Below are 45,439 nucleotides of genomic sequence, written 5' to 3'. Positions count from 1 at the left end.
GACTTGCGCGGGATGATGCCGGGCGCCTTGACTTCGACGCGGGTGCGGACGGCGTCCACGATCGGGCCCTTGCCGTCGATCGGGTTGCCCAGCGCGTCGACCACGCGGCCGAGCAGGCCTTTGCCGACGGGGGCGTCGACGATGGTGCCGGTACGCTTGACCTGGTCGCCTTCCTTGATCTCGGCGTCCGAGCCGAAGATCACGACGCCGACGTTGTCGGCTTCGAGGTTGAGCGCCATGCCCTTCACCCCGTTCGCAAATTCGACCATTTCGCCGGCCTGGACCTGATCGAGGCCGTAGATGCGGGCAATACCGTCACCGACCGACAGCACCGAGCCGACTTCCGAGACCTGCGCCTCGGTGCCGAAGCTGGCGATCTGGTCCTTGATGACCTTCGAGATTTCAGCTGCGCGGATTTCCATGGAAACGCCTTTCGTAAAACTTTTGGAGCTTCAGCCCTTCATGGCCTGGGCGAGCGAATTGAGACGGGTGCGGATCGAACCGTCGATCATGCGGCTGCCAATCTGGACGACGAGGCCGCCCAGAATAGCCGGATCGACATGAGCCTTGACCGTGACGGAGCGGCCCTCGCGGGCCTTGAGCTTGTCGGCAAGCGCCGCAAGCTGCGCATCGTCAAGCGGGTGCGCGGTGGTCACTTCGGCGGTCACCTCTCCGCGCGCCGCAGCGGCGATCGCGGTGAACGCGCGCACCACATCGGGCAGCGAGGCGAGACGGCGGTTAGCCGCCAGCACGCCGAGGAACTTGCGGGTGAGGCCCGAAAGCTTGAGATAGTCGGCAACCGCGTCGATCGTCTTCGCGGCGGCATCGCGCGAGACTTCGGGGTTCTTGAGCAGTGCGGCCAGGTCAGCCGATTCGCGCACCGCCGCGCCAAGGGTGTCGAGGTCGGTTTCGACCGCCGTCACAACCCCCTGTTCGCCCGCCAAGTCATAGAGCGCGGCCGCATAACGTCCCGCCAAGCTGGCCGTAATCCCGCCGGAAATCTCCACGCGCCTTGGTCCCCTTCATCCAGGATGGATCGCAAATGTAGCTTGCATGGGCCATGGTGCCGCGCACAAAGCACGGCGGCCCGCAATGGGGGCGCGCCTAGCAACCAAGTCCCTGCCTGACAAGATGCCAGTTGCCGATTCCCGGGACAGTGTGAAAACCAAGCCCTTTCAGGCAGGCCCCTCCGGGCTGTCAGATGCCTCGCATGATCTTCCGCGCGCGATCAGGGCGCGGGCTTGCAAGTGTAGCGCAGTCGCTCGTTGGGTTCGGCCGGCAGCAAGGCCCGGATCGACCCCTGCGCCTCGCCCAGCGCGCGCGCGGCCGCCTCGTCCACCCCGCAGGCCGGTGCGCTCAGCTTCGCTCGCGCCGCCCGCGCGGCGGTCATCGCGTCGAGCCCCATGAGATAGCGCTCGACCGTGTACTCGCGCCGATCCGCATCGAACCGCGTCACTGAAATCGTCGCTTCGCCTTGCGGCACCAGCACCCGGCTCCAGCCGTCCCCCGCCAACCCGTATTGAGTCCGCCCGTTGACGCAACCGCCCGGCGCCCAGCTCAGCGGCACGTCGGTCACGTCGGAAACGGTCACCCGGCTGCGCTGCGGATCGAGCACGCAGACCAGCTTTTGCGGGCTTTCCGGCGCAGGAGCGCTGGCATCCGCCGCCGGGCTCGCTTCGGCTCTGGCCTTCGTTTCGGCGATGATGTCCTTGGCCCGCTCGTCGATCAGGCTGAGCGGCGGACGCAGCAGCCAGACGGCCACTGCGGCAAGCGCCAGCACCCCCGCTGCGCCGCCCGCGATCCTGAGCTCGCGCTGCTTGCCGCGCTGGAGGAAGGCAAACGCCGCCGCACCCGCCGCCACCGCCGCCACCAGCAGCACCGCCGCCAGCGCCAGCCCGTTGTCGCGTTCGGAAAGGATCTGCAGTTCCGCATCATGCTGCGCCTTGGCGGCAAATTCGGCCTGCGCGGCCTTGCGCGCTTCCGCCGTTGCCGCCAGCCGCGCCTGATCCTCGGCCCCGCGCGCTGCATCCGCCCGGTCGAGATCGGCGAGCGAAGTGCAGGGCGCGCCGCTCACATGCGGGCTCACCCCGGCCTCCTGCAGGAACGCGGAAAGCTCGCGCATCGAGATCGCGAAGTAGAACGCCGAATCGGTCGTGTTCTCGCTCACCGTGCCAAAGCTGTTGACGCCGAGCACCCGCCCGCAGGCATCGAGCAGCGGCCCGCCCGAATTGCCTGAACCGATCGGCGCCGTGTGCAGGATCGTGTCGAACGCCTTCGACGAGCGCCCCGCCGAGACATAGCCGCGCGTCTTCACCGCCGCCTGCGGGCTGACGAGGTCGCCCATCGAAAGCCCTTCGGCCATATCGACGTTGCCGGGATAACCCGCCGCATAGACTTCCTCGCTGTCGGTCGGCGCGCCGGAAAACAGCGTCAGCGCATTGAGCGAAGCGCCCGGCTTCAGCTTCAGCAGCGCCAGATCGCGCTGGGGCGAATAGGCGGCAATCGTCGCGGCATAGCCTCCGCGCCCCTCGGACGGAACGACGCCCGCCACGATCCCGTCGCTGCTGCGCAGGTCTTCCACGACGTGGGCATTGGTCACCACGAGATCGGGCGCGATGGCAAAGCCGGTGCCGTGGCTTACGAGCCGCGCTGCGCCGCCATCATACTGGATCAGCACCACCCGCACCACGCCCCGGCTCGCGGCGGCAATATCGCCCGGATCGGCCAGCGCGGGCGCGGCCAACGCCAGCGTTATGGCGCCAAGGATGCAGATGATTCGGCGCAGCAAGTCCATGCAGGCTAAGTTCCTTTGGCGACCGGGATTGCAGAGCAGCGGTTTCGCATTACACCTTGGGTTCCGCAAGGTGGGGGCATTCCATGGGTTCAGGTAAGATTTCGCGCAGGCTCGCTGTGGCCTTGCTGTTGCTCGCGGCACCGGTTGCCGCGGCCGCAGCCGATCAGCCGGCCGAGGCGCCGTTCCGCATCGGCGAGGCGGCCATGGCCATGCCCATTCCCGCCGGGCTCTGCCTCCCGACCGGAGACTCGGCGGCCATTGCCCAGATGACCGCCGCCGCCGATGGCAGAAACGTCACCGTGGCCGATTTCTGGACCTGCGGCGCGGCAAAGCAGGCGGGCACGCACTATGTCCTGCTCAAGGTGCCCACCCAGGTCCTGCTCATGCGACTGCCGAAGGACGATACGCTCGCGTCGCTCAACGCCACGCTCACCGGGCCGGATTCGCCCAAGTTCGACGGGGATTTCGATCGCATGGCCAAGGAGGGGATCGACAAGGTCACCGGCTTGCAGACCAAGGTCGAAAGCGACTTCGGCTATATCAGCCGCGATGCAGACTGCATCTACATGGGCGGCCGCGTGGCCATTGCCTTCGAGGCGGGCAAGCCGGCAAAGCCCGGCCTTGTCGCCACCTGCATGACAGTCGTTGGCGAGAAGCTCGTCAACGTCAACGTCTACGACAATCGGCCGGACACCGGGATCAAGGCGGTGATGAACGAGGCGCATGCCATCGCGCTGACCATCCGCCGCACCAACCCGGCAAATTGACCGCAAGCGGCGGGAAGCCTGCCGGTATCGGCGGCGCTACAAGGCTGCCCACACCCGCAGCAGGAGCACGCCGATGAGCCGGACCGAACCCACCCCCTCCGCCTGGATCGATGGCGGCCGCGGCGCAGTGATCCGCTGGGATGTCGCGCAGACGTCGCTCGGCCCGATGCTCGTCGCCGCGACGGACAAGGGCGTCTGCCGCCTCTCCTTCGGTGAGGATCCCGCCGTTCTGGCCGATCGCTTTCCCAAGGCCGAACGCGTGCGGGGCGGTGAACACTTCGCGCGCCTTCTCGCTGAAATCGTCGCCGCTGCCGAAGCCCCCGGCGAGGTCGATTTCAGCCACATCCCCGTCGATGTTGCCGGCACACCCTTTCAGCAGGACATCTGGCAGGCGCTGCGCCGCATCCCCAAGGGCGAGACGCGCACGTACGCCCAGCTCGCCGCCGAAGTCGGCCGCCCCGGCGCGGTGCGCGCCGCAGGCTCTGCCAACGGCGCCAACCACGTCTCGCTGCTGATCCCCTGCCACCGCGTGATCCGCACCGATGGCAGCCTCGGCGGCTATGCCTGGGGCCTCGATATCAAGGCCAAGCTCCTCCAGCGCGAAGGCGCACTCCTGCTCCTTTAAGCCCTCTCCCACGCTCATCCTGAGCTTGTCGAAGGGCAGGAGAGAGGGCCCGCGAGAGGGGAAATTGGCAGAGCACAAACCCCCGCTCATGCTGAGCTTGTCGAAGCATCCCGCACCACATTAGCCGCGCGATTAAATCGCCTTCCCATTCCGCCCACCCCTGATGTACGCTCCCCCGGAACCAGAACACCAAGGGAGACCCCACATGCCCACCGTCACGCTCGAACCGGGAATGCCGCAGACCATCGGTGAGGCCTTCGCCCACATCGGCACCGTCACTGCGCCCACGGTCATGGACATCAAGGTCATGTGCCTCGTCGAAGCCGCCAGCAAGGAACTCTACCGCGCCACCGCTGCGGGCGCAGAGAACCCCGCCGTCGCCGATCTCCTGCGCACCAATGGTGATGAGGAATTCGTCCACGCCCGCCGCGCTGCCGCCGTGCTCAAGGTGCTGACGGGAGAGGACTTCACGCCGCCCGAGGCCGACGCCAACCCCTATCTCGCCAGCGGCGTGTTCCCCATCGGCGAACTCACCCCGCCCGCGCTGCGCAAGCTCGCGCAGACCGAATTCGACGGCGAAACGCTCTACGAAGGCTGGGCCGTCAGCATCGGCAACGAAGAAGCTGCCGCCCTCCTGCGCGCCAACGGGCGGGAAGAAACCGACCACGGCAACCGCCTGCTGCAGGCGGCTGCGCTGCTGGAGGGGTGAGGGAGCAAAGCCCCGCAATCGCAGCCTTCATGGCGGCTGAACGGTTGCCGGAAACCTACCGCGCCACCATCGAGACATACTGGCGCCCCCTTGCTGCCGCCATCGCAGCAAGGGCCACCGGCGTGCCGCTCATCGTCGGTGTCAGCGGTTCGCAGGGCAGCGGCAAGTCCACGCTCTGCCGCATGCTTGAAGTGCTCCTCGCCGAGGACCACGGCCTTCGCGTAGCCACGCTCTCGCTCGATGATCTCTATCTCACCCGCACTGCGCGCGCCGAACTCGCCGCTTCGGTCCATCCGCTCTTCGCCACGCGCGGGGTTCCCGGCACGCATGATGTGGCGCTCGGCCTCTCGCTGCTGAATGCCGTCCGCGCAGGACAGGCTGGCATCCACCTCCCGCGCTTCGACAAGGGGGCGGATGACCGCGTGCCCGAAACGCGGTGGCCGCTGCTCGAAGCCCCGCTGGATGTGCTGCTGTTCGAAGGCTGGTGCATGGCCGCCACGCCCCAATCCGCAACCGATCTCGCCGCCCCGATCAACCGCCTTGAAGCCGATGAAGACCCGCACGGCACCTGGCGCGCCTATGTCAACGCCGCGCTCGCCGGCCCCTATCGCGCCTTGTTCGATGCGCCCGATTACCTCGTCATGCTCGCCGCCCCCGGATTTGAAGCCGTCCTCGGCTGGCGGCAACTGCAGGAAAGCAAACTGCGCGCCCGCACCGGCGGGGGGATGACGGATGCCGAACTGGCCCGCTTCGTGATGCACTACGAACGGATCACGCGGCACCTGCTGGCCGATCTGCCCGAGCGGGCTGACGTGGTTGTCTCGCTGGGGGAGGACCATACGGTCGAGACAGTCCGCTACACCATACCCCAGACGCAACCTTGAGCCCTCCCCCCTTCAGGGGAGAGGGCCAGGAGAGGGGGCCGCAGAATCCATTTTCCTACACGCCCCCGGCCATGGCACATCGGCTCTCTGCTCTTTGAATCGTCAAGCCGCTGAAATAGAACGATGCAACCGGATCGGATATTGTGCTCAGGACAGTGTAAACTGTGTCAACTTGCGTTGGATTTCAGACGAAGGAATAGGGGTCGATATCCACCGCCACCCGCACCCCCGGCGGGAAGCGCAGCGGGGCGAGCCAGCTGCGGATCAGCTTCTGCACTTCGGCCGAACGGCGCGCCGCGATCAGCAGGCGGTAGCGGTGCCGCCCGCGCAGCAACGAAAGCGGGGCAGGGGCGGGGCCTAGGATCAGGACGCCGGGCTCATCCGGCCGCGTGCCGCCGATGGCGCGGGCCGCTTCGCGGGCTTCGGCCTCGTCCTCGCTCGAAACGATGATCGCCGCCCACCGGCCAAATGGCGGCGCGCCCGCCTCGCGCCGCGCCTCGGTTTCAGCCGCGTAGAACGCGTCGCGCGATCCGCTGGCGAGCGCGGCGATCACCTCGGCCTTGGGATGGCGCGTCTGGATCAGCACCTCGCCCGGCTTGGCCCCGCGCCCGGCCCGCCCGGCGACTTGGGCGATCTGCTGGTACGTCCGCTCCGCCGCGCGCAAGTCCCCGCCATCTAGCCCCATATCGGCATCGACAACGCCGACCAGCGTCAGTTCGGGAAAGTGAAACCCCTTGGTGACGAGCTGCGTTCCCACGATCACGTCGATCGCCCCCCCTTCCGCCTGCGCCACGAACTCGGCAGCAGCGGCGGGGCTCGCCAGCGTGTCGGAGGTGACGACAGCCACGCGTGCCCCCGGCAGCAATTCGCCCACCTCGTCGGCGATGCGCTCCACGCCGGGGCCGCAGGCGACCAGACAGTCCGGCTCGCCGCATTCCGGGCAGACTGGTGGCGGCGGCACCTCGTGCCCGCAGTGGTGGCAGGCCAGCCGTTGTGAAAGCCGGTGCTCGACCAGCCAGGCCGAACAGTTGGGGCACTTGAAGCGGAACCCGCAGTGCCGGCACAGCGTCAGCGGCGCATAGCCGCGCCGGTTGAGAAACAGCAGGCTCTGCTCGCCCTTGGCCAGCCGGTCCTGCAGCGCTTCCACCAGCGGCGGCGCCAGCCAGCGCCCGCGCGGCGGCTGCAGTTCCGTCAGGTTGATGATCTCGATCTTCGGCAACTGCGCCCCGCCGAACCGGCTCGGCAGCACCAGCCGCTTGTAGCGCCCCGCCTCGGCCATCTGCAGGCTCTCCAGCGCCGGTGTCGCGCTTGCCAGCACCACCGGCACGCCCTCGAAGTGCCCCCGCATCACCGCCACGTCGCGGGCATTGTAGCGCACGCCGTCGTCCTGCTTGAACGCTACCTCGTGCGCTTCGTCGACCACCACGAGGCCGAGATCTGCAAACGGCAGGAACAGCGCCGAGCGCGCTCCGACCACGACTTTCGCCCCGCCGAACGCCACCTGCCGCCACGCCCGCCGCCGCTCCGAAGCCTTGAGCGAGGAATGCCAGGTGACGGGCGTCACCCCGAACCGCGCCTCGAACCGGCCCAGAAACGCGGCGGTGAGTGCGATTTCGGGCAGCAGCACCAGCACCTGCCGCCCAGCCTCCAGCGCCGCTGCAACGGCCTCGAAATAGGTCTCGGTCTTGCCGGAGCCCGTCACCCCATCGAGCAGGAACGGCTGGAACCTATGCGCTGCGACGGCCTCCACCATCTCCGCTGCCGCCTCGGCCTGCTGCTCGGCCAGCGCCGGTGCGGCGAACAGCGGATCGGGCGCGGGGTAGGGCCGGTCGCTATCGACCAGCACCGGCTCCAGCAGCCCCTGGCTTAGCATCCCGCGCAGCACGCCTTCGGAAACCCCCGCGATCTCCGCCAGCTCGCGCATCGTCGCCTGTTCGCCCTGCAGCAGATCGAGCGCCTGCAGCCGCTGCGGGGTCATCCGCGCCGGTTCTTCGCCGGTGAGGCGGTATTCGGTGACCGTCCCGCTACCCTTCAGCGCCGCGCTGCTCGACAAGGCCATACGCGCCACGGCAGAGAGTGGCGCGAGGTAGTAGTCGGCAACCCAAGCGATCAGGCGGCGCAAGGGCGCGGGCAGCGGCGGCACCGGCAGCACTTCGAGAACGCTGCGCAGCTTGTGCTCGGGGTAGTTATCGCGCGGCAGATCGCCATCATCCCACACCACGCCGAGGATCTGGCGCGGGCCCAGCGGCAGCACCACCACGCTGCCGGGCGGCGCATCCATTCCCTCGGGCACCCGGTAGTCGAGCGCGCCGAGGGCGGCGTTGAAAACGATGCAGCGCACGCGGGTCATGCACCCCATCTAGGGACTGGTGGCCTTGGGGGCAAAGGCTCACCGCCACCCGCTTGGGGAAGAATGACAGGCTACACAGCGCCCGCCCTCGCGCTATAGGGTTCGCAGAATCGGATACAGGACACGTTCCCCATGAAGTTTTTCGTCGATACCGCCGACACCGCCGAGATTGCCGACCTTGCCTCCACCGGCCTGCTCGACGGCGTGACCACCAACCCTTCGCTGATCGCCAAGGCTGGGCGTGATTTCATCGAAGTGACGCGCGAGATCTGCGGCCTCACCAGCGGCCCGGTCTCGGCCGAAGTCGTGGCGCTCGATCACGAAGGCATGATGCGCGAGGCGGAAATCCTGCGGAAGATTGCCGACAACGTCTGCATCAAGGTCCCGCTCACCATCGATGGCCTCAAGACCTGCAAGGCGCTCACCAGCGACGGCTCGATGGTCAACGTCACGCTGTGCTTCTCGGCCAACCAGGCGCTGCTGGCGGCCAAGGCCGGCGCGACCTTCATCTCGCCTTTCGTCGGGCGGCATGACGACAACGGCTTCGACGGCATGGATCTCATCCGCGATATCCGCCTGATCTACGACAACTACGCCTTCGGCACCGAAATCCTCGTCGCCTCGATCCGCCACGGCGTCCACGTCCTCGAAAGCGCCAAGATCGGCGCCGACGTCATCACCGCGCCCCCCGCCGTGATCAAGGGCTTGTTCAAGCATGTGCTGACCGAAAAGGGCATCGAAGGCTTCCTTGCGGATTGGGCCAAGACGGGGCAGACAATCGGGTGAAGTCGGCAATCGGCTGAAACTCAACCCGACGGATGAAGACAGACCTTGCCTGACGAAAGCCCCCTCGACCAGTTCCGCTCGGTTCTCGCCGGCACCGCGCGCGCCGTGGCCGATGTGCCCGAACTCGAAGTCGCCTGGACCGCCGATGCGCCGAGCCAGACGGGGACGAACCTGCGCCTGCCGATGCCGGGCCGCGCGCTGCCCGCCGCGCAAGTGGCCGAAGCGCGGGGCTTTGCCGATGGCATGGCGCTCAAGCTGCGTCTGCACAACGAGACCTTGCACAACCGCAGTGCCCCCACCGAACCGCTCGCCCGCGCCTGCTACGATGCAATCGAGCAGGTGCGCTACGAGGCGCTGGGTTCGGACGGCTACGCCGGTATCCGCGGCAACCTCGATGCCGCAACGACCATGCGCATCGCCTCCGATCCGATCGCCCGCGCGATCCGGCCCGAGGACGTGCCGCTGCCCACCGCGCTTGCCATGCTGCTGCGCGAGAAGCTGACCGGGCAGGCCGTGCCTCCCGCCGCCGAAATCGGCACCGCGATGGTGCGCAGCTGGATCGAAGCGCGCGCCGGGGCCGATCTCGAAGGGTTTGCCGATCTGCTGGATGACCAGAAGGCGTTCCAGAACCTCGCGCTCGAAATGCTCGGTCACCTCGATCTCACCAAGTCCCCCGACGAGGCCGATGACGGCGGCGATGAGGACGAGGGCGAGCAGGCCGACGACGAGGCCGAAGACCAGCCCGACGCCTCGGACGACGGCGCCGAGCAGCAGCCGAGCGAAGTCGCCGGGGACACCACCGAAGGCGACGAACAGGGCGAAGATCAGGAGCAGACCGAGACATCGGAGGACTCTGCCGACGCCGACATGGCCGACGAGGGTGAGGAAGGCATGCTCCCCACGCGCCCCAACCGACCGTGGACCGATCTGCCGGATAGCTGGGAATACAAGGCCTACACCACCCAGTTCGACGAAGTCGTCTCCGCCACCGAGCTGTGCGACGAGGAAGAGCTCACCCGCCTGCGCGCCTATCTCGATGCACAATTGAAGGGCCTCCAGGGCATCGTCACCCGCCTTGCCAACCGCCTGCAGCGCCGCCTTATGGCGCAGCAGAACCGTTCGTGGGATTTCGATCAGGAAGAAGGCCTGCTCGATGCCGCGCGGCTCGCCCGCGTCGTCATCTCGCCCGGCCATTCGCTGTCGTACAAGATCGAGCGCGACGTCGAGTTCAAGGATACCGTCGTCACCCTGCTGATCGATAACTCCGGCTCGATGCGCGGCCGCCCCATCTCGATCGCGGCGATCAGCGCTGACATCATGGCGCGCACGCTGGAGCGCTGCGGGGTGAAGACCGAAGTGCTCGGCTTCACCACCCGCGCGTGGAAGGGCGGCCAATCGCGCGAGGCGTGGCTTTCGGGCGGCAAGCCCGCGCACCCCGGCCGCCTCAACGACCTGCGCCACATCGTCTACAAGAAGGCGGACGAGCCCTGGCGCCGCGCGCGCAAGAACCTCGGCCTGATGATGCGCGAGGGGCTGCTGAAGGAAAACATCGACGGCGAGGCGCTGCTCTGGGCGCATTCACGCCTGCTTGCGCGGCAGGAGGATCGCCGCATCCTCATGGTCATCTCGGACGGCGCGCCGGTCGACGATTCGACGCTTTCGGTCAATTCGGCGGGCTACCTCGAACAGCACCTGCGCCGCGTGATCGACTGGATCGAGAAGCAGTCCCCGGTCCAGCTCGTCGCCATCGGCATCGGCCATGACGTGACGCGCTACTACCGCCGCGCCGTGACGATCATGGATGTCGAGCAGCTCGGCGGCACGATGGTCGAGCAGCTGGCGGGGCTGTTCGAGGACGACGACTGATCGGTCGGTCCGGATCGTCCTTTGCGCCGCAATACCCTGAATGATCGGAAATCGCGCCAGGCCGGGCGCGGGCGTTTTTCGCGCTATGCCGCGCGCCGGAAATGATGATACGCCGTGCGCGGGGGAAAGATGATGCGCCGTCGAATTGGGGTTGTGCCAGCGCTGCTGCTGCTTTCCGCACCGACTTGCCTGCCTGCACAACCGGTGCCTGCTCGAGCGGCGGAGCCAGTTGACCCCCCCGCTGCTGCGGTTGCGGATACCCCGGATTTGCCCTGCGAACGGTGCATTCCTGCGCTCGCGCCGGTCGACCTCGTGCTCGATACCGATCTGGGCAGCAAGATCAGCAAGACGGGTGAGACCTTTTCCTTCCACCTTGCTGCACCGATCGTGATCGGAGGGCACGAACTCGTGCCTGCGGGGACGCCGGGGCAAGGGGAAGTGATCCACGCCAAGAAGGCGGGCGGCAGCGGGACGGCGGGCGAACTCGTGCTGGCCGCACGCTACCTTTCCGTCGGCTCACAGCGCCTGCGGCTGCGCTCCATGCATATCGCCCAGCGGTCCGAGGACGCGATTGGCAAGATAGATGCCTTCAATGCCGCCACCGTGATGAGCCCGGTGCCGGTGGCCCTGGTGGGCTTTGCCATCACTGGCCGAAACAACGTTTTCCCCAAGGGAACCCCGGCTATCGCCAAGACCGCAGAGGTCTTCCAGGTGCCGCCACCGGATGGCAGCGGGGCGACATCGGATCAATCAACCCGGCCGGCAACTCCGCCCGTCGGACCATAAGAGGAGAGGAAGCAGGATGATCAAGGCAGCAACAAGGGCGGGACTGATCCTGTTGGCGACGGCCACGATGGCGACGTCCGCCCACGCAGGTGACAAGCCCCCGGTGCGCATCCCTGCGCCGCCCGCAGGCAAAGGCCAGATCGTGTTCTACCGCACCGGTACGATCATGGGCGCGGCAATGGGCTGCGCTGTCAACGAAGGCGGCCAGAAGATCAGTTCGCTCGGCTCGGGCCGCTATTTCATCCTCGTGACCGATCCGGGCCGCCACGAATACACCGTGAAGAGCGAGGCCAAGGACGTGCTCGCGCTTGAGGTCGAGGCCGACGAGACGCAGTACGCCATGTGCCGGATCAAGATGGGCGTGATGGCCGGACGGCCCGACCTGCGCCCCTCGACCGCAGAGGAATTCACCAAGGCCGGCACCAACCGGATGGTCGATGCGGATGATATGGGGCCAGCGCCCGGCGCACTGCGCGCGGATCAGGTCGAAGCTGCCCTTGCGGCCACGCCGGCTCCGGTGGCACCTGCGGCTCCGGCCAACTGAGAGCGCGGCACGGCAAGGCGGCCAACCGTCCATGCCGGTTGACCGCCTTGCCTTAATCGGTCAATTAAACTCCAACCCACATCCCTGCGCCAGCGACGTGCACTGGCACTGGCACTGGCGCAGGGATGTCTTCATAAGCCGGAGAGATTGCCCATGAATGTTGCCGAAGCCGTACTCACGCGCCGTTCGATCCGGGCGTTTCAGGACAAGCCCGTTCCGCTCGACGTGCTGCGCCGGGTGATGGACACCGCGCGCTGGGCGCCTTCGGGCTGCAATTTCCAGCCGTGGGAAGCGGCCATCGTCACCGGCGAGCCGCTCAAGGAACTGCAGGCGAAGATGATGGCGACGCCGCCGCAGAACCCGCGCGAATATAGCTGGGACGATCCGGAAGTGATCCCTGAATGCAAGGCGCGGCTCCACGGCGTGGGCAAGGCGATGTACAGCGCGATGGGCATTGGCCGCGAGGATGTCGAAGCGCGCAACAAGTTCATGGGCGCCAATGTCGTCTCGTTCGGTGCGCCGGCGGTGCTGCTGTGCTATTTCGACCGCCGCATGGGGCCGCCGCAGTGGTCGGACGTCGGCATGTGGCTGCAGACGATCATGCTGCTGCTGCGCGGCGAAGGGCTCGATAGCTGCCCGCAGGAAGCGCTTTCGCTTTATGCCAAGCTGATCAAGGACTTCGTCGGCGTTTCGGATGAAACCCATATCTTCTTCTGCGGCATCGCTATCGGCTACCGCGAGGAGGAAAGCCCGGTTAACAACTTCGCGCGCGAGCGCGAGCCGGTGGACGGCAACGTCAAGTTCCTCGGCTTCTGATGGGATTGCATGCGCCACTGCATAGGCAGTGGCGCATGGGGGCGCTAATCAACCGCAGAACGCGGGGGGGTGGCGATGCCTGATTCCAGAGGCACATCGGCGCAGGCGCTGCGGCAGGGGCTGCGCGAGCTCGGCTGGCAGCGGCTGGCTGTGGCGGCGCTGCTGCTTGTGCTGGCGCTGTTCACCGCGCTGCGTAGCTGGCACCTGCCCATTCTGGGCGATGCGGAAAATGCGCTCTACGACCTCCGCGCCGCCAGCTTCGCGCCCCGCACGGATACCGACAAGCGCATCGTCCTTGTCGTCTATACTGACGATACCAACCGCAAGACCGGGCAGATCTCCCCGGTCGATCGCACCGTGCTGGCGCAGGCCCTCGCGCAGATTGAAGGCCTCAAGGAAACGGGGGAGGGCGCGAAAGGCATCGGCATCGATATCCTGCTCGATAGCGCGCAGGACGATGACCCGCTGCTTCAGGCTGCGCTGCGCGGCATGACGACGCCGGTCTACCTCGCCTTTGCCAGCAATCGCACCAATCCAGAGGCGATCACCTGGGAGCAGGAGCGGGACCTCAGGCGCTATATCGCGGCGGTGCGCACGGATACGACGAAGCCCGCCAGCATCCTCCTCGTCACCGATAACGACGGCGCCGCGCGTCGCTGGCCGCGCCATTATCCCGGCCTGCCGCCGCTGCTCTCCGAAGCGCTGACGCAGGCTACGCCCGACGCTGCGCCGGCCTTTGCGGGGTTCACCGGGCCGATCCGCTACCGCCTGCCCAGCGCGAAGGACCGCCCGGTCTTCGAGAAAATCCCCATCGATCTCCTCGCTGATCCTGCCACCGCGCCGCTCGTTGCCGATACAATTCGCGGCCGCTACGTGCTGATCGGCGGCGACTTCGCCGATTTTGACCAGTTCGACACGCCGTTCACCCGCACTGGCCTCTCCGCCGATCCGCGCGGCGGGCATGCGCGGATGATCGGGGTGGAAGTGCACGCCGCGATGCTGGCGCAATTGCTCGACAAGGCGCGCCCAAGCGGCGTGCCGGGCTGGGCGCAGGCGCTGGGCGCGGTGCTTGCCGTGCTGCTGGGCATGATGACGGCTGCTGCGCGCGCGCGCCCCTGGCAGCTGGCGCTCGGCGTGGCGGCGCAACTCCTCGCGTTCGCGGCGGTTCCGTTCCTTGTCGCGCAAGCAGGCTTCGATACGCTGGGCTTCCCGGCGGTCGGCTGGCCGGTGGGTTGGTTGATCGCCTATGTCGCCGTCAGCGCGGCGCTGCGCGCAGTGGGCGCGGCGCAGCGTGAGTTCGCCCAGGGCGCACTCGGCAAATACCTGCCGCGCTCGGTCGCCAGCGAAATCCTGCGCAATCCGGAGCGGCTGCGGCTGCATGGCGAGAAGCGGGCGATCTTCTGCCTGTTCAGCGATCTCGAAGGCTTCACCAAGCTGACCCACGCGGTCGAACCGGAAATGATCGCGCGCCTCCTCAACGATTATCTCGACCGGCTTTCGGCGGTGGTGCTCGAACACGGCGGCACGCTCGACAAGTTCGTCGGCGATGCGGTTGTCGCGTTCTGGGGCGCGCCGATTGCCTATCCGGACGACGGGGAGCGCGCGGTCAGGGCGGCCATCGCGATGTATCACGCGGGCGAGGACTTCCGCCGCAATGCGCCTGCCGGAGTGCCGCCGATTGGCCGCACCCGTGTCGGCGTCCATTTCGGCGAGGCGATTGTCGGCAATTTCGGCGGCGAGGGGCGCATCCAGTACACCGCGCTTGGCGATGCGATGAACACTGCCGCCCGGCTTGAAGGCGCGAACAAGCCGCTGGGCACCACGATCCTTGTCAGCCGCGAGGCCCTGGAGCGCTCTGGCCTCGATGGCTTCCGCCCGATGGGCACGGTGCGCCTGCGCGGACGGGCGACGCCGGTAGAGGTGTTCGAGCCGGTGCCGGAGGGCGATCCTTCCGCCCGCGCGCTTGCCGAAGACCTTGTCGCCGCGCATGCTGCGGGCAATCGCGCGGCTGTGCAGGCGCTCACAGCGCGAATCGGTGCGGACGGCCACAAGGATCCTGCGCTGGCCAATCTGGCGCGCCGCCTGGCGGAACTGGATGATGGAGAGAGCTATGTCCTTGGCTAGTCGCACCCTTGCCGGCGCCGCCCTGATGGCTGCCAGCTGCGGCTGGACCGTGGCGGCCAATGCGCAAGCCGTGGTGATCCGCTCGACCGGGCCTTCGGCGGCGGTTTATCCCATGGGGCGCAAGCTGCCGGCGGGTGCGGCGGTCACGCTCAAGGCGGGCGATCAGGTGACGGTGATCGATCAGGCTGGCTCGCGCGTGCTGTCCGGCCCGGGCAGCTTTCGCATCGACAATGCCGTCAACCGCGATGCTGCAAGCGGTGCAAACAGCGCGCTCGCCGCGCTCATCGCACGCGGCGGCGCGCGCACCCGCACCGGGGCCGTGCGCGGCGATACCGAAGAGCCGACCGAAGCCGTCCGCCCCGACAATGTCTGGTATGTCGACGTCAGCCGCGGCGGCACCGTCTGCATTGCCGATCCCGCGCAAGTCGTGCTCTGGCGGCCCAATCGCGCCGAGACCGGCAACGGCACGCTCTACGGCGCGGACAACACCCCCGCCGAAGTGACCTTCCGCGCCGGAAGCGCGATCAAGCTGTGGCCGGTCGCGGCGCTGCCGGTGGTGGATGGCCAGACCTACCGCTTCACCAGCCCGGTCGGCCAGACGGTGAAGATCACCATGCGGCTGCTGGCGGATGTGCCGGAAGACCCCGTCGCGGTGGCGGCGCTGCTCGCGGAGAAGGGCTGCACCGCCCAGATCGATGTGCTGGCAAGCGCTCCGGTGGCGGCTGAATAAATAGGGACGGTCCCCATTTATCGGGATGCGCGCGCGCTTGACCGGCAGGCGCGCGGGCTGGCAGAGCGCGGGGCATGGAAACGACTGCTCCCCTCATGCTCTTCAACAGCCTGACCCGCCGCGCAGAGCCCTTCGTGCCCGTCCACGCGGGCGAGGCGCGCGTCTATACCTGTGGGCCGACGGTCTACAACTACCCCCACATCGGCAACATGCGCGCCTATGTCTTTGCCGACGTGCTGGGGCGGACGCTGAGCTTCAAGGGCTACAAGCTCACCCACGTCATCAACATCACCGATGTCGGCCACCTGACCGACGATGCGGACGATGGCGAGGACAAGATGGAGCGGATGGCAGCCGCACAGAAGCAATCGATCTGGGACATCGCTGAGCACTACAAGCAGGCCTACTGGGCCGACGTGCGCGCGCTCAATATCCGCCAGCCCGCGCAGTGGACCGTGGCGACGGACTACGTCGAGCAGATGATCGAGTTTGCGAAGGGGATCGCGGCGAAGCACTGCTATGAACTGGAAAGCGGGCTCTATTTCGACGTTTCGACCGTCGCCGATTATGGCCGCCTCGCCCGTGCGCAGACCGAAGACGGGGAGGGCCGGATCGAGGCTGTGGAAGGCAAGCGTAACGCTGCCGACTTCGCGATCTGGCGCAAGACTCCGCCGGGCGAGACGCGGCAGATGGAGTGGGATTCGCCCTGGGGCAAGGGCGCTCCGGGCTGGCACCTCGAATGCTCGGTCATGTCGGGCGCGGTGCTGGGCTTTCCTTTCGATATCCACACCGGCGGGATAGACCACCGCGAGATTCACCACCCCAACGAGATCGCGCAGAACCAGGCGCATTGCTGCACGAATGGCCTCGATGATCCGCGCAATTCCGGCGCGAACATTTGGATGCACAACAACTTCCTCGTCGAACGCAGCGGCAAGATGTCGAAGTCCTCGGGCGAGTTCCTGCGGCTGCAATTGCTGATCGACAAGGGCTACCATCCGCTGGCCTATCGGCTGCTGTGTCTGCAGGCGCACTATCGCAGCGAACTGGAGTTCAGTTGGGAAGGGCTGGGGGCAGCGCTGACGCGGCTCAAGCGGTTGGTGATGGCGGTCGAGCAGTTACGAGCGCGCGACGAGGACACTTCCTCAACTGCACCCGGTCCACGCTTCCAGCCTTTCCTCGAACGGTTCGACGCGGCGGTGTCGGACGACCTCAATACGGCCATTGCGCTCACCGTGCTCGAAGAGGTTGCGGTGCTCAAGAAGGTCGATCCGGCGGAGAAGCTCGCTGCACTTGCCGCCATGGACTCCGTCCTCGGCCTCCATCTCCTGAACCTCACCCGCACCGATCTGCGCATCCGCCCCAAGTCCGCTAAGATCAACGAAGCCGAAATCGAAGCCACCCTCGCCGCCCGCAAGGAGGCTCGCGCGGCCAAGGACTTCGCCCGCTCCGATGCGCTGCGCGATGAACTCGCCGCCAAGGGCGTTGAGGTCATGGACGGCGATCCGCTGGGTTGGGAGTGGAAGCTTGTGCCGTGAAGCTCTGGCGGATCACTCGGTCCGTTCATACCGCGATTGATGGCGCAGGCGCGCTTGCGCACAGCGGGCGCTATTCGCCGCCGGGTCTCCCGGTGGTTCACTTCGCGTCCGAGGCCGCGCTGGCGGTGTTGATCGCGCTGCGCTATCAGCCGACCGATCCGGACGAGGGCGCGGCGGACCTTGTGCTGGGCTGGATCGACATTGCAGCAGCGCCGGAACGGGTGCCTGCCGGCCTTGCCGAGCCGGAGATCCAGACGTGGGTAACGGACTGGCTTGTGCAACGCCGCTCGCTGGTTGCAGCGGTTGCATCGAAAGTGCTTCCCGAAGGCGACGTCGTGCTGTTCAATCCGTGCCACCCTGATGCCGGGCAGGCTGGCCTACTCGCGGTGCGCCCTTTCAGCTTTGCCGATTGTCTGCACACCCCGCCGATGCGCGCCATCTATGGAGCTGGTCTGTGATGATCTTCGCCGCGCTTGCTCTCGCCGCCGCGCCTCTAGACACGCCTCAGGCCGCGATTATGGCCATCTACGCCCCTTTTCGCCGCGCCGAAATGCACGATGCGGCGTGGGAGCGCCCGATTTTCACCCCGCGCCTCAAGGCCCTGATCGCGAAGTGGCGCGCGGTCACGCCCAGCGATGAAGTCGACGATCTCTCCGATTTCGACTGGCTGTGCCAATGTCAGGACTGGGATGCGGGCGGCCTTCATGAGCGGATCACGGGCCTACGCGGGCAGGGCCGGGGGCGGCTCCGGGTGACGGTGTCGCTCGGCAAGGCGCCGGGCAGGCACGAGGTGCTGCGCTTCGTGCTGCAACGCTCTGGTGATCGCTGGCTGATCGATGATATTCATGCCAGCGGCTTCAAAGGCGGTCTCCGCGCGACCCTGCTGCGGACAACCGCCGCCGATATCGCGCTGCGCCGCCCCCGTTAGCGCTTGGGCACGATCACCAGCTTGTAGGGAATGAACAGCAGCACTTCCGAAAGGCCCGCCCGGTTCCATTCGTCCGGGCGGTTGAGCCCTTCGATCTCCACGCCGTAGTCCGGCCCAAGTTTGGCCGCCATGGCCTTGGCATCCGCTGCTATCACATCCGCAATCGCCGGGCGGTACTGGTCTGGATCGACGATCGAGAAAGTTAGGTCGTCGCTCGTCTCCATCAGCGCACGTCCTTCCAGCCTGACAGCCTTGACGAATGCGGTGATCGCTGCCTCTGCGGCCTGCGCGTCCCGGCCGTTCTGCAGCGGCGCCTTGATCAGCAGGGTCAGCTTCTGCGAATCGGGCCGGCTATCGCGCGCTAAAGTCAGATCGCGGTAGTTCCTGAGCGTGATCGGCTGGATCGTCTGCGTGCCATAGGCAAGCTGCACGCCGGATTTCGGCGCCTGGGCGATGGCATTGGCGAGGGTTGCGTAGATCTCGTTCGAGCGGCCTTTGGGATCGCGCGTGTCGCCGGTGATGGTGACTTCCTGCACCGCGAAATCGGCTGTCCGCTTGAGTCCGACGGCGGGCTGGGCGGAATTGTAGTCGTCGGCCGACCTGCGCTGGGCGGTGACGATCACTTCGTCGGCCTGCGCCATGGCCAGACCCGGCGTGGTGACCAGCGCAATGCTCATCATTGTAAACAATAGCTTCATGTCGTCGCTCGCCTCGCTATCGTACGGAAAACCAGACTGCCGGAGCGGAGTGCCAATGACAACGCCATCCAAGACCATTCTCGTGATGCCCGCGCTCGCCGCGCCCGTGCTGCAGCCGCATCTGCCGGACTGGATCGAGCCGCGCTTCTTCCGCCACACCGCCGAACTGATTGAAATGGCGCCTGAGGCCGAGATCGGCTGGTTCGATCTCGATGACAAGGCCAAGATGGTCGAGGCGATCACCCGCGCGGAAAACCTGAAGTGGCTCTCCAGCATCTATGCCGGGGTCGATGGTTTTCCGCTGCAGATGATGGCCGAGCGCGGCGTCGTCTTCACCAATGGCGTCGGCATCAATGCGATCACCATCGCCGAATATGTCGTCATGGGCATCCTCAATATCGCCAAGGGCTACCGCGAAGTGGTGCGCGCGCAGGACCGGCACGAATGGCTGGCGGATTCGCCGGGCAAGGTCGAACTCGCCGGCAGCAAGGCGCTGGTCCTGGGTTATGGCGCGATCGGCCAGCGCGTGGACAAGATCCTCTCGGCCTTCGAAGTGGAGGTGACCAAGGTGCGCCGCTCGCCCGGGGAAGGCACGCTGCTGCCAGACCAATGGCGCGCGCGGCTGGGTGAGTTCAACTGGGTGATTCTGGCTGTGCCCGCCACGCCGGAAACCGACGGCATGATCGGCGCGGCAGAGCTTGCGGCGATGAAGCCCAGCGCCGTGCTGGTCAATGTCGCGCGCGGCAGTGTGGTCGATCAGGACGCGCTCGTCGCCGCGCTGACCGAGCAGCGCATCGGCGGCGCCTTCCTTGACGTCACCACGCCAGAGCCGCTTCCGGCGGATCATCCGCTGTGGAGCCTGCCCAATGCGCATGTCACCATGCACCTTTCAGGGCGGGCGCAGACCGCGATGTTCCAACGCTCCGCCGCACGTTTCCTCGATAATCTCGCCCGCTATGGCCGGGGTGACGCGCTCGCACATCAGGTTGATCTGACGCTCGGCTACTGAACCGGCGTGCGGGGGTGACTCGCACCTTTGCCTTTGATACCCCTCAAGTATCCGTCGGCGAGGCAGCTTGCTGTAACCGCCGGGTGGTCTTGGCCGTATTGGACCGAGGGAGGCGCGGCTGCGGGCTCCCGCGGTGGAGCAAGCATATGAGCGACGGCGCTGGCAATGTTTCCGGGGGCAAGAAAGCCTCTGACCTGTTTGTCGAATGCCTCGAGGAAGAGGGGTGCGAATACATCTTCGGCGTGCCCGGAGAGGAAAACCTGGACTTTCTCGATTCGCTCTCGCGCTCCACGAAGATCAAGCTCATCCTCACGCGCCACGAGCAAGGCGCGGGCTTCATGGCCGCGACTTATGGCCGCCACACCGGCAGGACCGGCGTGTGCATTTCGACGCTGGGACCGGGCGCGACCAACCTCGTGACCGCGGCGGCCTATGCCACGCTGGGCGGCATGCCGATGCTGATGATCACCGGCCAGAAGCCGATCAAGAAATCGAAGCAGGGCCGCTTCCAGATCCTCGACGTTGTCTCGATGATGGGGCCGATCACCAAGTTCACCCACCAGATGGCGAGCTCCGACAATATCCCGAGCCGGGTGCGCGAGGCCTATCGCCTTGCCGAGGAAGAGAAGCCAGGCGCCACGCATATCGAATTGCCAGAGGATATCGCCGACGAGCGCACGGAGGCACACCCCCTCAAGCGCTCGATGGTCCGCCGCCCCAGTGCCGATCCCAAGTCGGTGCGCCAGGCGGTGAATGCGCTGGAGGCGGCGAGGTCCCCCGTGCTGGTGATCGGCGCGGGTGCGAACCGCACGATGACCGGGCGCATGCTGCTCCAGTTCGTCGAGAAGACCGGCATCCCCTTCCTCACTACCCAGCTTGGCAAGGGGGTGATCGATGAGCGCCACCCCAAGTTCCTCGGCTGCGCCGCGCTCTCTGCCGGAGACTTCGTCCACCGCGCAATCGAGGACTCCGACTGCATAGTCAACATCGGCCATGATGTGATTGAAAAGCCGCCGTTCTTCATGCGTGAGGGCGGGCCGACGGTGATCCACGTCTCGTCCAAGACCGCCGAAGTCGATCCGGTCTATTTCCCGCATATCGAAGTGATCGGCGATATCGCCAACGCGATCTGGCAGATGAAGGAGGACATTGTCCCCAATGGCAGCTGGACCTGCGGCAAGATGCTGGAATATCGCGCCGCCGAACTGGCGCACAATGCCCCGCTCGCCGCCGATGCGCGCTTCCCGATCTTCCCGCCGCATCTTGTTCAGCAGGTGCGCGAGTGCATGCCCGATGACGGGATCATCTGCCTCGACAACGGCGTCTACAAGCTCTGGTTCGCGCGCGGCTACACCGCCTACCGGCCGAACACCGTGCTGCTCGACAATGCGCTCGCCTCGATGGGGGCGGGGCTCCCTTCAGCCATGATGAGCGCAATGCTCTATCCCCAGCGCAAGGTCATGGCGATCTGCGGCGATGGCGGGTTCATGATGAACAGCCAGGAGATGGAAACCGCGGTGCGCTTGCGGCTCAATCTCACCGTGCTGATCCTGAATGACAGCAGCTATGGCATGATCCGCTGGAAGCAGGCCAACATGGGCTTTGCGGATTTCGGCCTGACTTATGGCAATCCGGACTTCGTGAAATACGCCGAGGCCTACGGCGCGCATGGCCACCGCGCGCAAAGCGCCGCGCACCTCAAGGAACTCCTCGCGCATTGCTGCGATACACCTGGTGTCCACCTGATCGATTGCCCGGTCGATTACTCGGAGAACGACCAGATCCTGAACAAGGATATCAAGGCGCTTTCGAGGGCGCTGTAAGCGCACGTTGTTCCCCTCCCGCTTGCGGGAGGGGCCAGGGGAGGGCGTGTTTGCGTCGTTCCCGAACATTCCCTCCCCCGGCCCCTCCCGCAAGCGGGAGGGGGGAGCCACAAGCCATGACCCACCTCAAGGACGTCTACCCGCTCTATCTCAACAACAAGGCGGTCCAGCCCAACACCGATCTTGTCGTGACGGACAAGTTCACCGGCGAGGTCGCGTTCCGCACCGCGCTCGCCACGCCCGATGTGATCGACGCGGCGATTGCCGGCGCGGTGCGCGCGGCAGAGCCGATGGCGCGGCTGGCGAGTTACGAGAAGCGCGATGTCCTGGCCCACTGCGTGCGGCGCTTCATCGAACGGTTCGACGAACTGGCCTATGCGCTCTGCGTTGAAGCCGGAAAGCCGATTGCGGACGCGGAAGGCGAAGTCACCCGCCTGATCGATACGTTCCGCATCGCCAGCGAGGAAGCAACGCGCAATTACGGCGAGGTCCAACCGCTCGATATCTCTGCGCGGGCAAAGGGTTACATGGGGATGTGGAAGCGCGTTCCCATCGGGCCGTGCAGCTTCATCTCGCCGTTCAACTTCCCGCTCAATCTGGCCGCGCACAAGATCGCGCCCGCCATCGCGGTGGGCTGCCCCTTCGTGATGAAGCCCGCCAGCCTCACGCCGCTCGGCGCGATCATCATGGGCGAAGTGCTGGCGGAGTGCGATATCCTGCCCGAAGGCGCCTTCTCGATCCTTCCCGCCACTCGCGACGGGGCGGAGCTCTTCACCACCGACGAGCGGCTCAAGCTGCTCTCCTTCACCGGTTCGCCGGGCGTCGGCTGGGATCTCAAGGCCAAGGCCGGCAAGAAGAAGGTCGTGCTCGAACTCGGCGGCAATGCGGCGGTGATCGTCGATGCCGATGCCGACATCGATCATGCGCTCGCCCGCATCGTGTTCGGCGGTTACTACCAATCGGGCCAATCGTGCATCCACGTGCAGCGCGTGATCATCCACGAAAGCATCTATGATACCTTCCGGGCCATGTTGGCGGCCAAGGTGAAAACCCTCATCTCCGGCGATCCCAAGGCGCGCGATACCTTCATCGGTCCGATGATTTCGGCCAAGGAAGCCCAGCGCCTCAAGAGCTGGATCGATGCAGCCGTTGCGGGCGGCGCGACGCTGCTGGCGGGCGGCGGCTGCGAAGGCGCGATGCTGGAAGCCACGCTGCTCGAAGGCTGCAGCCGCGACATGGAGGTCTATACCGAGGAAGCGTTCGGCCCGGTCGTCCTCCTCTCGAAATTCAGCGACTGGAACGAAGCGCTGACCGAGGTCAACGACAGCAAGTTCGGCCTGCAGGCAGGTATCTTCACCCGCGATATTCACAAGGTGCTTGAGGCCTGGGATCACCTCGAGGTCGGCGGCGTGGTGGTCAACGACGTCTCCAGCTACCGCGTCGACAACATGCCCTACGGCGGGGTCAAGGATTCCGGGCTCGGGCGCGAGGGTGTGCGCTTCGCGATGGAAGACATGAGCGAGATCCGCAATCTGGTGATCCGCAGGGTCTGACCGGCAAGTACCTCGCAAATGGAGGAAGCCGGTGCCATTCGCCGCTTGAACGGCATGCGCGGTCTGGCGTAACCAGTGGTTCAAGGGTCGCCCTGTCAGGTCGCGTCCTGCGCGCGGTGAGGGCCGCAATGGTTCCTCCGCACTGAGCGCCGGGCGCAGGAAACGAGGGGCAATGGGGGGCATTTCGACATTGGCGCGGCCGTCCGAGGCTGCCCTTCGCGGTGGGCTGAGAGCCCCGTTCATGGCAGGCTTGGCATGTCTGGCGCTCGCGTTGCTTGCACTAGGCGCGGCGCTGGCGCTGCATCCTGCACCGCTCAAGGCGCAGACCGTCTCCGATGGCGGCACGGCGCGCGCGCACATGGGCGTGGCAAGCTGCGCCGGCTCGACCTGCCATGGCCGCAGCGTCGCCAGCGGCACCCCGATCCGCCAGGATGAACTCCTGCGCTGGCAGGAGGAAAGCTCCCCCACCGGCGCGCATAGCCGTGCCTGGCGCGTGATCGGCGAACCGCGCGGAGTCGCGATTGCCCGACGCCTCGGGCTGGATAGCGCCGGGCTCGTGCGCGAATGCGCCGGCTGCCATGCTTCACAAGGCGCGGCCAAGCTGGCGGACGGTGTCGATTGCGAGGCATGCCACGGCAATGCCGGCGCGGGCCCCGGCGGCGGTTGGCTCGCCACACACTACACTGTGGGCACCAGTCATGCGCGCAACGTGGCGCAGGGGATGACCGACCTGACGGTGCCTCGCGTGCGCGCTGGGGTCTGTCTCGATTGCCACCTTTCGGGCGATGGGCAGGGCCAGTTTATCGCACACCGCATCATGGCGGCGGGCCACCCGCGCATCTCGTTCGAACTCGATCTGTTCAGCACCTTGCAGCAACACCACGATGAGGACGCGGACTATGCCCAGCGCAAGGGGCGCAAGACCAATTCGATGCAGATGTGGGCGATCGGGCAGGCCGAGGCGGTTTCACGCGGGCTTTCGCTCTATCTGCAACCAGCCAAGGCCAGCGACGGCGTTTTTCCCGAGTTCACGTTCTACGATTGCCATTCGTGCCACCGCCGCATTACCGACGGCGACGAGGCAAGCGTTAGCGCGGTGCCCAATCCGGGCCGTCCGATCCACGCCGGCATGCCGCCCTGGAATGACGAGAACATGATCCTGCTGCTCGCAGCAGCGCGTGTTGTCGCGCCCGGCGAAGCGGCGACGTTCGACGCGCGCTCCAAGGCCTTCCATCGCGCGATGGGCATGGGCCGCAGCGAGACTGTGGCGGCGGCGCAGGCGCTGCGGCAGACAGCCGGGGCGCTCTCCGCGCGCTTTGCCGCAACCGCCTTCAGCCGCGATCAGGCCTTTACCGTGATCGACACCATCGCCAGCGACGCGATTTCCGAGCGCTTCACCGACTACGAAGGCTCGGTCCAGTCGGTCATGGCGCTCGATACGCTGCTGAACGGCATGGTCAACGCTGGCATGGTGACGGTCGGCAGCGCTGGCAACCTGCGCATCCAGATCAACCAGGCCTATGCCGCGGTGCGTGATCCCAACGCCTTCCAGCCGATTGCCTTCCGCCGGGCGCTCGGCGGTGCGGTCCGTTCCATTCGGAGTCTTCGCTGATGGCCCTTCGCAAACTGCCCGCACATCTGGCGGCCTGGCTCGCGCTGATCGGCATGGTCCTGTCGGGGTTTGCTCCGGTCGCGGCAGGCAGCGCCGCTGCCGCCGTCTACACCGCGCCCGCGCTTGAGGCGCTGACCATTGCCGATGTGCAGAAGGTCATTGCGCAGGCTGTGGGCGAGGCCAGAGCGCGCGGCGCCAAGGCGACGATTGCGGTGGTTGACCGGGTGGGCAACGTGCTCGCGGTGTATCGCATGACCGGCGCGGGCACCACGATGCGCATCACCGCGCCGACCCAGCTTCCCGCGACGACTTTCCCTTCTGAAGCGGGCGCAATCGCCAAGGCGATCACCGCAGCCTATCTCTCCTCGGGCGGCAACGCGTTTTCCACCCGCACCGCCTCGATGATCGTGCAGCAGCATTTCCCGCCCGCGCCGAGCACGCCGGGGCTGGAAAGCGGGCCGCTGTTCGGTGTGCAGTTCAGCCAGCTGCCGTGCTCCGATCTCAACACGCGTTTTCCCGGCAATCCCGCCGTGCCGACGGCGATGATCGGTCCCAAGCGCTCGCCGCTCGGCCTTGCGGCTGATCCGGGCGGTCTGCCGCTCTACAAGCGCGGTGTGGTCGTCGGCGGCATCGGCGTGATGGCGGACGGGATCTACGGCTTCGATCCCAATGTGCTCGATTTCGACAAGGACCTCGACGAAGTCGTGGCTCTGGCAGGCGAACAGGGCTTTGTCCCGCCAATCACGATCCGGGCTGACCGCATCCCGGTCGATGGCACCACGCTGCGGTTCTCCGATGCCACGACGAGCCAGCTGCACCCGCTGCAATCAAGCTTCGCGGCGCTCGGTGCGGGGGCCGGGGCGCTCATTGCGGTCGCGGGTTTCTACGCCGGCACGGCCATTCTCCCCGGCGCTGCCTATGGCACGGAGCGGAGCGGCATCCGCGTCGCAAGGGCGAGCGAATTCACCAATCCCGAGGCTTTCGTCCTGAGCGATGGGAACGGCGCGAACCGCTTCCCGATCCGTGGCGGCGCGGATGCCGCCGAAGTCGGGAGCGCGCTGAGCCCGGCCGAGGTTCGCGCGGTGCTGGAAGAGGCCTTCAAAATCATGAGCCGAGCCCGCGCGCAGATCCGCCGCCCGCTCGATACGCCCGCGCAAGTCTCGATCTCGGTGGTCGACACGTGGGGCACCCCGCTCGGCCTTGTCCGCAGCCCCGATGCGCCGATCTTCGGCACGGACGTTTCGCTGCAGAAGGCCCGCACGGTGGCGTTTTTCTCGAACAGCAAGGCTGGCACGCTCCTGTTTGCCGACCCGGATCTCGGGGTCGCGCCAACGGTCGCGGCGACGCGCACTTTCCTTGCCGACAATGCCGCGCTCACCGGCAAGTCCGCTTTCTCGAACCGCGCGGTCGGCCTCCTCGCGCGGCCCTATTTCCCAGATGGCGAAGTCGGCCGCCCGAACGGCCCGCTTTCGGTGCCGATTGCCCGGTACAGCCCCTTTGCCACCGGGCTGCAGACTGCGCTGATCGCGAAAACGCTGGGTTCGGCCATCTGCACCAACGTACCCAAGGCACCCAGCGGCCAGCAGCGCCTCGCCAACGGGATCCAGATATTTCCCGGCGCGGTGCCGATCTACCGCGGCAACACACTGGTCGGCGCCATCGGTGTTTCGGGTGACGGCATCGATCAGGACGACATGATCGCGTTCCTCGGCGCCAGCAACGGCGGCAAGAAGGTGGGCAGCATCGGCAATGCGCCCAAGACCATGCGGTCGGACCGGATCGTGGTGAACGTGGGCGTCGGCGTGCGGCTGCGCTATGTGAATTGCCCGTTTGCGCCATTCCTCGATACCTCGGCGCAAAACGTCTGCGACGGGCTGTGAGCGCGTTCGCGTCCTTAGTTGCCCCGATGCTCGCGCTCGCCGCGCCGGTGGCAGAGGCTGCCCCGCCTCCAGCCGATGCGCCTCCAGCCGATGCGCCCGCTGCCGGGCCTGCAACCGCCGATGGCGCGCTGATCGATGGCCGCCGCCGCCCCGGATATCAGAAGACGCTGCCGGACAAGGTCGAGCAGGACAATCCCGGCGCGGTGAATGCCCCGCCGCCCGAAGCATTCTACGACAAGTGGGACGGGGAGGGTTCGCCCTCGGACCTCGTCGTCGATACCGGCGTGCCTGATCGCTGGCGCATCACGTCCTCGCTCTGCCCGAAGAAGGACACCGCCACCGGGAAGGTGAACTCAGCGCTCTACACGCTGTTCCCGCGCCTCGCCCATGTCTGCCATTCCGGGCTCGATCCCTTCCATCACAACACGCTGAAAGGCGACCGTCCGCTCGCGGCGGGCAAGAAGCCGGGCTTCCTCAAGGGCGATGACTGGTACTTCATCGCCAATGCCGTGTCCGACACCGTGGTCGAGCCGCGCAGCTTCCCGATTCCCGTCGGCAACCAGACGACGACCGACCCTGATTTCAACGATACCTTCGGCCGCAGCCACAGCCTCGTGCTGTCGCAGACCTTCATCGCCGGGTTCTCGCTGCTCAAGGGTGAGACGGCGTTCAAGCCGCCGGTGGTCGAATACCGCGTGGCCATCGCGGGCAACATCAACCATGTCCAGGTGCCCGAGCGGCGCGTGCTCTATGTCGAGCCGTCGAAGGGGACCAAGCGCACCGACGGTTTCATCGGCCTGCAGGAAGCCTTCATCGACTACCACCTCGGCCGGTTCGATTCGAGCCGGTTCGATTTCGTCTCGTTGCGCATGGGCATCCAGCCGTTCCAGGCGGACTTTCGCGGTTTCCTGTTCAACGACAACCAGCTTGGCGTGCGGATGTTCGGCAACCGCGACAACAACCGCATGCAGTTCAATCTGGCGTGGTTCTGGCGGATCGAGAAGGAAACCAATTCCGGCCTCAACAACATCGCCGCGCCGATGCGCAAGGACTGGATCCTCACCGGCAACATCTATCGGCAGGACTTCCCGTTCGTCGGGCTCACCAGCCAGATTTCCGCAACCTACAACATTAACCGCGAAACACGCATCACCACCGATGCCAATGGCTTCCCGGTCCGCCCGGCACTGATCGGCGATTTGCGCCCGCGCCGCTACCATGTGCTCTACCTCGGCTACGGGGTGGACGGGCATGTGGGCCGGCTCAATCTGACGGGGCAGTTCTACTGCGCTTTCGGCAAGGACCGGAACAACGTCCTCACCAGCGAGCCTGCGCGGATCAGCGCCTTCTTCGGTGCGGCGGAGCTAAGCTACGATCGCAATTGGGCGCGCCTGCGCGTCTCGGCGCTCTATGCCAGCGGTGACAGTGATCCCTACGACAACGTCGAGAAGGGCTTCGACGCGATCTTCGAGAACCCGCAGTTCGCGGGCGCGGATACTTCCTACTGGATCCGCCAGACGATCCCCTTTGCCGGCGGCGGGCGCGTGATCGGGATCAATGGGCGCAACGGCATCCTCAATTCGCTGCGCTCGTCCAAGGAGCAGGGGCAATCGAACTTCCTCAATCCGGGCACCGCACTGGCCGGGGTGGGCGGCGATTTCGATCTCACCCCCAATTTCCGCCTGACTGCCAATGCCAACCACTTGTGGTTCGCCAATACCGCGGTGCTGCAGGAGTTGCGCAACGAGGGCTCGATTCCCCGCTCGATCGGCTGGGATCTTTCGCTCGCAACCACATGGCGGCCAATGGCAGCGCAGAACGTGGTGTTCCGCCTGTCCGGCGCAGTGCTGGAGGCGGGCAAGGGCTTCCGTGACCTGTTCGACCAGCGCGGTCACGGCACGCAGTTCTACTCCGTGCTCGGCAACCTGACGCTGGCGTTCTGATGGGCAACCGGCCGACCATGAAGACTTTGCTGGTCTGGCTGGCCTTGCTGTCCGGCGCGCTGGCGGTGCCGAGTGCGCTCCGGGCCTCGGGCGAGGAAGCGGCGCAGAAGATCACCTACACCCGCGCGCCGCCCGCACCGCGCGGCCAGCCGGGTGAGACGGCGGCCGAGCAATGGGCCTATGTCGACCAGCAGAACGCGGGCTGCGTGAGTTGCCACACGAAGAGCGATCACCGCACGATGCACGCCAGCCCCGCCGTGGTGCTTTCGTGCGCCGATTGCCATGGCGGCAACACGCGGGTCGTGGCGGACCGCAAGTGGCCGCGCGGCTCGATGGACTATGTCGCGGCGATGAAGGACGCGCATGTCCTGCCGCGCTTCCCTGTGGCTTGGGGTTGGCCCAGCTCGGCAAACCCGAAGCGCTCCTACGCGCTGCTCGCGCGCGAAAGCCCCGAATTCATCCGCTTCGTGAACCCCTCGGACTACCGCGTCGCGCGCGATTCCTGCGGGGCGTGCCACATGGGCATCATCGAGGCGTCCGAGCGCTCGCTGATGAGCACCGGCGCGATGCTGTGGGGCGGCGCGGCCTATAACAACGGCATCGTGCCCTTCAAAAACTACATGTTCGGCGAGAGCTTCACGCGCGGCGGCGAGCCCGCCCTGCTGAAGTCCGCCTCGAAGCAGATCGGCTCCGATGGCAAACCGATGTGGGGCACTGTGACGCCAGCCGAAAAGGCGCGCGGCGCGCTGCCGATCCTTTATCCCCTGCCCACGTGGCACACGATCCCGCCGGGCGACATCTTCCGCGTGTTCGAGGATGGCGGCCGCACGATCAACCCGCAGTTCCCCGAAATCGGCCTGCCCAACTCCACCGGCGCGATCCAGCGGCTGGAGGAACCGGGCCGCCCAGATCTCAAGCAGTCCAACCGCGGCCCCGCCACCGGCCTGCGCGTCGCGATCCCGGTGCTCAACATCCACAAGACGCGGCTCAACGATCCGTTCCTGTTCCAGATGGGCACCAACGACCAGCCGGGCGACTACCGCTCCTCGGGCTGCGCCGCCTGCCACGTGATCTACGCCAACGACCGCGAACCGCGCCACAGCCTGAACTACGCGAAGTGCGGGCGAGACGGGCAGACGATCACCGCCGACCCCGCGATCAATTCCCTGCGCGAAGGCGAGCATCGCAGCGGCGCTTACGGTACTTATGACGCGGCGAAGCATCCGCATGAGGAGCGTGTACGCGGCACCGTGCTCGGCGGCCATGGCAAGTACCTGGGCGGCGACGCGACCGATCCCGAGGAAAGCGCCGACCGCGCTGGCGATTGCGCCCGCGCCATCGCCAGCGCCGAGCAGCTGGTTTACGCCCCCGCCGAAGGCCCTGCGCCGCACGGCACGACGGACGAGCACAAGCTCAGCCAGGCCGAAGCGCACGCCGCCGCCGGGCTCGATCATGGTGGGCACGCCGCAGGCCCCGTCCCGATGGCCGAGCGCGAACGCGGCCACCCGCTGGTCCACGCCTTCACCCGCGCGATCCCCACCGCGCAGTGCATGAACTGCCACATGCACCAGCCCAACATCTTCCTGAACTCGTTCCTCGGCTACACGATGTGGGATTATGAATCCGATGCGCCGCGCATGTGGCCGGGACCGGAAAACACCGCGCCAAGGCCGACGGGCGTTTCCGATGCCGATTGGCAAAAGGCGTTCAGAAAGCAGGTCTACCCCAACATGGCCGAGCAACGCGAAGTGCTCGACCGCAACCCCGAGGGTGCGTCTCCTCGCGGCCTGTGGCGCGATGTGGAATTCCTGCGCAACGTCTATGATCTCAACAAGGACAACAAGGATACCCAGTTCGCCGACTACCACGGCCACGGCTGGAACTTCCGTGCGATCCTCAAGCGCGACCGGCGCGGCAACCTGCTCGATGCGGGCGGCGACATGTCAACGTATGGCACCGACACCGCGCATATCATTTCGCCGGATGATCCCGAGAAGTGGCGCAAGGCAGGCGAAGGCAAGTTCGTCGAGCCGGGGCCGGACAATCCCGGCAAGTCCGTCCACATGATGGATATCCATGCGCAATTGGGCATGCAGTGCGCCGATTGTCACTTCGCGCAAGACAGCCACGGCAACGGGCTGATCTACGGTGAAGTCGCCAATGCCGTCTCGATCGGCTGCAAGGATTGCCACGGCACGCCCGATGCCTACCCGACACTGATGACTTCGAACCTCGCCGCGCCGGAGAAGGGCGAGAACCTCGCGCTGCTGCGCAACATGGACGGCCAGCGCCGCTTCGAGTGGAGCACCGAGAGCGGCCGCCGCGTGCTCATCCAGCGCTCGATCATTGATCCGCGGCTTTCGTGGCGCGTCAGCCTCGTCAAGGAATCGGTCGATCCGCAGTATGCCGGGCTAACCGAGCCGAGTGGCAAGCCGGTGTTCAACCCCAAGGCCGCCCGTGCCAAGCTGATGGGCAAGTCCGGCGCAGATGACGGCCTGTTCCGCTTCGGCCTCGGCGTGCCCAAGGCCGAGCGCGCGCATGGCGACGACGACATGGCCTGCTTCACCTGCCACCTCTCGTGGACCACATCGTGCGCTGGCTGCCACCTGCCGATCGAGGCCAACTGGAAGTCCGCCACGCACAAGTACGAGGAAGACTACACCCGCAACTACGCGACCTATAACCCGCAGGTCGCGCGCGATGATATGTTCCAGCTCGGCAAGCACCAGATGAGCAAGTCTTCGGGCTCCGATCCGGTGCAGTTCGATGCCTCGGGCAATCCGATATCAGGCAAGGCGATCACCGCCCCGATCCGCTCGACCTCGGCGCTGATACTCTCCTCGACCAATATCAACCGCGAGCGGATCTACGTGCAGCAGCCGCCGATTTCCTCGCCCGGCTATTCCAGCCAGGCTTTCGCGCCGCATTTCCCGCACACCGTGCGCACGGCTGAAACCAAGCAGTGCACCGATTGCCACCTCAGCAAGGATGACGACAACAACGCGATCATGGCGCAACTGCTGCTGCTCGGCACCAATACCGTCAACTTCGTCGGCATGAACGCCTGGTTCGGGCTCGATGGCGGGTTTGAAGCCGTGCGCGTGACCGAGTGGGAGGAGCCGCAGGCAGTGATCGGCAGCTACCTCCACCGCTATGCCTATCCGGATTTCTACAAGCAGCATGTCGAAAAGAATGGCCGCGAGCTCAGGAACTGGACCCGCGGCGCGATCTTCGACAAGCACCTTGCGGGCGAGACCACGGGCCGCGAAGAGTTCACCAACGTCACCAAGGGCACTTCGGACGCGGTGCGCTGCCTGCAGATGCGCGGCGAATACATGTTCGTCGCTGAAGGCAAGGGTGGCTTCCGCGCCTATGATATCGCCGCGATTGGCGACAAAGGCTTCTCCGAACGCATCGTGACCGCGCCGTTCTCGCCGCTCGGGCAGGATACGCATGTCGATACCACCAACGCCACCTGCATGGCGCTCCCCACCAACCAGTCGATCGCGCCTACCCGCAACACGCCCGATATGCGCGAGGCGAACCAGGAGCAGCCGTTCTCGCCGATCTACCACTACGCCTTCGTCACCGATGCGGTGGAGGGCCTGATCGCGGTCAACGTCGATACGCTGGCCGACGGCGAGTTCCGCAACAACTTCTTCCGCCGCGCGCTGACCTTCAATCCGGACGGCGTGCTGAACGGCGCGCGGCACATCACGCTCGCGGGGGACTATGCCTATATCCTGACCGACAAGGCGCTGGTGACGGTGCGCCTGACCAAGCCCCAGCCCGCTTTGGGGTCACCTGCAAGCCCCTGCGAGGTTTCAGACAAGAAGGGCGGCGAGACCTGCCTCGATCCGAAGATCACCTCGGTCGTGCCCTTGCGCGATCCGCGCGCGACGGCGGTGCAGTTCCGCTATCTCTGGGTGACGACCGCGAACGGCCTCGAGCTGATGGACGTGACCAATCTTGCCAAGCCGCAGCCAGTGCCGTCTGCCACAGTGCCGCTCACCGATGCCCGCCGCGTCTATCTCGCGCGCACATACGCTTATGTCGCGGCGAAGCAGCAGGGGCTTGTGATTGTCGACGTTACCGCGCCGACGCGGCCATCGATCTATCAGGCCTTCACTGCGGGCGGCGCGCTCAACGATGCGGAGGACGTGATCGTCGCCTCCACCAACGCCTCGTTGTTTGCCTATGTCGCCGATGGCCGCAACGGGATGAAGGTCCTCCAGCTGACCTCACCCGCCAGCCAGCCCAATTTCTACGGCTTCTCGCCCGAACCAAAGCCCGAACTGATCGCCTGGGCCCGCATCCCAAGCCCCGCGGTCGCGCTTTCCAAGGGCCTCGACCGTGATCGCGGCGTGGACGAGACCGGCGGCCAGATCGCGGTATTCGGCCGCCTCGGCTCGCGCCCGTTCAACCGGCAGGAGATGGAAGCGCTGTTCCTCGGCAAGTCCGGCACGCCGTTCAAGGTGAGCAACGCGGTGGATATGAGCCTGTGGGTGGGGGCGGAGACCGCGCCGCAACTGATGGCGGCGCGGCCGTGAGTTGATCAAAGTGACCCGGATTGGCAGGAAAGTGCTCTTACCCCGCTCACCCTGAGCCTGACGAAGGGTGCCGGCGCGACCGGTGTGGCTGATGCTTCGACAAGCTCGGCATGAGCGGGATTGGGATGACGGGCAGGAAGATATCAGGGTCCGTTCACACATCGTCCAGCAGCAGCAGCCCCAGCTCCACCGTCATGCACGGTTCGGGCAGCAGCACCTGATCCAGTCGCACCACCGCCGCATCGGCCACCAGCGTGCGCGGAATGGCGAACTCGTGCTCGGGCAGGGTTGCCATGAACTCTTCCGCCGCATCGCAGGCTTCCCAGCCCGCGTAGCGCAGCACGATGGTGTGGCGCGTGCCGGCGAAGGTCACGCTCGCCCAGGGCGCCTCGCTGTGCTCCATCAGCTCCGCAAGCGGGCCGGCCAGCGCGACCACCGCGCGCAGCAGGCGTTCGCCGGGGCTGATCCGCACGCGCGGGTGCGGGGCACATTGCGGTTCGGGTTCGGACTTGCGCTCGAAGGGCAGGGCGGGGAACAGTCGATCAAGCCACATGGCGGGCGCTCCGATAAGTGTTCATGAAATGTTCTACACGTGCTTCTGTCGCGGGACGGGGTTCGCGGCCATTGCGCAAGTCGTCGACAAAACGCGGGTCGTGCGCGGCGAGGCGGCCGAAGCGCGTGCGCGGCATGCCATGGTGGGAAAGGAACCGTTCGATCTTCCTGATCAGCATGGCTGAACCTCCGTGACGACTCGATGTAAGATTTTTCTTATGTTGACGTGTTAATCCTACAGGTCTAGGAAAAATCCTTCGAATATGGAGCTAGGCCATGAATTCCCGATTCGAGACGCAGCAATCCGGTGAAACCCCGATGGACCCCGCCCGCGCGCGCCTCATCGCGCTGGCGGCGGAGCGGGGGGTGAGCCTTTCGGCGCTCTCGGGCCTGCTTGGCCGCAATGCCGCCTATCTCCAGCAGTTCGTGCGCAAGGGATCGCCGCGCAAGCTGGAGGAAAACGACCGCCGCACCCTCGCCGAATTCTTCGGCGTCGATGAGGCTGAACTCGGCGCGCCGCCGCGCGAGACCGTGCTCACGGTGGGGGCAGGGCAGCCTGCCCGCACCGCCGATTGGGCCGATATCCCGCGCCTGCCACTCGGCGCCTCCGCCGGGCCGGGCACGCTGGCACTCGATGCCGCGCCGGTTGACCGCCTGCGCTTCTCGGGCCGCTGGCTGCGCCAGCAGGGGCTGGAGCCCGCCATGCTCAGCGTGATCGAGGTCGAGGGCGATTCGATGGAGCCCACCTTGCGCGATGGCGACGAGATCCTCGTCGACCGCTCACCGCGCCCCTTGCGCAGCGGGCTCCATGTGATCCGGCTCGACGATGTTCTGCTGGTGAAGCGGCTTGAGCCGGGCTCTGCAGGCACGGTCCAGATCATCAGCGACAATCCCGCCTACCCGCGCATGGAGCGCCCCCGCACCGAAGTCGCCGTGCTCGGCCGCGTGGTGTGGAAGGGTGGGCGCATCTAGGATTTTTACCCCTTAGCCTGCCTCTTGCTTTGGCGCGTGGCAGCCGCCACTTTGAGCCCCATGACCGAAACCACCACCCAGCAGCCGCTCAAGGCCGCCATCATCCCCGTCACGCCGCTGCAGCAGAACTGCACGCTGATCTGGTGCACCAAGACCATGCGCGGCGCGTTCATCGATGCCGGCGGCGATATCGAGCGGCTGCGCGCGGCCATCGAAAAGTCGGGCGTCACGATCGAGAAGCTGCTCGTCACCCACGGCCATATCGATCACTGCGGCATCACCGGCGTGCTCGCCAAGGAACTCGGCGTGCCGATTGAAGGCCCGCACGAGGCGGACCGCTTCTGGATTGCGCGGCTCGATGAAGACGGCAAGCGCTGGGGCATCCGCGGCGAAGTGTTCGAGCCTGACCGCTGGCTTGGCGATGGTGACAAGGTGACGGTGGGCGAGGTTGAACTCGACGTGATCCACTGCCCTGGCCACACCCCCGGCCACGTGGTGTTCGTCCACCAGCCCTCGCGCTTTGCGGTGGTGGGCGACGTCATCTTCCAGGGCTCGATCGGGCGCACCGATTTTCCGATGGGCAACCATGCGGAACTGATCGCCTCGATCACCGAGAAGCTCTGGCCGCTCGGCAACGATATCATGTTCGTTCCCGGCCATGGGCCGAACAGCACCTTCGGCCGGGAACGTCAGACCAACAGCTTTGTCAGCGACTACAATCTGATGCAGTAGGCTTTATGCCATCGCGCTCATGATCGCCCACACGGCAAGGCCAAGCTGAGTCAGCAGCGTGATCACCGTGCCGATCATGCGGCCGATGCCGAAGCTGCCCCCGTCCATGCCAAGCCCGTGCGCCACGCGGCCAAGCATGAACACACCCGCGACGGCGGCAAGCGGCGTGCTCGCCGGGTGCGCAAATTCAAGCGCGGCGATCATCACCAGCACGAGCGGGGTGTTCTCGTTGAAATTGGCATGCGCACGCATGCGGCGGATCAGCTTGTCGTTGCCGCCGTCGCCAACCGAGACCTTCTCGGCTGTGCGCACCTGGCCGCAGCGGATCGAAAGCCAGATGTTGATAAGCGCGGCCGCGGCAACGGCGGCCAGAGTGATTGGCAGCGTGATGGGCAATGTCATGATCAGGTTATCTCCCCTTTGGTATTGTTGTTACACCCCGCGGTCCTCCTAGCGGCCTGGAGCTTGCAAAGCATCCAAAAATCCGTATAGGCGCGCCTTCGCCCGCGATTGGCGATTCCAGCTTGCTGCCGATCTTCAGTCGGGCCGCCACCCAAAAGGCGCCCCAACAGGGGGTGTGCGCTGGTCCGGATTTGCCTATCGCGCTTGCCCGTAGACGAATTCAAGATCAGGAACAGGTGCCGCGATGGCCGTCCCCAAAAGAAAGACCTCGCCCTCCCGCCGGGGCATGCGTCGTAGCCACGATGCGCTGAAGGTTGATGCCTTCCATGAGTGCTCCAATTGTGGTGAGCTCAAGCGCCCTCACATGCTGTGCGGTGCTTGCGGGCACTACAACGGCCGCGAGATCATCGCCGTCGGCCTCTGATTTCGGCTGAGGGGGGAGACAGCCGCATTATGGCTTTGCCGCGTATCGCCGTCGATGCGATGGGCGGCGATGTGGGAGTGCGCGTCATGATCGAGGGCGCCGCACTCGCGCGTCGCCAGCACGATCAGTTCAAGTTCCTGCTGGTAGGCGATGAAACTGCCATCAAGCAGGCGCTCGAAGCGCACCCGAATTTGCGCGCCGCTTCCGAAATTCTCCACGCACCCGATGTTGTTGCCGGCGATGAAAAGCCGACACAGGCGCTCCGCCGCGCGCGGACCACGTCGATGGGCCTTGCGATCGAAGCGGTAAAGAACGGCAGTGCCGGCGCCGCCGTCAGCGCTGGCAACACCGGCGCGCTCATGGCCATGTCGAAAGTCGCGCTGCGCACGATGCCGGGGATCGACCGGCCCGCGCTGGCAGCGCTTCTGCCCACGCTGGGCGACCACGATCTCGTCATGCTCGATCTCGGTGCCAACACCGATTGCGATGCCCGCAATCTCGTGCAGTTCGCCATCATGGGTTCGGCTTATGCCCGGATCGTCCACGGCCTGGCCGAACCGCGTGTGCGCCTGCTCAACATCGGCACCGAAGAAATCAAGGGCACCGACGAACTGCGCGATGCCGCCGCGATGCTCAAGCAGGCGGGTGAGGCACTCGCCTTTCGCTTCGATGGCTTCACCGAGGCGGACAAGCTTTCGCGCGGCGATGTCGATGTCGTGGTGACCGACGGTTTCACCGGCAATATCGCGCTCAAGGCGATGGAAGGCGCGGCGCGGTTCGTCGCCGATCTGCTGCGCCGCAGCTTTTCAAGCTCGCTGCGCTCGAAGTTCGGCTTCCTGATTTCCAAACCGGCGACCGAGCTGCTCAAGCATCATCTCGATCCCAACAATCACAATGGCGCGGTGTTCCTTGGTCTCAACGGTGTCGTCGTGAAAAGCCATGGCAGTGCATCTGCGCTGGGCGTTGCCCATGCCGTCGCGGTCACCGCGCGGCTCCTGTCCGAACGGTTGACCGAGCGGATCGCGGCAGACCTTGCCCAGGCCGGTCAGGAAGCCATGCGCGGCGCGACCACCCGCGTGCGGCCTGCGCCTGAAACGCCAGGGGCTCCGGCATGACACTGCGTTCGGTCATTCGCGGCAGCGGCTCGGCGCTTCCGGCCCGCGCCGTCTCCAACGCCGAAATGGCGACGATGGTCGATACGACCGACGAGTGGATCGTCGAGCGTACCGGCATCCGCAACCGCCACATCGCGGGGGAGGGCGAGACTACCGCCACCCTCGCTACTGAGGCCTGCCGCAAGGCGATCGAAGCTGCCGGCATCGATGCCGCCTCGATCGATCTCATCGTGCTTGGCACCTGCAGCCCGGATCAGACCTTCCCGGCCACCGCGACCATCGTGCAGAACGCGCTCGGCTGCCGCGGCGGCATTGCGTTCGATGTGGCGGCCGTCTGCTCCGGTTTCCTCTACGCCTTCGCCACGGCCGATGCGCTGCTGCGCACCGGCGCGGCCAAGCGCGCGCTGGTGATCGGCGCCGAAACCATGAGCCGCCTGCTCGATTGGGACGATCGCACGACCTGCGTGCTCTTCGGCGATGGCGCAGGCGCGGTCGTGCTCGAAGCTGTGGACGTGGATGAAAGCGACCCCATGGCACCCGGCATTCTCGCCACCCGCCTTCATGCCGACGGCGCCCATGGCGATCTGCTGCACATGGATGGCGGGCCTTCCACCACTGGCTCGATCGGCAAGCTGCGCATGAAGGGCCGCGAAGTGTTCCGCCATGCCGTGGTGAACCTCGCCGCGGTGCTCGAGGAAGTGCTCGTGGCAAGCGGTTACAAGGCGGATGATATCGATTGGGTCGTGCCGCATCAGGCCAATGCCCGCATTCTCGATGCCACCGCGCGCAAGCTCGGTCTGCCCGAGGAAAAGGTGATCATCACGGTCGATCGCCACGCCAATACCAGCGCCGCCTCGGTGCCGCTGGCCTTCGATACTGCCGTGCGTGACGGCCGGATCAAGCCCGGCGATCTCGTCATGTTCGAGGCGATGGGCGGCGGATTTACGTGGGGAGCGAGCCTCGTCCGCGTCTGATTCAGCCAAAGTGGAAGCTGTGGCCCTACAGTTTTCGTTGCGGACCAATGCATTGGCCGATAAAATAGTGTGGAAAGCGGATTGTAAAGCGCGGCGGACACTGTATTGTGTCAAGTCAGCTTGTCGCTTTTTTATCGGGGGAATCGGGGATGCGTTCGGTGGGGACTCTTACTCGCGCTGATCTTGCAGAGAGCATTAATCGCCGTGTCGGCCTGTCTCGGGCGGATTCGCTCGGCATGGTCGAGTCCATTCTCGACCATATGTGCGAGGCGCTGGCCGAGGGCGAGAATGTAAAGATTTCCGGTTTTGGAACATTTCTGTTACGGGACAAGGCCGAACGCGTCGGTCGCAATCCCAAGACCGGCGTCGAAGTGCCCATCACCCCGCGCCGCGTCATGACGTTCCGCGCAAGTCAGATGCTGAAGGACCGGATTGCTGCCAGCAGTTGATTCCCCGGGTTCCGCGCCAAACACCGCTCCTGCGTTCCAGGACGGCAAGGCGCCCGATGCCCTGCGCACGATTGGCGAGGTAGCGAAGGCGCTCGGCCTCAAGCAGCATGTCCTGCGCTATTGGGAAGAACAGTTCCCTATGCTCCGCCCGCTGACCCGCGCGGGCGGCCGCCGCTACTATCGCCCTGAAGACGTCGCGCTCGTCGCGCGAATCGATCAGCTCCTCCACCGCGAAGGCTACACCATCCGCGGCGCGCTGCAGGCGCTTTCGGGGAAGGGCGGCGCCAAGTCTGCAGTTGCGCCCGCGCCGGTTTCCGAGCCTGCGACGAGCGCTGGCACCATGCCGGCTGAAGACGAAATCATCTCCGCCCTTCGCGTCCTGCGCCGCCACCTCGAAACGATCCGGGGCGGGCTGGCCGCGGCGCTAGAGGATTGAGGGCTCAAAGAAAGTTGAGCGTTTCTCGCAGAGACGCCGAGGAAACAGAGCGCACAAAGATGATGCGCTAAGCCAAAGGCTCCTGTTTTTTCGATGCTTGCACCTGCCGCCGTACAGTCGATTTGGAGCAGCTTCGCCGCCCCGATCAGCTCTCTGCGCTCTTCTTTCGCTTGGCGTCTCTGCGAGAAACAGATTCCAGCACCACCTCAATCGTTGAGCGTCGGCCCCAGGTCCGGATCAAGATCGCGCGGCCGCTTCATCGAAATCAGCCGCCCGCAGTGTTCCTCCAGATCGGCCCAGCGCTCGATGTTCAGCTCCATCACCGCAAAGGTTGCGGTGGGGAACTTCACTTCCACTTCCTCGCGCAGCGGGCTGGTGCCATCGTCGGGCACGAGGTCGAAGATCAGGTCTTCGAGGCCGGGATTGTGGCCGATCATCAGCACGCTGTCAGGCTCGCCCGATAGCTCGCGCAGCAGGTCGATCAGCGTGGCCGAACTCGCCAGATAGATGCGGCGATCCCATTCGACCGGGAAGGTGTGCCCCCAGGCCTTGCCTGCTTCCTCGATGGTTTCTGCCACGCGCACGGCGGGCGAGGCGAGGATCCGCTCGAATGTCAGGCAGGTGCTCTTGATATAGTGCCCCATCGCCTGCGCCCCGCGCACCCCGCGCGCATTCAGGGGCCGGTCGAAATCTCGCGCCCGCGCATCGGACCAGTCGGACTTCGCGTGGCGCAGAAGAGCCAGGGTTTTCAAAGGCGGGTCTCGTCAATCGGGCTGGTCGGCGCAGGTGCTGCGACGCTCTCTGAAACACGGCCCGCCACGCTTTGTAAAGCCGCATCGAGCGTCACGCGGCGGACCGGCGTGCCTGCTGGAAAGGCGGAGAGGAGGCGCGAGGGAAAGGCGGAGGAGAGCACCACGAAATGCCCCCGGTCCGTTCCGGTGCGGATCAGCCGGCCGAAGGCCTGCGCCAACCGCGCACGGATGATCCTGTCATCATGCGCCTGCCCCCCACCACGCTGATCGCCGCCGAATTTCTCCGCATGGGCCAGTCGCCGCGCGCGGTGGAGGATCGAGGGCTTGGGCCAGGGCACCTGTTCCATCACCACAAGCCGCAGCGAATGGCCCGGCACGTCCACCCCGTCGCGCAAGGCATCGGTGCCGAGCAGCGAGGCGCGCGGATCATCGCGGAAGATGTCCACCAAGGTACCCGTATCGATCGGATCGACATGCTGGGCAAACAGCGGCAGCCCCCCGCGCGCCAGCCGGTCGGCAATCCGGCCATAGACCGCGCGCAGCCGCCGGATCGCGGTGAAGAGGCCGAGCGCGCCGCCGCCCGAAGCCTCGATCAGCCGCCCATAGGCATTCGCCAGCGCCGGAATATCGCCCTTGGGCACATCGGTCACGATCAGCACTTCGGCATTGCGCGCATAGTCGAACGGGCTTGCCGCGGCGAAGACTTGCGGCCGCACATCGAGATGCGGCGCGCCGCTGCGCGCAACGGCGCTGCTCCAATCGCCGCTCTGGGTCTCCGCGCCGTCGGTCAGCGTGGCGGACGTCATCATCACCCCGTGCGCGCCAGCCAGCACCGCCTCGGCAAAGGGCTTCATCGGATCGAGGTAGCGCCGATGCAGCCCGATATCCCATTCGCGCCCTTCGGATCGCTCCAGCGCGAGCCAGTCGACAAATTCGGGATCGCCCGGTCCGCCAAGCCGCGCGAGCAGGCTGACCCATCCGGCGAGCAGATCGGTGCGCCAGCCAATTGCGCCGCGCGCGCCTTCGATCCGCGCCCGCGCCGGGCCATCGAGCCAGTCCGGCCCGTCCTCCATCAAGGCTTCCAGCCGCAGCGCCAGGCGCATCAGCGGCTGGCGCAGCGCCTCAAGCGCTTCCTGCGCGCGGCCCGCCACTTCGATGAAACTGCCGCCAAGCTGCGCCGCTTCGGTCTCCAGCCCGTATCCCGCTTCCTGCCCGCCGCTTTCGTCGCGCGCGAGCACCAGTTCGCGCGTTTCGGCGAGCAGGTCCTCGATCGGGCCGAACGGTCCGCCTTCGACAACTCGCGCCAGCCAGCCATCGCCCGGCAATGCGCTGGCCGCCTCGCGCGCATCGGCGATCGCGCGGGCACCTTCGTCGTCATAGCTCGCAACATCGGCGAGCCGCGCGGCAAGGCCCCGGCGCCGCCCGCGCTGGCTGCCTTCGGGGCCGATCACCCAGCGCCGCAGTTCCACCGTTTCGGCCCCGGTCAGCGCGGCGGCAAAGGTGCTGTCCGCCGCCTCGAACACATGATGCCCTTCGTCGAACACGATCCGCGTCGGCCGCTGCGCCTGCTCGCGCGCGCGGGCGGCGTTGATCATCACCAGTGCGTGGTTGGCGATCACCAGTTCCGCCCCAGCCGAGGCGCGCGCCGCGCGCTCGATGAAGCATTTGCGGAAATGCGGGCACCCGGCATAGACACATTCGCCGCGCTGGTCGGTCAGCGCCGTGATCCCCCGCTTGCGGAACAGCGTGCCAAGCCAGCCCGGCAGATCGCCGCCGATCATGTCGCCATCCTGGCTATAGGCCGCCCACCGTGCGACCAATTGCGCCATGATCGCTGGCCGCCCGGTAAAGCCGCCTTGCAGCGCGTCTTCAAGATTCAGCAGGCAGAGGTAATTCTCGCGCCCCTTGCGCACCACCACTGGCGGGCCGGAGCGTCCGGCCTGCACCGCGCGCTCGGGCGGGAAGGCCGCCCTGCTTTCGCGCCGCAATTGCCGCTGCAGCGCCTTGGTGTAGGTCGAAACCCAGACCGTCCCGCCCGAACGCTCGGCCCAAAGCGATGCCGGTGCGAGATAGCCGAAGGTCTTGCCGGTGCCCGTTCCCGCTTGCGCCAGCACCATGTGCGGCTGGCGCTGGTGCCCGCGCGGCGCAAACATCGCGCCCGCCGCCCGCGCATAGGCCTGCTGCGCCGGGCGCGCTTCCGCCCCGCTGCCGGTCAGTTCGGCGAGGCGGGCTGTGATCGCATCCTCATCGAGCGTGATCTGCGCCGGCTGTGGCCGCTCTGGCGCCTCCTCCCATTCCGGCAGGCGCGAGAAGAGCCAGCGTTCGGCGCGCTGCGGCTGCGCAATGCGGGGGCTCAGCAGCCCCGCCCAGGGCCAGCGCAGCCGCACCAGCGATTGCAGCGCGCTCCACGCACCCTCGCGCTCGGGCCAAGCGGGATCCTCGCAGACAGCGAGCAGCGCATCCGCCGCCGCCTGCAGCAACGCGGGCACGCCGTCGTCGCTCGCAGGCTCTGCCAGCCCCAGCGCCTGCGCCAGACCCTTGGGCGTCGGCACCATGAACCGCGCCGGGTGGATGAACGCGAACAGTTCCAGCAGATCGAGCCCGGAGAGGTCCGGATAGCCCAGCCGGCTCGCCACCAGCGGCGCATTCAGCAGCAGCAGCGGCGTATCGGCCGCCGCCATGATCGCCTCGCCCTTGCCCACCGGCCGGGTGCCGGCAAAGTCGCGCAGCCAGCAGCCACTGTGGCTGGCGTGGATCGCCGGGACGGGGATCGCGGGGAGGGAAGTGGCAGCCATCGCCCGCGCACTAGAGAGGAAAGCCCGGAGCGGGGCAAGCCGGGGGCTTACGTGCTTTCCCCCATGGACTTCACACCAGCTTGCAGGGCGCTTGCCTTAAACCCGGCAAGGTTCGGCCGTTCTGGCCTATCGGGACATGAACGGAGCCCCACGCTCCGGCCCATAGTGGAGAATGGGAATCATGGCAGTCATCAATACCAATATCAGTGCGATCCGCGCGTCGAACGCTTCGAATTCTGCCTCGAAGATGGCGGGCGTCGCGATGGAGCGTCTCTCGACCGGCAAGCGCATCAATGGCGCCAAGGACGACGCCGCCGGCCTTGCGATCACCACCACCATGACCTCGCAGATCAAGGGCATGAGTCAGGGGATCCGCAACGCCAACGACGGCATCAGCTTCGCGCAGACCGCCGACGGCGCGCTCAACGAAGTGACCGCGATGCTGCAGCGCATCCGCGAGCTTGCCATTCAGGCCAAGTCGGCGACCTATACGGACACCGACCGCACCTCGATGCAGTCGGAAGTCGCCAACCTCACTTCGCAGGTCAGCGAAGTGCTGGAAAAAACCACGTTCAACGGCACCAGACTGTTCACCGTAGTCGGCGCGACTCCTGCGGCGGATGGCTCGGACGATGCCACGTTCTCGATCCAGACGGGCAGCAACACTTCCGACACGGTGGACCTGCGCAGCAAGGCGATCGACGGCACCAAGCTGTTTGGCGGCACCAACACCACCTACGATTCCGCCACGAGCCCGCAGGCCATCGACGTCAGCACCGCCACGGCGGCCGGCACGACGATGGACAACGTCGATGCCTCGCTCACCGCGATCAACGTCGCGCGCGCGGAGTTCGGTTCGGGCCAGAACCGCCTCGAATCGGTGATCAACAACCTCACCGACAACGTGACGAACCTCTCGGACGCGCGCAGCCGGATTCTCGATACCGATTATTCGGCCGAGACGACCGCCATGGCCAAGGCCCAGATCCTCAGCCAGGCCTCGACCGCGATGATTGCGCAGGCCAATCAGGCCCAGCAGAACGTCCTCTCGCTGCTGAAGTAAGCTGCTGCCCTCTCCCCCCTGATCCTGCGCTTGTCGAAGGACTGGGGAGAGGGTGGGGAGAGGGGGGCCTACTGCGCTGACTTCTGCTCCAGCAGCAGGCCTTCGAGCCGGTTCACGCCGGGCACGCCGAGCACCTCGAAGCGTTCGGTCACCTTGTCGCCATCGCTGTCGAGGCGGGTGCCGGTCTGTATGCGCAAGGTTCCATAGCCATCGGCATCGGCCGTTACGTCGATGGGGCCCATCTGGCCGATCAGCACGCTGGCGCTTTCGCGCTTGGTGCCGGCGGTCACGCGCAGCATTCGCCGATCGGTGAGGCCGTAGATCGTCTGCGCCGCCTTGCGCCGGGCCTTGAAGGGCATCCACAACATGCCAAGGCCGATGCCGATGAAGGGCAGGCCGAACAGCGGGAAGATGATCCCGAAACTCCACTGGATGCCGAGCGGGGTGTGTGAACTGGCCATCCATGGCAGCAGGGCCATGGCCTCCCAGAACAGCGCAAAGGCCGTCCACGGCACCGCGAAGAACCAGATCGCGAAGACCGCGCGCAGGCGCGAGGGATCGGGCCTTCCGCTCCACAGCAGGCGTTCACCGGGCAAAAGCTCGCGCCGCAGGATCGAATCGAGCTCGGGCGGCGGCATGGTCTGGGTCTCCATGCGCCCCATTTTGCCACGCGCCGGTTAGGAGGTCGTTACAGCCTCATTCAAACCCCACGAACGTCGCCGCCTCCGCCACGGTCTTGCGCTCCGAGACCACGGCATTGGCGGGGAAGCTCTCGTCCGGCCAGCCGAGCGCGATGCTTTTCATGATCACCTGATCGTCGGCGATCCCGGCATGTTCGCGCACCACTGGCGATTGCATGATGCCCTGGCTGTTGATCACCGTGCCGAGCCCGCGCGACCACGCGGCATTGACCAGCGCGTTGACCACCCCGCCGCAATCGAACGGCGTATCGTCGCTCCCCTGCAGCACTTTGTCATAGGTCACGATCACGCAGACCGGCGCATCGAACTGGCGAAAGCCGCGCAGCACCCAATCCTGCCGCATGGCGGCATCATCGCGCGCGATGCCCATTGCGGAAAACAGCTGCTTCGCCACGCCGATCTGCCGCTCGCGGTGGACGCCCGCAAACGGCTCGCCCTTGCGGAACTCGCGCGAATCCGGCTCCCCGGCAAGAATGCGCTCGGTATTGCCCCGCCGGATGCGGGCCAGCGGCTCGCCGGTGATCACGTAGAAATTCCAGGGCTGCGTGTTCATCGAAGTGGGCGCGCGCATCGCGATTGCCAGGATTTCCTCGATCAGCTTCTGCGGCACCGGATCGGGCTTGTAGCCCCTGATGCTGCGGCGCCCAAGCATGACTTCGTCGTATTCCATACCGTCTCCCCACATTCTCTTTCCAGTCCGGTAGCGATTGCGCAGCCCTGCGCACAAGCTTTTCCTTGCGCTGCTTTCGCTTGCGCT

39 protein-coding genes and 2 pseudogenes are annotated in these 45,439 nt (G+C 66.3%); 29 read left to right on the top strand and 12 right to left on the bottom strand.

Annotation, left to right across the window (positions count from 1 at the left end):
* The 3 genes and pseudogenes from Q0071_RS16375 to Q0071_RS16365 form a co-directional block, all read right to left on the bottom strand.
* A pseudogene (locus tag Q0071_RS16375) lies at positions 1–422 on the bottom strand (F0F1 ATP synthase subunit alpha); the annotation flags it as partial.
* Between the two features lie 30 nt (positions 423–452).
* The gene (locus Q0071_RS16370; RefSeq protein WP_298171837.1) at positions 453–1,007 is read right to left on the bottom strand and encodes a F0F1 ATP synthase subunit delta; all 555 of its coding nucleotides are present in this window, start codon (positions 1,005–1,007) and stop codon (positions 453–455) included.
* Between the two features lie 221 nt (positions 1,008–1,228).
* Positions 1,229–2,794 (bottom strand): serine protease, encoded by a 1,566-nt coding sequence (locus Q0071_RS16365; RefSeq protein ID WP_298171834.1) that lies wholly within the window; start codon positions 2,792–2,794, stop codon positions 1,229–1,231.
* 116 nt (positions 2,795–2,910) lie between these two features.
* Here Q0071_RS16365 and Q0071_RS16360 point away from each other — a divergent pair, with 116 nt between their 5' ends.
* The 4 genes and pseudogenes from Q0071_RS16360 (at position 2,911) to Q0071_RS16345 (ending at position 5,779) form a co-directional block, all read left to right on the top strand.
* Positions 2,911–3,561: a hypothetical protein gene (locus tag Q0071_RS16360; protein WP_298171831.1), complete on the top strand. Its 651-nt coding sequence runs from the start codon at positions 2,911–2,913 to the stop codon at positions 3,559–3,561.
* Between the two features lie 91 nt (positions 3,562–3,652).
* Positions 3,653–4,186 (top strand): annotated as a pseudogene (locus tag Q0071_RS16355) (methylated-DNA--[protein]-cysteine S-methyltransferase); the annotation flags it as partial.
* A gap of 205 nt (positions 4,187–4,391) precedes the next feature.
* Positions 4,392–4,895, top strand: a complete 504-nt coding sequence (locus Q0071_RS16350; RefSeq protein ID WP_298171828.1) for a ferritin family protein — start codon at positions 4,392–4,394, stop codon at positions 4,893–4,895.
* Between the two features lie 29 nt (positions 4,896–4,924).
* Complete coding sequence (locus tag Q0071_RS16345; RefSeq protein ID WP_298171825.1) at positions 4,925–5,779, top strand: kinase; 855 nt, start codon at positions 4,925–4,927, stop codon at positions 5,777–5,779.
* Positions 5,780–5,963: 184 nt separating this feature from the next.
* On the opposite strand, the gene Q0071_RS16340 is transcribed toward Q0071_RS16345, so the two are convergent.
* A complete protein-coding gene (locus Q0071_RS16340; protein ID WP_298171822.1) occupies positions 5,964–8,129 on the bottom strand; it encodes a primosomal protein N' in 2,166 nt (721 codons plus the stop codon).
* A 132-nt stretch (positions 8,130–8,261) separates the two neighbouring features.
* Here Q0071_RS16340 and fsa point away from each other — a divergent pair, with 132 nt between their 5' ends.
* From fsa to Q0071_RS16290, 10 genes are all read left to right on the top strand, one after another.
* Entirely contained in the window at positions 8,262–8,915 is a 654-nt protein-coding gene (gene fsa / locus Q0071_RS16335; protein WP_298171819.1) for a fructose-6-phosphate aldolase, read from the top strand.
* A 45-nt stretch (positions 8,916–8,960) separates the two neighbouring features.
* Positions 8,961–10,781: a cobaltochelatase subunit CobT gene (gene cobT / locus Q0071_RS16330; RefSeq protein WP_298171816.1), complete on the top strand. Its 1,821-nt coding sequence runs from the start codon at positions 8,961–8,963 to the stop codon at positions 10,779–10,781.
* Between the two features lie 267 nt (positions 10,782–11,048).
* A complete protein-coding gene (locus Q0071_RS16325) occupies positions 11,049–11,567 on the top strand; it encodes a hypothetical protein (protein WP_298171814.1) in 519 nt (172 codons plus the stop codon).
* Between the two features lie 16 nt (positions 11,568–11,583).
* Entirely contained in the window at positions 11,584–12,111 is a 528-nt protein-coding gene (locus Q0071_RS16320) for a DUF2846 domain-containing protein (protein ID WP_298171811.1), read from the top strand.
* Positions 12,112–12,264: 153 nt separating this feature from the next.
* Complete coding sequence (locus Q0071_RS16315) at positions 12,265–12,927, top strand: nitroreductase (RefSeq protein WP_298171808.1); 663 nt, start codon at positions 12,265–12,267, stop codon at positions 12,925–12,927.
* 75 nt (positions 12,928–13,002) lie between these two features.
* Positions 13,003–15,051, top strand: a complete 2,049-nt coding sequence (locus Q0071_RS16310) for an adenylate/guanylate cyclase domain-containing protein (protein WP_298171805.1) — start codon at positions 13,003–13,005, stop codon at positions 15,049–15,051.
* Positions 15,038–15,781: a hypothetical protein gene (locus tag Q0071_RS16305; protein WP_298171802.1), complete on the top strand. Its 744-nt coding sequence runs from the start codon at positions 15,038–15,040 to the stop codon at positions 15,779–15,781. Before Q0071_RS16310 ends, Q0071_RS16305 begins: the two co-directional genes overlap by 14 nt.
* 74 nt (positions 15,782–15,855) lie before the next feature.
* The gene (gene cysS / locus Q0071_RS16300; protein WP_298171799.1) at positions 15,856–17,319 is read left to right on the top strand and encodes a cysteine--tRNA ligase; all 1,464 of its coding nucleotides are present in this window, start codon (positions 15,856–15,858) and stop codon (positions 17,317–17,319) included.
* Entirely contained in the window at positions 17,316–17,777 is a 462-nt protein-coding gene (locus Q0071_RS16295) for an RES family NAD+ phosphorylase (protein WP_298171796.1), read from the top strand. The genes cysS and Q0071_RS16295 overlap by 4 nt, the downstream gene beginning before the upstream one ends.
* The gene (locus tag Q0071_RS16290) at positions 17,777–18,247 is read left to right on the top strand and encodes a DUF3828 domain-containing protein (RefSeq protein ID WP_298171846.1); all 471 of its coding nucleotides are present in this window, start codon (positions 17,777–17,779) and stop codon (positions 18,245–18,247) included. The genes Q0071_RS16295 and Q0071_RS16290 overlap by 1 nt, the downstream gene beginning before the upstream one ends.
* Here the strand turns inward: Q0071_RS16290 and Q0071_RS16285 are convergent.
* A complete protein-coding gene (locus Q0071_RS16285) occupies positions 18,244–18,945 on the bottom strand; it encodes a TonB-dependent receptor (protein WP_298171793.1) in 702 nt (233 codons plus the stop codon). The genes Q0071_RS16290 and Q0071_RS16285 overlap by 4 nt on opposite strands.
* A gap of 55 nt (positions 18,946–19,000) precedes the next feature.
* On the opposite strand from Q0071_RS16285, the gene Q0071_RS16280 reads away from it, so the two are divergent.
* From Q0071_RS16280 to Q0071_RS16250, 7 genes are all read left to right on the top strand, one after another.
* Entirely contained in the window at positions 19,001–19,954 is a 954-nt protein-coding gene (locus Q0071_RS16280; protein WP_298171790.1) for a D-2-hydroxyacid dehydrogenase, read from the top strand.
* A gap of 146 nt (positions 19,955–20,100) precedes the next feature.
* Entirely contained in the window at positions 20,101–21,777 is a 1,677-nt protein-coding gene (locus Q0071_RS16275; RefSeq protein ID WP_298171787.1) for an acetolactate synthase large subunit, read from the top strand.
* Between the two features lie 116 nt (positions 21,778–21,893).
* Positions 21,894–23,330: an aldehyde dehydrogenase family protein gene (locus Q0071_RS16270; RefSeq protein WP_298171783.1), complete on the top strand. Its 1,437-nt coding sequence runs from the start codon at positions 21,894–21,896 to the stop codon at positions 23,328–23,330.
* Positions 23,331–23,571: 241 nt separating this feature from the next.
* Positions 23,572–24,942 carry a hypothetical protein gene (locus Q0071_RS16265; RefSeq protein WP_298171780.1) on the top strand — a complete coding sequence of 457 codons (1,371 nt, stop codon included), beginning with the start codon at positions 23,572–23,574 and terminating at the stop codon, positions 24,940–24,942.
* Between the two features lie 53 nt (positions 24,943–24,995).
* A complete protein-coding gene (locus Q0071_RS16260) occupies positions 24,996–26,822 on the top strand; it encodes a heme-binding protein (protein WP_298171843.1) in 1,827 nt (608 codons plus the stop codon).
* Positions 26,823–26,848: 26 nt separating this feature from the next.
* Positions 26,849–28,765 carry a hypothetical protein gene (locus Q0071_RS16255; RefSeq protein WP_298171778.1) on the top strand — a complete coding sequence of 639 codons (1,917 nt, stop codon included), beginning with the start codon at positions 26,849–26,851 and terminating at the stop codon, positions 28,763–28,765.
* Between the two features lie 17 nt (positions 28,766–28,782).
* On the top strand, positions 28,783–33,315 hold the full coding sequence (locus Q0071_RS16250) for a hypothetical protein (RefSeq protein ID WP_298171775.1): 4,533 nt from the start codon (positions 28,783–28,785) through the stop codon (positions 33,313–33,315).
* 154 nt (positions 33,316–33,469) lie between these two features.
* On the opposite strand, the gene Q0071_RS16245 is transcribed toward Q0071_RS16250, so the two are convergent.
* Both Q0071_RS16245 and Q0071_RS16240 read right to left on the bottom strand, forming a co-directional pair.
* The gene (locus Q0071_RS16245; protein ID WP_298171772.1) at positions 33,470–33,868 is read right to left on the bottom strand and encodes a hypothetical protein; all 399 of its coding nucleotides are present in this window, start codon (positions 33,866–33,868) and stop codon (positions 33,470–33,472) included.
* Positions 33,858–34,046 (bottom strand): hypothetical protein, encoded by a 189-nt coding sequence (locus Q0071_RS16240; RefSeq protein ID WP_298171769.1) that lies wholly within the window; start codon positions 34,044–34,046, stop codon positions 33,858–33,860. Before Q0071_RS16240 ends, Q0071_RS16245 begins: the two co-directional genes overlap by 11 nt.
* 97 nt (positions 34,047–34,143) lie before the next feature.
* On the opposite strand from Q0071_RS16240, the gene Q0071_RS16235 reads away from it, so the two are divergent.
* Positions 34,144–34,839, top strand: coding sequence for a S24 family peptidase (locus tag Q0071_RS16235; RefSeq protein WP_298171766.1), 696 nt, complete (start codon positions 34,144–34,146; stop codon positions 34,837–34,839).
* Between the two features lie 60 nt (positions 34,840–34,899).
* On the top strand, positions 34,900–35,571 hold the full coding sequence (locus Q0071_RS16230; protein WP_298171762.1) for an MBL fold metallo-hydrolase: 672 nt from the start codon (positions 34,900–34,902) through the stop codon (positions 35,569–35,571).
* 3 nt (positions 35,572–35,574) lie between these two features.
* On the opposite strand, the gene Q0071_RS16225 is transcribed toward Q0071_RS16230, so the two are convergent.
* A complete protein-coding gene (locus Q0071_RS16225) occupies positions 35,575–35,973 on the bottom strand; it encodes an MAPEG family protein (RefSeq protein WP_298171759.1) in 399 nt (132 codons plus the stop codon).
* 244 nt (positions 35,974–36,217) lie between these two features.
* Between Q0071_RS16225 and rpmF the strand changes: the two genes are divergently transcribed.
* The 5 genes from rpmF to Q0071_RS16200 all read left to right on the top strand — a co-directional run bounded on the left by rpmF (position 36,218) and on the right by Q0071_RS16200 (position 39,371).
* Complete coding sequence (rpmF, locus tag Q0071_RS16220; protein WP_292930218.1) at positions 36,218–36,397, top strand: 50S ribosomal protein L32; 180 nt, start codon at positions 36,218–36,220, stop codon at positions 36,395–36,397.
* 29 nt (positions 36,398–36,426) lie between these two features.
* Positions 36,427–37,512, top strand: a complete 1,086-nt coding sequence (gene plsX / locus Q0071_RS16215; protein WP_298171755.1) for a phosphate acyltransferase PlsX — start codon at positions 36,427–36,429, stop codon at positions 37,510–37,512.
* Positions 37,509–38,486 carry a beta-ketoacyl-ACP synthase III gene (locus Q0071_RS16210; RefSeq protein ID WP_298171753.1) on the top strand — a complete coding sequence of 326 codons (978 nt, stop codon included), beginning with the start codon at positions 37,509–37,511 and terminating at the stop codon, positions 38,484–38,486. Before plsX ends, Q0071_RS16210 begins: the two co-directional genes overlap by 4 nt.
* A gap of 149 nt (positions 38,487–38,635) precedes the next feature.
* On the top strand, positions 38,636–38,935 hold the full coding sequence (locus tag Q0071_RS16205; RefSeq protein WP_147159236.1) for an integration host factor subunit alpha: 300 nt from the start codon (positions 38,636–38,638) through the stop codon (positions 38,933–38,935).
* The gene (locus tag Q0071_RS16200) at positions 38,922–39,371 is read left to right on the top strand and encodes a MerR family transcriptional regulator (protein ID WP_298171840.1); all 450 of its coding nucleotides are present in this window, start codon (positions 38,922–38,924) and stop codon (positions 39,369–39,371) included. The genes Q0071_RS16205 and Q0071_RS16200 overlap by 14 nt, the downstream gene beginning before the upstream one ends.
* A 206-nt stretch (positions 39,372–39,577) precedes the next feature.
* Here Q0071_RS16200 and Q0071_RS16195 read toward each other — a convergent pair whose 3' ends face one another.
* Both Q0071_RS16195 and Q0071_RS16190 read right to left on the bottom strand, forming a co-directional pair.
* Positions 39,578–40,123, bottom strand: a complete 546-nt coding sequence (locus tag Q0071_RS16195) for a histidine phosphatase family protein (RefSeq protein ID WP_298171748.1) — start codon at positions 40,121–40,123, stop codon at positions 39,578–39,580.
* Positions 40,120–42,918, bottom strand: coding sequence for an ATP-dependent DNA helicase (locus Q0071_RS16190; protein WP_298171745.1), 2,799 nt, complete (start codon positions 42,916–42,918; stop codon positions 40,120–40,122). Before Q0071_RS16190 ends, Q0071_RS16195 begins: the two co-directional genes overlap by 4 nt.
* A gap of 181 nt (positions 42,919–43,099) precedes the next feature.
* On the opposite strand from Q0071_RS16190, the gene Q0071_RS16185 reads away from it, so the two are divergent.
* Entirely contained in the window at positions 43,100–43,981 is an 882-nt protein-coding gene (locus Q0071_RS16185; RefSeq protein ID WP_298171741.1) for a flagellin, read from the top strand.
* 68 nt (positions 43,982–44,049) lie between these two features.
* On the opposite strand, the gene Q0071_RS16180 is transcribed toward Q0071_RS16185, so the two are convergent.
* Positions 44,050–44,634, bottom strand: coding sequence for a hypothetical protein (locus tag Q0071_RS16180; protein ID WP_298171738.1), 585 nt, complete (start codon positions 44,632–44,634; stop codon positions 44,050–44,052).
* A 43-nt stretch (positions 44,635–44,677) separates the two neighbouring features.
* Positions 44,678–45,352 carry a nitroreductase gene (locus Q0071_RS16175; protein WP_298171735.1) on the bottom strand — a complete coding sequence of 225 codons (675 nt, stop codon included), beginning with the start codon at positions 45,350–45,352 and terminating at the stop codon, positions 44,678–44,680.
* Positions 45,353–45,439 lie beyond the last annotated feature (87 nt).

Source organism: Novosphingobium sp. (assembly GCF_027486195.1).
Lineage (GTDB): Bacteria > Pseudomonadota > Alphaproteobacteria > Sphingomonadales > Sphingomonadaceae > Novosphingobium.
This window is presented reverse-complemented; position numbering and strand designations above follow the sequence as displayed.

Coding starts and splice junctions, on each gene's coding strand:
- Q0071_RS16205 (WP_147159236.1), top strand. CDS start 38,636: ATGCGTTCGGTGGGGACTCTTACTCGCGCTGATCTTGCAGAGAGCATT.
- Q0071_RS16175 (WP_298171735.1), bottom strand. CDS start 45,352: ATGGAATACGACGAAGTCATGCTTGGGCGCCGCAGCATCAGGGGCTAC.
- fsa (WP_298171819.1), top strand. CDS start 8,262: ATGAAGTTTTTCGTCGATACCGCCGACACCGCCGAGATTGCCGACCTT.
- Q0071_RS16180 (WP_298171738.1), bottom strand. CDS start 44,634: ATGGAGACCCAGACCATGCCGCCGCCCGAGCTCGATTCGATCCTGCGG.
- Q0071_RS16315 (WP_298171808.1), top strand. CDS start 12,265: ATGAATGTTGCCGAAGCCGTACTCACGCGCCGTTCGATCCGGGCGTTT.
- Q0071_RS16365 (WP_298171834.1), bottom strand. CDS start 2,794: ATGGACTTGCTGCGCCGAATCATCTGCATCCTTGGCGCCATAACGCTG.
- Q0071_RS16265 (WP_298171780.1), top strand. CDS start 23,572: ATGGCAGGCTTGGCATGTCTGGCGCTCGCGTTGCTTGCACTAGGCGCG.
- Q0071_RS16345 (WP_298171825.1), top strand. CDS start 4,925: ATGGCGGCTGAACGGTTGCCGGAAACCTACCGCGCCACCATCGAGACA.
- rpmF (WP_292930218.1), top strand. CDS start 36,218: ATGGCCGTCCCCAAAAGAAAGACCTCGCCCTCCCGCCGGGGCATGCGT.
- Q0071_RS16185 (WP_298171741.1), top strand. CDS start 43,100: ATGGCAGTCATCAATACCAATATCAGTGCGATCCGCGCGTCGAACGCT.
- Q0071_RS16245 (WP_298171772.1), bottom strand. CDS start 33,868: ATGTGGCTTGATCGACTGTTCCCCGCCCTGCCCTTCGAGCGCAAGTCC.
- Q0071_RS16285 (WP_298171793.1), bottom strand. CDS start 18,945: ATGAAGCTATTGTTTACAATGATGAGCATTGCGCTGGTCACCACGCCG.
- Q0071_RS16320 (WP_298171811.1), top strand. CDS start 11,584: ATGATCAAGGCAGCAACAAGGGCGGGACTGATCCTGTTGGCGACGGCC.
- Q0071_RS16210 (WP_298171753.1), top strand. CDS start 37,509: ATGACACTGCGTTCGGTCATTCGCGGCAGCGGCTCGGCGCTTCCGGCC.
- Q0071_RS16275 (WP_298171787.1), top strand. CDS start 20,101: ATGAGCGACGGCGCTGGCAATGTTTCCGGGGGCAAGAAAGCCTCTGAC.
- Q0071_RS16290 (WP_298171846.1), top strand. CDS start 17,777: ATGATCTTCGCCGCGCTTGCTCTCGCCGCCGCGCCTCTAGACACGCCT.
- Q0071_RS16230 (WP_298171762.1), top strand. CDS start 34,900: ATGACCGAAACCACCACCCAGCAGCCGCTCAAGGCCGCCATCATCCCC.
- Q0071_RS16260 (WP_298171843.1), top strand. CDS start 24,996: ATGGTCCTGTCGGGGTTTGCTCCGGTCGCGGCAGGCAGCGCCGCTGCC.
- Q0071_RS16225 (WP_298171759.1), bottom strand. CDS start 35,973: ATGACATTGCCCATCACGCTGCCAATCACTCTGGCCGCCGTTGCCGCG.
- plsX (WP_298171755.1), top strand. CDS start 36,427: ATGGCTTTGCCGCGTATCGCCGTCGATGCGATGGGCGGCGATGTGGGA.
- Q0071_RS16280 (WP_298171790.1), top strand. CDS start 19,001: ATGACAACGCCATCCAAGACCATTCTCGTGATGCCCGCGCTCGCCGCG.
- Q0071_RS16255 (WP_298171778.1), top strand. CDS start 26,849: ATGCTCGCGCTCGCCGCGCCGGTGGCAGAGGCTGCCCCGCCTCCAGCC.
- Q0071_RS16340 (WP_298171822.1), bottom strand. CDS start 8,129: ATGACCCGCGTGCGCTGCATCGTTTTCAACGCCGCCCTCGGCGCGCTC.
- cysS (WP_298171799.1), top strand. CDS start 15,856: ATGGAAACGACTGCTCCCCTCATGCTCTTCAACAGCCTGACCCGCCGC.
- Q0071_RS16190 (WP_298171745.1), bottom strand. CDS start 42,918: ATGGCTGCCACTTCCCTCCCCGCGATCCCCGTCCCGGCGATCCACGCC.
- Q0071_RS16250 (WP_298171775.1), top strand. CDS start 28,783: ATGAAGACTTTGCTGGTCTGGCTGGCCTTGCTGTCCGGCGCGCTGGCG.
- Q0071_RS16350 (WP_298171828.1), top strand. CDS start 4,392: ATGCCCACCGTCACGCTCGAACCGGGAATGCCGCAGACCATCGGTGAG.
- Q0071_RS16240 (WP_298171769.1), bottom strand. CDS start 34,046: ATGCTGATCAGGAAGATCGAACGGTTCCTTTCCCACCATGGCATGCCG.
- Q0071_RS16235 (WP_298171766.1), top strand. CDS start 34,144: ATGAATTCCCGATTCGAGACGCAGCAATCCGGTGAAACCCCGATGGAC.
- Q0071_RS16270 (WP_298171783.1), top strand. CDS start 21,894: ATGACCCACCTCAAGGACGTCTACCCGCTCTATCTCAACAACAAGGCG.
- Q0071_RS16310 (WP_298171805.1), top strand. CDS start 13,003: ATGCCTGATTCCAGAGGCACATCGGCGCAGGCGCTGCGGCAGGGGCTG.
- Q0071_RS16305 (WP_298171802.1), top strand. CDS start 15,038: ATGTCCTTGGCTAGTCGCACCCTTGCCGGCGCCGCCCTGATGGCTGCC.